48 protein-coding genes (1 of these 48 running past the window's edge) are annotated in these 57,671 nt (G+C 40.4%); 30 read left to right on the top strand and 18 right to left on the bottom strand.

The window, feature by feature from the left end; all coding sequences use genetic code 11:
* The 5 genes from BJI48_RS07480 to BJI48_RS07460 all read left to right on the top strand — a co-directional run.
* Positions 1–1,383 carry the 3' portion of a glycosyltransferase gene (locus BJI48_RS07480; protein ID WP_095333580.1) on the top strand. 459 nt of this gene lie to the left of the window's left edge, so 1,383 of the gene's 1,842 nt are visible here — the last part of the coding sequence; its start codon lies beyond the left edge, outside the window; the stop codon is at positions 1,381–1,383.
* Between the two features lie 9 nt (positions 1,384–1,392).
* Positions 1,393–3,174 (top strand): hypothetical protein, encoded by a 1,782-nt coding sequence (locus tag BJI48_RS07475; RefSeq protein WP_095333578.1) that lies wholly within the window; start codon positions 1,393–1,395, stop codon positions 3,172–3,174.
* 521 nt (positions 3,175–3,695) lie between these two features.
* On the top strand, positions 3,696–6,266 hold the full coding sequence (gene acnB / locus BJI48_RS07470) for a bifunctional aconitate hydratase 2/2-methylisocitrate dehydratase (protein ID WP_180763088.1): 2,571 nt from the start codon (positions 3,696–3,698) through the stop codon (positions 6,264–6,266).
* A 237-nt stretch (positions 6,267–6,503) separates the two neighbouring features.
* Positions 6,504–7,169 (top strand): Crp/Fnr family transcriptional regulator, encoded by a 666-nt coding sequence (locus tag BJI48_RS07465; RefSeq protein WP_143428784.1) that lies wholly within the window; start codon positions 6,504–6,506, stop codon positions 7,167–7,169.
* Positions 7,170–7,177: 8 nt separating this feature from the next.
* Complete coding sequence (locus BJI48_RS07460; protein ID WP_095333573.1) at positions 7,178–8,563, top strand: hypothetical protein; 1,386 nt, start codon at positions 7,178–7,180, stop codon at positions 8,561–8,563.
* Positions 8,564–8,568: 5 nt separating this feature from the next.
* Here the strand turns inward: BJI48_RS07460 and tgt are convergent, their stop codons facing one another.
* Positions 8,569–9,702 carry a tRNA guanosine(34) transglycosylase Tgt gene (gene tgt / locus BJI48_RS07455; protein ID WP_095333571.1) on the bottom strand — a complete coding sequence of 378 codons (1,134 nt, stop codon included), beginning with the start codon at positions 9,700–9,702 and terminating at the stop codon, positions 8,569–8,571.
* Positions 9,703–9,752: 50 nt separating this feature from the next.
* Here tgt and BJI48_RS07450 point away from each other — a divergent pair, with 50 nt between their 5' ends.
* The 6 genes from BJI48_RS07450 to bioV are packed head-to-tail and all read left to right on the top strand — an operon-like array spanning position 9,753 to position 17,305.
* Positions 9,753–11,180, top strand: coding sequence for a TrkA C-terminal domain-containing protein (locus BJI48_RS07450; RefSeq protein WP_095333568.1), 1,428 nt, complete (start codon positions 9,753–9,755; stop codon positions 11,178–11,180).
* Between the two features lie 31 nt (positions 11,181–11,211).
* Complete coding sequence (aroB, locus tag BJI48_RS07445) at positions 11,212–12,252, top strand: 3-dehydroquinate synthase (protein WP_095333566.1); 1,041 nt, start codon at positions 11,212–11,214, stop codon at positions 12,250–12,252.
* A complete protein-coding gene (locus BJI48_RS07440; RefSeq protein WP_095333563.1) occupies positions 12,252–13,835 on the top strand; it encodes a mechanosensitive ion channel domain-containing protein in 1,584 nt (527 codons plus the stop codon). The genes aroB and BJI48_RS07440 overlap by 1 nt, the downstream gene beginning before the upstream one ends.
* 12 nt (positions 13,836–13,847) lie before the next feature.
* Positions 13,848–15,107: a tRNA (N(6)-L-threonylcarbamoyladenosine(37)-C(2))-methylthiotransferase MtaB gene (gene mtaB / locus BJI48_RS07435; RefSeq protein WP_095333561.1), complete on the top strand. Its 1,260-nt coding sequence runs from the start codon at positions 13,848–13,850 to the stop codon at positions 15,105–15,107.
* The gene (locus tag BJI48_RS07430) at positions 15,097–16,782 is read left to right on the top strand and encodes an ATP-dependent metallopeptidase FtsH/Yme1/Tma family protein (RefSeq protein WP_343286668.1); all 1,686 of its coding nucleotides are present in this window, start codon (positions 15,097–15,099) and stop codon (positions 16,780–16,782) included. Before mtaB ends, BJI48_RS07430 begins: the two co-directional genes overlap by 11 nt.
* Positions 16,772–17,305 carry a pimelyl-ACP methyl ester esterase BioV gene (gene bioV / locus BJI48_RS07425; protein WP_095333559.1) on the top strand — a complete coding sequence of 178 codons (534 nt, stop codon included), beginning with the start codon at positions 16,772–16,774 and terminating at the stop codon, positions 17,303–17,305. The genes BJI48_RS07430 and bioV overlap by 11 nt, the downstream gene beginning before the upstream one ends.
* Before the next feature lie 63 nt (positions 17,306–17,368).
* Here the strand turns inward: bioV and hypD are convergent, their stop codons facing one another.
* From hypD to pgeF, 5 genes are all read right to left on the bottom strand, one after another.
* Positions 17,369–18,508: a hydrogenase formation protein HypD gene (gene hypD / locus BJI48_RS07420; protein ID WP_095333556.1), complete on the bottom strand. Its 1,140-nt coding sequence runs from the start codon at positions 18,506–18,508 to the stop codon at positions 17,369–17,371.
* A gap of 1 nt (position 18,509) precedes the next feature.
* Positions 18,510–19,013 carry a DUF2147 domain-containing protein gene (locus BJI48_RS07415; RefSeq protein ID WP_257874438.1) on the bottom strand — a complete coding sequence of 168 codons (504 nt, stop codon included), beginning with the start codon at positions 19,011–19,013 and terminating at the stop codon, positions 18,510–18,512.
* Positions 19,010–19,267: a HypC/HybG/HupF family hydrogenase formation chaperone gene (locus BJI48_RS07410; protein ID WP_095333554.1), complete on the bottom strand. Its 258-nt coding sequence runs from the start codon at positions 19,265–19,267 to the stop codon at positions 19,010–19,012. Before BJI48_RS07410 ends, BJI48_RS07415 begins: the two co-directional genes overlap by 4 nt.
* Positions 19,268–19,279: 12 nt before the next feature.
* Positions 19,280–20,005 carry a hydrogenase nickel incorporation protein HypB gene (gene hypB / locus BJI48_RS07405; protein WP_095333552.1) on the bottom strand — a complete coding sequence of 242 codons (726 nt, stop codon included), beginning with the start codon at positions 20,003–20,005 and terminating at the stop codon, positions 19,280–19,282.
* A gap of 79 nt (positions 20,006–20,084) precedes the next feature.
* Positions 20,085–20,834 carry a peptidoglycan editing factor PgeF gene (gene pgeF, locus BJI48_RS07400; protein WP_095333549.1) on the bottom strand — a complete coding sequence of 250 codons (750 nt, stop codon included), beginning with the start codon at positions 20,832–20,834 and terminating at the stop codon, positions 20,085–20,087.
* Between the two features lie 129 nt (positions 20,835–20,963).
* Here pgeF and nrfH point away from each other — a divergent pair, with 129 nt between their 5' ends.
* The 12 genes from nrfH (at position 20,964) to rplT (ending at position 32,763) form a co-directional block, all read left to right on the top strand.
* Complete coding sequence (gene nrfH, locus BJI48_RS07395; protein ID WP_257874439.1) at positions 20,964–21,419, top strand: cytochrome c nitrite reductase small subunit; 456 nt, start codon at positions 20,964–20,966, stop codon at positions 21,417–21,419.
* A 16-nt stretch (positions 21,420–21,435) separates the two neighbouring features.
* Positions 21,436–23,262, top strand: a complete 1,827-nt coding sequence (locus BJI48_RS07390) for an ammonia-forming cytochrome c nitrite reductase subunit c552 (RefSeq protein WP_095333544.1) — start codon at positions 21,436–21,438, stop codon at positions 23,260–23,262.
* 87 nt (positions 23,263–23,349) lie between these two features.
* A complete protein-coding gene (locus tag BJI48_RS07385; protein ID WP_095333542.1) occupies positions 23,350–24,444 on the top strand; it encodes a hypothetical protein in 1,095 nt (364 codons plus the stop codon).
* 2 nt (positions 24,445–24,446) lie between these two features.
* A complete protein-coding gene (locus BJI48_RS07380; protein ID WP_095333539.1) occupies positions 24,447–24,833 on the top strand; it encodes a diacylglycerol kinase in 387 nt (128 codons plus the stop codon).
* 143 nt (positions 24,834–24,976) lie between these two features.
* Positions 24,977–27,457: a DNA topoisomerase (ATP-hydrolyzing) subunit A gene (gene gyrA / locus BJI48_RS07375; protein WP_095333537.1), complete on the top strand. Its 2,481-nt coding sequence runs from the start codon at positions 24,977–24,979 to the stop codon at positions 27,455–27,457.
* Complete coding sequence (locus BJI48_RS07370) at positions 27,454–28,167, top strand: hypothetical protein (protein WP_095333534.1); 714 nt, start codon at positions 27,454–27,456, stop codon at positions 28,165–28,167. Before gyrA ends, BJI48_RS07370 begins: the two co-directional genes overlap by 4 nt.
* Positions 28,164–29,498, top strand: coding sequence for a sigma-54 dependent transcriptional regulator (locus tag BJI48_RS07365; protein ID WP_095333532.1), 1,335 nt, complete (start codon positions 28,164–28,166; stop codon positions 29,496–29,498). Before BJI48_RS07370 ends, BJI48_RS07365 begins: the two co-directional genes overlap by 4 nt.
* Positions 29,499–29,546: 48 nt before the next feature.
* Positions 29,547–29,675 (top strand): hypothetical protein, encoded by a 129-nt coding sequence (locus BJI48_RS09680; protein ID WP_095333529.1) that lies wholly within the window; start codon positions 29,547–29,549, stop codon positions 29,673–29,675.
* 93 nt (positions 29,676–29,768) lie between these two features.
* Entirely contained in the window at positions 29,769–31,580 is a 1,812-nt protein-coding gene (gene thrS / locus BJI48_RS07355) for a threonine--tRNA ligase (RefSeq protein WP_095333527.1), read from the top strand.
* The gene (gene infC / locus BJI48_RS07350; protein ID WP_095333524.1) at positions 31,577–32,092 is read left to right on the top strand and encodes a translation initiation factor IF-3; all 516 of its coding nucleotides are present in this window, start codon (positions 31,577–31,579) and stop codon (positions 32,090–32,092) included. The genes thrS and infC overlap by 4 nt, the downstream gene beginning before the upstream one ends.
* 43 nt (positions 32,093–32,135) lie before the next feature.
* The gene (rpmI, locus tag BJI48_RS07345; protein ID WP_095333522.1) at positions 32,136–32,330 is read left to right on the top strand and encodes a 50S ribosomal protein L35; all 195 of its coding nucleotides are present in this window, start codon (positions 32,136–32,138) and stop codon (positions 32,328–32,330) included.
* Positions 32,331–32,412: 82 nt separating this feature from the next.
* Positions 32,413–32,763 (top strand): 50S ribosomal protein L20, encoded by a 351-nt coding sequence (rplT, locus tag BJI48_RS07340; protein ID WP_095333520.1) that lies wholly within the window; start codon positions 32,413–32,415, stop codon positions 32,761–32,763.
* A gap of 367 nt (positions 32,764–33,130) precedes the next feature.
* Here the strand turns inward: rplT and BJI48_RS07335 are convergent, their stop codons facing one another.
* Positions 33,131–33,679 (bottom strand): DUF4149 domain-containing protein, encoded by a 549-nt coding sequence (locus tag BJI48_RS07335; RefSeq protein ID WP_095333518.1) that lies wholly within the window; start codon positions 33,677–33,679, stop codon positions 33,131–33,133.
* Positions 33,680–33,728: 49 nt separating this feature from the next.
* On the opposite strand from BJI48_RS07335, the gene yaaA reads away from it, so the two are divergent.
* Together yaaA and BJI48_RS07325 are read left to right on the top strand one after the other, a co-directional pair.
* Positions 33,729–34,466: a peroxide stress protein YaaA gene (yaaA, locus tag BJI48_RS07330; protein WP_180763087.1), complete on the top strand. Its 738-nt coding sequence runs from the start codon at positions 33,729–33,731 to the stop codon at positions 34,464–34,466.
* A gap of 72 nt (positions 34,467–34,538) precedes the next feature.
* The gene (locus tag BJI48_RS07325) at positions 34,539–36,329 is read left to right on the top strand and encodes a pyruvate/oxaloacetate carboxyltransferase (RefSeq protein ID WP_095333602.1); all 1,791 of its coding nucleotides are present in this window, start codon (positions 34,539–34,541) and stop codon (positions 36,327–36,329) included.
* Here BJI48_RS07325 and BJI48_RS07320 read toward each other — a convergent pair whose 3' ends face one another.
* The 9 genes from BJI48_RS07320 to BJI48_RS07280 form a co-directional block, all read right to left on the bottom strand.
* The gene (locus BJI48_RS07320) at positions 36,330–37,220 is read right to left on the bottom strand and encodes a DMT family transporter (protein WP_180763086.1); all 891 of its coding nucleotides are present in this window, start codon (positions 37,218–37,220) and stop codon (positions 36,330–36,332) included.
* Positions 37,221–37,429: 209 nt separating this feature from the next.
* The gene (locus BJI48_RS07315; RefSeq protein WP_095333509.1) at positions 37,430–38,098 is read right to left on the bottom strand and encodes an outer membrane beta-barrel protein; all 669 of its coding nucleotides are present in this window, start codon (positions 38,096–38,098) and stop codon (positions 37,430–37,432) included.
* A 117-nt stretch (positions 38,099–38,215) separates the two neighbouring features.
* Positions 38,216–38,884 (bottom strand): outer membrane beta-barrel protein, encoded by a 669-nt coding sequence (locus tag BJI48_RS07310; RefSeq protein WP_095333507.1) that lies wholly within the window; start codon positions 38,882–38,884, stop codon positions 38,216–38,218.
* A 71-nt stretch (positions 38,885–38,955) separates the two neighbouring features.
* Entirely contained in the window at positions 38,956–39,534 is a 579-nt protein-coding gene (locus BJI48_RS07305; protein ID WP_095333504.1) for a hypothetical protein, read from the bottom strand.
* Positions 39,535–39,575: 41 nt separating this feature from the next.
* Positions 39,576–40,259: an outer membrane beta-barrel protein gene (locus BJI48_RS07300; protein WP_095333502.1), complete on the bottom strand. Its 684-nt coding sequence runs from the start codon at positions 40,257–40,259 to the stop codon at positions 39,576–39,578.
* Between the two features lie 395 nt (positions 40,260–40,654).
* Complete coding sequence (locus BJI48_RS07295; RefSeq protein ID WP_095333500.1) at positions 40,655–41,467, bottom strand: ferritin-like domain-containing protein; 813 nt, start codon at positions 41,465–41,467, stop codon at positions 40,655–40,657.
* A 77-nt stretch (positions 41,468–41,544) separates the two neighbouring features.
* Positions 41,545–43,575, bottom strand: a complete 2,031-nt coding sequence (locus BJI48_RS07290) for a dynamin family protein (protein ID WP_095333498.1) — start codon at positions 43,573–43,575, stop codon at positions 41,545–41,547.
* The gene (locus BJI48_RS07285) at positions 43,572–45,899 is read right to left on the bottom strand and encodes a dynamin family protein (protein WP_095333495.1); all 2,328 of its coding nucleotides are present in this window, start codon (positions 45,897–45,899) and stop codon (positions 43,572–43,574) included. The genes BJI48_RS07290 and BJI48_RS07285 overlap by 4 nt, the downstream gene beginning before the upstream one ends.
* 49 nt (positions 45,900–45,948) lie before the next feature.
* Positions 45,949–46,452, bottom strand: a complete 504-nt coding sequence (locus BJI48_RS07280) for a peptidylprolyl isomerase (RefSeq protein WP_095333493.1) — start codon at positions 46,450–46,452, stop codon at positions 45,949–45,951.
* A 104-nt stretch (positions 46,453–46,556) separates the two neighbouring features.
* Between BJI48_RS07280 and BJI48_RS07275 the strand changes: the two genes are divergently transcribed.
* Positions 46,557–47,465 carry a hypothetical protein gene (locus BJI48_RS07275; protein WP_095333491.1) on the top strand — a complete coding sequence of 303 codons (909 nt, stop codon included), beginning with the start codon at positions 46,557–46,559 and terminating at the stop codon, positions 47,463–47,465.
* Between the two features lie 455 nt (positions 47,466–47,920).
* Here the strand turns inward: BJI48_RS07275 and BJI48_RS07270 are convergent, their stop codons facing one another.
* Complete coding sequence (locus BJI48_RS07270; protein ID WP_180763085.1) at positions 47,921–48,529, bottom strand: outer membrane beta-barrel protein; 609 nt, start codon at positions 48,527–48,529, stop codon at positions 47,921–47,923.
* Positions 48,530–48,892: 363 nt separating this feature from the next.
* On the bottom strand, positions 48,893–49,534 hold the full coding sequence (locus tag BJI48_RS07265; protein WP_180763084.1) for an outer membrane beta-barrel protein: 642 nt from the start codon (positions 49,532–49,534) through the stop codon (positions 48,893–48,895).
* Positions 49,535–49,797: 263 nt separating this feature from the next.
* On the opposite strand from BJI48_RS07265, the gene BJI48_RS07260 reads away from it, so the two are divergent.
* The 4 genes from BJI48_RS07260 to BJI48_RS07245 all read left to right on the top strand — a co-directional run bounded on the left by BJI48_RS07260 (position 49,798) and on the right by BJI48_RS07245 (position 57,526).
* Positions 49,798–54,381: a hemagglutinin repeat-containing protein gene (locus BJI48_RS07260; RefSeq protein ID WP_095333485.1), complete on the top strand. Its 4,584-nt coding sequence runs from the start codon at positions 49,798–49,800 to the stop codon at positions 54,379–54,381.
* 27 nt (positions 54,382–54,408) lie between these two features.
* The gene (locus BJI48_RS07255; RefSeq protein WP_095333482.1) at positions 54,409–55,110 is read left to right on the top strand and encodes an outer membrane beta-barrel protein; all 702 of its coding nucleotides are present in this window, start codon (positions 54,409–54,411) and stop codon (positions 55,108–55,110) included.
* 8 nt (positions 55,111–55,118) lie between these two features.
* Positions 55,119–55,847, top strand: a complete 729-nt coding sequence (locus BJI48_RS07250) for an outer membrane beta-barrel protein (RefSeq protein ID WP_095333480.1) — start codon at positions 55,119–55,121, stop codon at positions 55,845–55,847.
* 62 nt (positions 55,848–55,909) lie between these two features.
* Entirely contained in the window at positions 55,910–57,526 is a 1,617-nt protein-coding gene (locus BJI48_RS07245; RefSeq protein ID WP_095333478.1) for a ShlB/FhaC/HecB family hemolysin secretion/activation protein, read from the top strand.
* Positions 57,527–57,671: the final 145 nt, after the last annotated feature.

The raw sequence follows: 57,671 nt of genomic DNA, 5'->3' as shown, positions 1-57,671 counted from the left end.
GAGCGTGAAAATATTGATTTGGTTTTAGGGGTGCGTGAATTTGACGGCGAGGTGCCATTTAGGAGCAAATTTGGCAATAAATTAACCAGGCTGGTATTTAAGGCTATGTTTGGGAAGTCCCTGCAAGACACGCAGACTGGGCTTAGGGCATTTACACCGGAGTTTGGGAAAATAATCTTAAAAAATATTTACAATGGCTACGAATTTGAGATGGAGATGTTAGTTGAGGCGTGCAATATGGGCAAAAATATCTTGCAGGTCCCCATCAAAACCATCTACATAAATAATAATGAAAGTTCGCATTTTAATCCCATTTTTGACTCACTTAGCATATATTTCGTGCTATTTAGGCATATTAGCAACTCGCTTGTTACGGCATTAATCGACTATTTAGTTTTTGCGATTGCCTTTAGTCTGGGCTTTGGACTCCTTGCTTGTATGATAAGTGGCAGGGTTGTATCGGGGAGCTTTAACTTCATAGTTGGCAAAACGATGGTTTTTAAAACCAAGAAAAACCTGAAATTCGAGCTTTTTGCCTACATCACCCTAACCATTATTTTGATGTTTATTTCTATGCAGGGTATCAAGCTTATCTCCCTATACACGGGGGTTAGTGAGATTGTAGCAAAACCCATCGGTGAGGCATTGATCTTTGCTATTAGTTTTTTTGTGCAACGATTTTTTATCTTTACCTCTAAGTCGATGATTGTAAATGGTGGCGGGGGGGGGGGGCTAGATGTTAAGCCTACAAACTGGGAAAAATACTATTCTAGGCGAAAAAACAATCATTTTAAAATCTCAAATATCACAAGAAAGATTAGTGCAAATATGATTTTGAATCTAATAAAAAATCACAAAAATATTAATCAAATTTGTGAATTTGGTGGGGGCGATAGTTGTTTTTATACTGCTTTTAGAGAAATCTATAAAAATGCTTACTATGTAGTCTATGACAAATCCCAAAATGGCATCAATGCCTTTAATGCCAAATACATAGCCCCAAATATCCAAAGGAGCAAACAAGAGGCACATTTGGTGGATTTGATAGAAAATAAAAATCTCAAGCCCAAATTTGACCTGGTTTTTTCTGCCGGACTCATCGAACATTTTGATAGAAAAAATACCAAGACAATATGTATTCGGCATTTTGAGGCGGCAAAAAGTGGTGGGATAGTTTTGATTACATACCCAACACCCACATTGCTTTATAGAGTGATTCGCAGATCCTTAGAAAGGCTTAATCTATGGGAGTTTCACGATGAAAGGCCATTGTTTTTTGATGAGGTGGATTCTACCTGCAAAGAGTATGGCAAGCTGGTGGCTAGGAAGCTGAATTTTGCTATCGGACTCACGCAAGAGATTTTGGTTTATAAAAAATATTAAAGGAGATTTATGAATTTAGCTTTAGCGATATTGTCATTTTTTGCGGCGGTTTTTTTGCCTGGGGCGGTGCTTTATAAGATATTTTTCAAAAAATTCCACATCGATTTTTGTATCTCATCATTCCTAGCGATCAGTTTTATTTTTAGCCTATGTTTTAATTTTTACTTAGTTTATATTTTAGTGTATTTTGGGATTTACACACAGCAGGTCGTAGTGGGAATTTTCGCCATAGAGATTTTATTATTTTTAGCGTGTTTTTTTAGGGAAATTACCAGTGGCATAAAAACCCCAAATATCTTAAAATCAAATGATAGTGCCTTGAAAGTCTTGTTTTTTCTTGGGGTGCTTATCTCATTATACCTGCTAGCTTCTCTTTTGAAAGGGCAAATCTTTACTAGCTGGGATGCTGTGGCTTCTTGGAATCGATGGGGCATAGAGTGGGCTAGAGGGGATTTTGTGCTCAATGAGGGCGGATACCCGCAAATCTACCCTATGCTGTTGTCGCTAGGCTATGTGGCAAGTGCGAAGATAGCAAGCTTCCAAGCCATAGGTGTGGCTATTTATAAGTATTTTGCCTTTGTTGGGATTATTGCTTGTATATTTTTGTTTTTTAAAGATTCGCTAAAAAATGCCATTTTCGGATTTGTTTTAAGCGCTCTTATTTGGCTTGTATTTGTGCGTTTGAGCGGGGAATTTTACATAGGTTATGTGGATTTGCCAGTTGCTATGGTGATTTTGATCGCTATGCTATTTTTGACAAAAGCCAGCTTTCTTTTAGAAGAAGCCTCAGCGGGGAAAGAGATAGATTTAGGGAGTATAAATTTTTATCTGATTTTTGGGGCGATCGCTGCTGGGATTAGTGCAGAAATAAAGCAGGCAGGCTTGTTTTGCTGTGTCGTTTATCTAGCTGGCTTGCTATATCTTAGATTTTTACACCCCAAAAAAGTTAATTTCAAAACTATTGTCATTTGCTTCTTTGCGATTTTGTTTTTTTGCGCCCCGTGGGTGATAATCGCCATTTACAAAAAGCTATATCTCAACACCGATGCGACAAATCTCAGTTACACAATGGAGGCGATCTATGATGGCAAGGGGCGATTGGAGAGGCTCTATATCGCGATAAAGCACCACAAGTTTTACACGATTTTATTTCTCGTATCGCTATTGGCACTAAAACTCAAAAATAAAATATTGGCATTCTTAGCGATTTTTGGATTTTTGTATTTTATTTTTTGGGGGATGAATCTAAGCTATGATGATCGCAATCTGCAAGCCGGTTTGCCTTTGATGATTGTTGCGCTCGGGGCTGTGATTGTATATTTTGTGCCATCTATCCAAAAAATATTTTTGAATAAATTTTTGCAATTATATTTGTTTGCATACAAAAAAATCGCCCTTATTTTTGTGGGTTTCGTGGCTATCGGCTTGATCGTAGCGCCTTTTAACCAAAATGCTGTTTTAAAAAGCGAGGAAAAAAGATCAGCTTTTGTGGATGCGCCATTTTTTAATTCAATGGTTGCCAATACCTTTGAAAAAAAAGGTAAAAAATATGTTATTTTTAATAATAAATTATTGCGTTTAAAGTGGATTGATGATAATTATAAATTTTATAATTTTTTGGATTTTTCATCCCAAGATGAGCTTTTGGAATACGCAAACAAGCTAAAGCATAAATATGATGGGGTGTATGTGGTGCTGGCAAAAAGCGAGCTTGACAAATATCGTGATTTTGTGAATATGGCAAGTAAAATCAGAGATTCTAGGGAATATAGTATATTTGAATACAAGTAAATCCCAGTGCGAGGCTAGTGAAGCCAAGTAGTTAGTTTTCGAATTTTCTCAAGCCACCCAAGCAACGACAAAGGCTAGCAGTTTCAGGATTTCAAACCTTAGAAACTCTACCCACTCACCCCAAGTTGATGAGGCAAGCGTAGTGCGACCATAACTCGGGTGGGCGGGTCAGAATCCTTTAGGAACGTAGGGCAGTTTCACTGCCCGAAGTGGTCTTCAGGTTTGTTTCTAAACAAACCGAGTAAAACATAATGACAAACCTTAGAAATTTATCTCCAATACACAAAGCAACGCTTTGAATATGAGATGATTACTTTAGGAGCGTTTGGGGGCTTTGCCTCCAAAAAGCGGTCTTTAGGTTCAGTTTTTGCAAAAACTGAACCGCATAAACATAATGTAACAATTCGATACATCTTATCCAAAAATAAATTTATCGGAATGGTTTTGTTATTAAGCGAATTTTGATTATTATAGAATATTCATCTGGATAAAAATTATCGGTCAAAATGAAGGAGATTGCGATGAAAGATTTGGAAGATTTTATCACTGATTACAAACAAGCACAAGCCCTAAGAGAACAAGAAGGAATCCCCCCATTACCGCTGAATGCGAGTCAAGTCAAGGAAGTCATTGGTATTTTGATGGATACTTTAGCGAGCCAATCTGACAAGGAATTTGCTAAGGAACTTTTGATCCATCGGGTGAGTCCGGGTGTCGATGAGGGGGCAAAAATCAAGGCAGAATTTTTGGGAAAAGTCTCAAACGGCGAACTTAAATGCGATGATTTTTCAGCCCTTGAAGCCATCAAATATCTCGGCACGATGCTGGGGGGTTATAATGTGAAATTTTTGATTGATGGTATCCAAAATAACGACATAACTATCGCAAAAGAAGCCGCTTTGGCCTTGAAACATACACTGCTAGTTTATGAGGCATTTGATGAGGTCGCAAAGCTTTCTGCTAACAACCCCTTGGCAAAAGAAATCATTAAGTCTTGGGCAGATGCGGAGTGGTTTTTGAGCAAGGAAGCCTTGCCTGCTGTGATGGAAATGTGTGTGCTAAAGATTGATGGGGAGACTAATACCGATGATTTGAGCCCTGCAAGCGATGCTTTTACACGGAGTGATATTCCCCTGCACGCCAAAGCAATGCTCAAAAGTCGCATCCCTGAGTATGAAAAACGTCTTGAAAACGTGAAATCAAAGGGTATCCCTGTGGCTTATGTGGGCGATGTTGTCGGGACTGGGAGCTCAAGAAAATCCGCTTGCAATTCCATTATGTGGCATTTTGGACACACTATCCCTTATGTGCCTAACAAAAAGAGCGGGGGCGTGGTGATTGGCGGGGTGATCGCACCGATATTTTTCAATACTTGCGAAGACAGCGGGGCATTGCCTATCATCGCTGATGTTAGGGAGCTCAAAGAGGGCGATATTATCAAAATCCACCCTTACAAAGGTATCATCGAGCGTGATGGCAAGACTATTAGTTCATTTGAACTCACGCCCAATACGATTGTCGATGAAATGCGTGCGGGTGGGCGTATCCCTTTGATTATTGGTCGGGGTTTGACAAACAAAGCCAGAAAGTTTTTGGGCTTGGGAGAATCCGAAGTATTTGCCAAGCCAGAAATCCCCAAAGATACGGGCAAGGGCTACACATTGGCACAAAAGATTGTCGGGAAAGCTTGCGGGGTCAAAGGCGTGCGCCCGGGGACTTATTGTGAGCCACTAGCGACAACGGTTGGCAGTCAGGACACTACAGGGGCGATGACACGCGATGAGGTCAAGGAATTAGCGAGCTTGAGCTTTAGTGCGGATTTTGTGTTGCAGAGTTTTTGCCATACAGCTGCCTATCCCAAACCCGCAGATGTGAGCTTGCAAGCGACTTTGCCCGAATTTATGACAACCCGTGGGGGCGTGGCACTGCGTCCAAAGGATGGTATTATCCACTCCTGGATCAATCGGATGTGCTTGCCTGATACACTAGGAACGGGCGGGGATAGCCATACCCGATTCCCCATAGGGATGAGTTTCCCTGCTGGTAGCGGGCTGGTAGCCTTTGCTGCTGTAACCGGTGCGATGCCACTAAATATGCCTGAATCAGTGCTAGTGCGCTTCAAGGGTTCATTAAACCCTGGGATTACCTTGCGGGATTTGGTCAATGCGATACCCTATTATGCTATCAAGCAGGGATTGCTTAGTGTGGAGAAAAAAGGCAAGAAAAACATCTTTAACGGGCGTATTTTGGAAATCGAGGGCTTGGGTGATATCAAGGTCGAACAAGCATTTGAACTCAGTGATGCCAGTGCAGAGAGAAGCGCGGCAGCTTGCAGTATCCTCTTAAACAAAGAGCCCATTATCGAATATTTGCGTTCTAATATTGAATTGATCGAAAAGATGATCCAAGATGGGTATCAAAATGCCCAAACCCTCAAACGGCGCGCAGATAAAATGCGTGAATGGATAGAAAATCCGGTGTTGTTGCAACCGGACAAAGATGCTGAATATGCCGCTGTGATTGAGATTGATTTGGCTGATATTAAAGAACCTATCTTGGCTTGTCCCAATGATCCTGATGATGTTGCGACATTGAGCGAGATATTGGCAAATCCGCAAAGACCCCACCATATTGATGAGGTTTTTATTGGTAGCTGTATGACAAATATCGGGCATTTTAGGGCATTTGGCGAAATCGTCAAGGGAGCAGGCGCTTCTCCTGCTAGGGTCTGGATAGCCCCACCGACAAAAATGGATGAAAAACAACTCACAAAAGAGGGGTATCTTTCGATATTTGGAGCTGCGGGTGCTAGGATGGAAGTCCCCGGATGTAGCCTATGTATGGGAAATCAAGCGCGCGTTAGGGATAATGCGGTGGTTTTTTCTACCTCGACGAGAAATTTTGATAATCGGATGGGAAAAGGCGCACAAGTTTATTTGGGAAGTGCCGAACTCGGCGCTGTTTGTGCGCTTCTTGGTCGGTTGCCTAGCACACAAGAGTATTTGGAGCTTGTGCCTGAAAAACTCCAAGGCAAGAAAGAAAATATTTACAAATATCTAAACTTCAATTTAATGGAAGATTTTAGTCTATAATGCTTTTTTCTTTAGGTATTCGCTGGCGTTTTTATGATGCACGAATGCCCTAGATTAGCAAACAATAACATTGGGAAAAATAACTACATAAAACATAGATGAGATTATCGAGTTCGCTTTTATTTGTCAGGATTTAAAATAAATCTTTTTCAAAAATCCTCCTTGAAAACATTGACAATATTTTTAAAGCGCTCTTGATTCTCTTTAGCAAAATAGTTTTTCAGGGGGATTTCATCATTGATAGAAAAATTAAGAATGCTGTCTTTATTTGAGAATATGGACGACTCGTTTTTGTCAGAGATTTATCGTTTTAGCAAGATAAGATCTTATCCGAAGGATTTTATTTTGTTTTATGAGGGGCAAAAGATGGAGCAGTTTTTGTTTTTGTTGAGTGGATCGGTGAGTATCGATAAATTCGATCGTTTTGGGAATAAAAAATACCTTTATGGTATCCACTCCAGACAGGATGACCGGGATGATTTTTTGCTTATCAATGATATTGGTTTTGAAGAGATTAAAACCTTTGGAAATGCTTCGATTTTAGAAGATAGCGAAATTTTGAGTATTGATGCTAAAAAATTGCTTGAATCTGCTAAGCGTGATGTGAATTTTTTTCAGAATTTGACCAAACAAATCATTTTGAAAAACCAAATCCTTAGTGAAATCATCAATCGGGATATTATTTTTGATGCGATGGCAAAGCTTGCTTATATGCTCGATAAACATCTCTATCGTTTCAACTCAACCCAGCGTCAAGAGATTGCCTACCAGCTCAATATCCAGCCTGAAACGCTTTCTAGGATTTTGAAAAAACTCAAGCAAGATGAAATCATCAAGGCCGATGATGATGGGAATGTGATAATTGATGACAAGGCTAGGTTGCAAGAAATTTATAAAATATAAGAGGAAGTATGAAATTAGCTTTTAAAAAACCCATTTCTTCGAGGCTTTCTGCCATCGCGGGTGTAACGTTTGTTGTGGTTTTTTTGGTTATTATTATTAATATCTATATTAACAAGAAGAATCTCGCTTTGAGTGGTATCCTCAACCAGCTTGCTTTTGAGATACGCCTATCCCAGACGATGGCGAAAGAAGTATTTTTAAACAATTATCAAAATAGTAGTAATTTTGATGAACTCAATCGTGAAATTGAGCTTTTTGAAGAAAAATTCAATGCGTTATATTATCGCCATAGCGCTACGGATTTTTTTTGGTTAGACAAAAAGAATGCCAAAAAACTTTTTGAAGACTTGCGCTCCCAGTGGCAGATTTTGAGCAATAGTATCCAATCGTATCAGATAGCTACAGCGAGTTTGCATAATAATAAAAAATTTCTTTTTCAAAACAACAAAAAACTTTTAGATATGAGTGATACGATTGTCAAAGAAATGTTGCAAGCCAATCTTTCTCAAGAAGAAATCAACACAGCAGGCAAGCAAAGGATGTTGTCCCAGCGTATTTTGTATCAGCTTGTCGTTTATAGTGTGAATCACGATGCAAGCGTGTATCAGGATTTTTTAAAATGTTTTGAGAAATATAATGCAGTGATTTTGAGTTTTTATACCCGCCCAACTTATAAACATAATAAATCGCTTTATCGTGCCATTGTCGCAAATTATGATTTTTGGCAAGAATATGCGATGAATATCCGCCAAGTCATCGCCAATCAGGATGCTGTTTTTGAATCTTTGCAACGCACGAACGTATATGGGACCTTGCTGACACAAAATCTCAAAAAGCTTTATGAGATTTATGAAATATCGAGTTTCAAAACCGAATGGGTATTCAATATTTTTCAATATGTTGCTGTAACGATGGTTTTGTTGGTGATTTTTGGATTGTTTTTTACGACATTTTGGGTCAAGAAACAAATCAAAAATTTTGTGAATTATTTTAAGGATATGAGTGCTAATAGCACTTCTAGTATTCAGATTGATGAAAACACTGAACTCGCCCAAGCGAAGCGAAATATCGATGATTTTATCCATCGGGTTCAAAAGACAAAGGAAAGTTCATTGCTTGCCAAACAGCTTGGCGAGCAGATTCATAATGAGATTTTAGAAATTAGTAGCCATATCAAGGCGCATTTGGAAGAAAAAAACTTCAGCCAAGAACAAAAAGAAGAAATCCAAAAGCAAATCAGTATGAGCGAATACATCGCGATCCAATCAAGCGATGAGCTTATCAATATCACCAGAAAGCTTGAAAAACTAAGCGATTCGATGGATAAATCGATATGTATTTATAATAATTGTTTGTTATGCAAGGAAAATAATGACAAAAAACCCCAATCGTGAAGCGCTCAATCTTGAGCGTTCAAACCGATATAAAGCTCCTTTTTGTATTCTAAAAATTTTCCTTCGATGATGGCATTTCTTGCGCCTTTTACCAGGTTGAGATAATATTTGAGATTGTGAATGCTTGCTAGTCGGTGGTAGGTGATTTCATTGGCTCTAAAAAGATGGTGCAAGTAGGCTTTTGAATAGTTTTTGCACGTATAGCAGTCGCATTTTTCATCCAAAGGCGAATCATCGAGCCGATATTTGCTCGATTTGATGGCAATCTTGCCACGAGATGTAAAAAGCGTGGCATTTCTAGCATTTCTAGTCGGCATTACACAATCAAACATATCCACACCCCGCTCGATAGCTTCGATGATATTTTCAGGAGTGCCCACGCCCATCAGGTATCGGGGCTTTTCTTTGGGTAAATATGCATTAACACATTCGATGGTGTCATACATTTCTTGGGCGCTCTCCCCTACGGCTAACCCCCCGATGGCATACCCATCAAATTCCCCAAGACTACAGAGTTCTTTGGCACTCTGGATACGCATTTGCTCATCGGTCCCGCCTTGCGTGATAGCAAATAAGCGATTATTTGCACCAAGTTTTTTCTTTTCAAGATGGTATTGCAGGCTTTCTTTTGCCCATTGGGTGGTTTTTTGGACCGAGAGGGCAATACGTTCTTTGGGGGCAGGCAGCCCGATGAGATCATCTAAAACCATCATAATATCACTATGAAGTGCGTATTGGATATCAAGGACTTTTTGGGGCGTGAAAAAATGCTCGCTCCCATCAATGTGGGATTTGAATGCAATGCCATTATCGTGTTTTTTCATATTTTGACTCAAACTAAAAGCCTGAAACCCCCCACTATCGGTCAAAAAATTGCCATTATACCCGCTAAATCCGTGCAACCCGCCGAGGGTTTTGATGGTGTTTTCTCCAGGTCTTAGATAGAGATGATAGGTGTTTGCAAGGATAATGTTAGTTTGGAGATGGTTTGTAATATCGATCGCATCAAGTCCTTTGACACAAGCCTGCGTGCCTACAGGCATAAAAATCGGCGTTTGGACTTCGCCGTGAGGCAACGTGATAGTGGTCGCACGGGCGTGTTTTGCACATTTATCAATGGCATCAATTCTGAAATCCATATTTTAAACCTTTTGGTATAATCATCATAAATTTTTAATTAAGGGACATTTTGAAAAAAATCGTTTTGATTGCTGATGGCATTGTAGCAAAAAAGTTTTTGAGTGTCGTGCTGGAAAAATATTTCAGCAACAATCTTTATATTGTCGTCTCAAAAGATCAAAGCGTTGTTCCTGAAAAAATTCCTAGCACGTTCAATTTCCAGATTTTTGATCCTACTTCTTCTTATCGGCTTTTGAGCGTGATGGATGCGGATGTGAGCGATGTTTTTATCATTATGGAAAACCCCGCAGAACGTGAGATCGTATATGAAATCATCAAAAGCAGATACAAAGATATCCGCATTATTTTGAGTGCGTATGAAGATGAAATTGCCTTGAAAGCGATTCTTGAGGATGAAAAAGTCGTTTTGATGGAAGAAGCCCAGATTATTGCAGGGAGATTGCTTGCTAGGTTGCCAAATGTCCCGCTCATCCCGCAAGGCTTTGGGCTTGAGCAAGGCGAGGTGATGGAGATTGGCGTTCCATTTGGGAGCGTGTTTGCTTACCGCCATATCGGCTCTATCCAGCAAAAAAACTACAAAATCGTTGGGATTTATCGCCATAGCGAGTTTTTGTTGAGTAATTATTCGATGGTTATCCAGCCCCGAGATATTCTCCTTGTAGCCGGCGATCCCCGTGTGCTTGATAATGTCTATCGCCAGATCAAAAGCGATATTGGGCAATTCCCCGCCCCATTTGGTCGGGATGTGTATGTGTATGTCGATACGTTGTTACAATCCCAAAAGGCTGTGATGCGAGACATTACGCAGGCATTGCATTTTCACCGCCATACCAAAAGCAATAAGCTCTACATTCGGGTGTTAAACCCTGCGAATCTTGATTTGCTCCAAGAGATAAAAAGTCTTGATGGAAGCGATGTAAGCGTGTCTTTGGACTATAATGGATTGGATTTTATTACCAAACTCAAAGAAGATGCGGAGAAAAAAATCGGCTTGGTTGTTATTGGCAAAGAGATTTTTAGCTCTCGGCATTGCCGTAAAGCGTTATTTGAAATCGCCACACCTGTTTTGAAAACGGGTTCAAGGGATTTTAAAAACGTTAAAGAAAGCGTTGTGGTGCTCAATGAGGAAATGAATGCGGGGGAAAATATTTCCTCGATTATTTTTGATATTTCTATCCAGATGGATTTGGGCGTGCTTTTATATGATTTTGAGCCTGATGGGCATTATCAAGTCCAGATTACCCAAGATTATGAGAATCTTTCACGCATTTTTGACAAAAAAATTCGGGTGAGTCGCACCAATTCTAAAAACCCGGTTTTGTTCCTCAAAGAAACCAAGCAACCCCTCTTGCAATTTTTGCCATTTGAAGCTTGTATCACCCGCACAAGATTTTTTTGGTTTTTATCTACCAAGGTCGAAAAAATATCCTTTATGCTCGATAATAATCCCCAAATTTTTATCCCGATTATGGAATGATGGGGATTGAATAGACAATGGAAATAAAATAATGGAAACAATCACTATCAGCCTGACACAAGGAACATACCCCGTTGTTATCGGACCGCTTCAAAAGATCACCCACCCAGGCAAAGTCCTTGTGGTTAGCAATCCTAAGGTCGCCGGGCTGTATCTCTCCAAATTGCTAGAAGCTATCAGTGCACCCGAAATTTATGTGAGTATTGTCCCTGATGGGGAGTATTACAAAAGCTTTGCAACTTGCGAACAAATCCTTGAAACTGCCTTTACTTCTCGGCTAGATCGAAAATCTTTGATGATTGCCTTGGGTGGGGGTGTGATAAGCGATATGACGGGATTTGTGAGTGCTATTTATCAAAGAGGCATTGATTTTATCGCTGTTCCTACAACGCTTTTGGCACAAGTGGATGCCTCTGTGGGGGGTAAAACGGGCATTAATAATCGTTTTGGCAAAAACTTAGTCGGCGTTTTTCACCAGCCAAAAGCCGTGTATATCGACCCATCTTTTTTATCCACCTTGCCACAAAGGGAATTTTACGCCGGTGTGGCTGAAATCATCAAAATGGCAGTTTGTTTTGATAAGGAATTTTTTATTTGGTTGCAAACGGCTGATTTGAATGAGCCAGAAACGCTTAGCGTTGCGATTTCAAAGAGTGTGCGTATCAAAGCGGGGGTGGTGTCTTCTGATGAGAAAGAACAAGGCGTGCGGGCGGGCTTGAACTATGGGCATACCTTTGGGCACGTGATCGAAAACCAGACCAATTATGCGGTGTTTTTGCACGGGGAGGCTGTGGCGATTGGGATGTTGATGGCAAATGCAATGAGCGTGGCATTGGGGCATTTGAGTGCTAAAGAATCAGGCGAAATCACGGCACTTTTGAAGCGATATGATTTGGATTTGGATTATAGGATAGCCGATGTTGGGGCATTTTATGATAAGTTTTTTTTGGACAAAAAATCCCAGCAACAAAAAATTAAATTTGTCCTGCCTCGCGGTATTGGGGATTTGCTGATGATTGAAGATGTGCCAAAAGATGTCGTGATGGGGATTTTGAGACAATGGGAAAAATAATGAGATTTTTTATTTTGCTTGCGTTATTTGCGGGGTTTTTGTGGGCAGCGCCCAATAGCGCTGAGATAGATTCTCTCAAATCCCAAATCGCTACTTTGGATAAAAAACTCGCCTCCAGTAATAATATTTGGCTAAAAAAATACGCCAATTTTGAAACCTACAGCCAGATTTATGCTGAGATACAAAATATCCAAAAAGAACTCAAACATTTAAAAAATCTCAAAAGTCCTGATGATCTCAAAATCAGCACGCTTACCCACAGGCTAGAGACTTTGCAACGCCAGCAAGAACTTTTTGAGGAATACCGAAGCAACCCCTTTAAAGAACTCATCGAAAAGCCACAAATCGAGAATTTTCCCGATGTTACCAATCCTATCGCGATTATCGGGGGCATTTCTTTTATCAAAAGTTTAGAAAATCAACAACTCATCCTCAAAAGAAACCAAAATGCACTCGAAAACGTTTTGAAAGATTTGGACAAAAAATATTCCTTGCTTACCAGCCTCTATGCGCTCCAAAATTCCAAAGAAAACGCCCAAGCTATCTATCAAACCCAGAGCAAAAAACTTGAACTTCAAAGCGCTCAAAATATCTTGAAAACCACGTTGGATGTTTATGACAAAGACAGCGATGAGGCGATACAAAAGATTTCAACTCAAATCAAAAATCAAATCTTTAAGCTCATATACATCGGTTTGGCGGTGTTTATTAGCATTGCTTTTGCTTTGGGTTTGAAGGTTTTTGTGCGCCGGTATATCCACGATAATGAGCGAGCTTATACCGCCAGCAAAATCATCAACTTTTTTAATATCAGTATTATTGTTTTGATTCTTTTGTTTGCGTATTTGGAAAATGTAACGTATTTGGTCGCGGTCTTGGGTTTTGCTTCAGCGGGCTTGGCGATTGCGATGAAAGATTTGTTTATGAGTGTTTTGGGCTGGCTAGCTATCATCATCGGGGGGAGTGTGCACGTAGGTGATCGTATCCGAGTTGCCAAAGAGGGCAATGTATATGTCGGCGATGTGCTGGATATTTCGATGTTGCGTATCACGATGTATGAGGATGTTACCCTCACGACCTATCAAGAAAATCGCCGTGCAGGCAGGATTGTTTTTATCCCAAATAATTATATTTTCACCACGATGATTTCTAACTACACGCACGGGGGGATGAAAACCGTGTGGGATGGGATTGATTTTACGATTACGTTTGATTCCAACTACAAAAAAGCCCTGCAAATCGCCTCGGATGCTGCTACAAAATATTCAAAGGGATATACAGAAATCACCCGCAAACAGCTCAATAAAATGCGGGATAAATATTCTTTGCGGAACAATAATGTCGAACCCAAAACATTCAGTATGATAGAAAATAATGGTATCAAAATCTCGGTGTGGTATCAGACCAATGCGTATGCGACATTGACCCTAAGGAGCACGATTTCAACCGAGATTATCGAAAATATCCTCAAAGAGCCGGATATTTTCATCGCTTATGCGACTACCAAGCTTGTAAAAGATGGCACAGATGGGTTTGGCAATAAGCCTGCAAAATCCCAAGCCCCTTTGAATATTGATGATTGAGAGGGATTAAGAATGCGCCAAAAGGTATTTTTCAAGACATTTGGTTGTCGGACCAATCTTTTTGATACGCAGGTAATGCGAGAAAATCTCAAGCATTTTGATTGTGTTGATAGCGAAGAAAATGCTGATATTATTGTGGTAAATTCTTGCACGGTTACCAATGGGGCTGAAAGTGGGGCGAGGAGCTATGTCAATCGCTTGCAAAAAAGTGGCAAAAAGGTTTATTTCACCGGCTGTGGGGTAAAGACGCAAGGGCAAAGCCTTTTTCAAAAAGACCTTGTTTTTGGGGTTTTTGGGCATTCTCAAAAAGAAAAAATCGATGATTTTTTGCGATTTGATAAAACATTTTTTTATGATGATGATTTAAAAGCTTTGCATTTAGACAAAACCATTGTTACGGAATTTGTGGGGAAATCCCGTGCGTTTATTAAGGTCCAAGAGGGCTGTGATTTTGCGTGCAATTATTGCATTATCCCCTCTGTGCGGGGCAAGGCACGGAGTATGGAAGAAGCCAAGATTTTAGAGCAAGTCCGTGTGCTTGCTGGTGGGGGGATTTCAGAAATCGTGCTTACAGGCACAAATGTCGGGAGCTATGGGAGTGATAAGGGGAGCAATATCGCCACGCTTATCAAGGCGATCGCACGCATTGATGGGATTAGGCGGATTCGTGTAGGGAGCTTGGAACCTAGCCAGATTGGGGAGGAATTTTTAGAGATTTTGGATAGTGATTTTTTGGAAAAACATCTCCATATCGCTCTGCAATATACGGAGGATTCAATGCTAGAGCGGATGAATCGGCGCAATCGTTTCGAGCAAGATTATGAGCTTTTAAGCTACATCGCTCAAAAAGGCTTTGCTTTGGGCACGGATTTTATCGTAGGGCATCCCGGAGAAAGCGAGGCAGTTTGGCAACAAGCGTTTAGTAACATCAAGGCCTTGCCACTCACTCACGTGCATCCTTTTATCTATAGTATCCGTGATAATACCCCATCAGCGTCGATGAAGCCTGTTGTCAATGGGGCTGTTGCCAAAGAAAGATTGCACCTTTTGAATGCGTTGGTAAAATCCAAAAATCTTGATTTTAGGAAGCGACTAAAAGCGCAGGGCAAGGCGTTGTCTGTTTTGATAGAAAGCGGGGATAATGGCGTTTATACTGGCTTGGATGAGTATTTCAACAAAATCCGTATCCACACACAGCACCCCATTACATCAAAATGGCTACAAACAACAGATTATGAAGTGTTAGATGAGGTAAATTGCATTGAAATCTAAAAATCTACTCATTGGGATTATCGGTTTATTGGTTGTGATGGTTTTGGCTGTATTTTTGCTATTCAAGGACAATTCTACGCTGGTGAGTGCGCAAGAATTTGAGGGATTTTTACATTCGAGTGATGGGGGCGCTAAAAATGTCTGGATTGATGATGATTATATTTATTTGCAACTAGCGGGCAAATATTATAAAACCGCTCGAGCTACGTTTGCGCTTTCAGATCTCACAGATTTTCCTATCAAGCTCAAAAGCCATATGAGCTTTGGCAAGGTGTTTTCTGGTATTGGATTTTTGATCGTGATAGCCATCGGATTAGCCGTGCTTGCACGGGCGTTGTTTTTGATGTTTGGCAAACAGCCCCCGTTGATAAATGCCACTACTTCTGTGCCTTTTGCCTCTCGCCCTCTCTCAGAAAATCCCGATAAACTTGATGAAAGTCCCTCGCCCGCTTCGCCGATAACATCCTCTGTGAAATTTGAAGATGTTGCGGGTATCAAAGAGGTCAAGGAAGAACTTTTTGAAATCATCGATTACCTCAAAAATCCCAAAAAATACCAAGAATTAGGCATTGCTTTGCCAAAGGGTATTTTGCTCGTAGGTCCTCCAGGTGTGGGGAAAACGATGATTGCCAAAGCTGTGGCTGGGGAAGCAGGCGTGCCGTTTTTTTATCAGAGTGGTTCTAGCTTTGTGCAAATTTATGTCGGTATGGGGGCAAAGCGTGTGCGTGAGCTATTTTCTAAAGCCAAGGCACACGCCCCATCGATTGTATTTATCGATGAAATCGATGCTGTGGGTAAGGCAAGGGGAGAAAATCGCAATGATGAGAGAGAATCCACGCTCAATGAGCTTCTGACTGAAATGGATGGGTTTGAGGAGAGCACGGGTGTGATCGTAATTGGAGCGACGAATAAGATTGATGTCATCGATGAAGCCTTGCTTCGGAGCGGTCGATTTGATCGGAGGGTTTATGTTGGGTTGCCTGATTTGGATGAGCGCATACAGATATTAGAGGTCTATCTCAAAGGCAAAAGCCACGCTCTAAATCTCCCTGAGGTCGCTAAAATGTGCGTGGGGTTTAGCGGGGCGATGATTGCTTCGCTGGTGAATGAAAGTGCCTTGAATGCTTTTAGGCGAAAAAGCCCGCTGATTGAGAGCAAAGACATAGCAGAAGTCAAAGATAAGGTGGCACTTGGCAAAAAGAAAATCCAATCGTTTAGCGAAAAGGAAAAAAATATCCTTGCGATTTATCAGTCTGCCAAAGCCATCAGTGCGTATTGGCTAGATGTCGAGTTTGATAAACTCACGTTGATGGGGGATTTTATCCTTGATATTGACAAAGAAGTTCTTAGTAGGAGTGAGATGAATAATAAAATAAAAGTTTATCTTAGTGGGACAATCGCCTTGGAACTGGTGTTTGATGAGAAATACACCAATGCCCGTGAAGACATCAAAAAAGCCCGCCAAATCGCTAAAGAAATGTGCGAAGAATATGCGATGGCAAGCCGTATTCTCACCAATGAGGCTGATATTTCAGAAATCCTTACTCTTGCTTATGAAGAACAGCGGGAATTTCTTGCCAACTCCAAAGAAAGCATTCTCTTGCTTGCGAAAAAATTACTCGAAAAAGAAAAGCTAAATAGAGAGGCTATCAACGAGATTATCCGTGTATTTTAGCGGGTTTTGTTTCCACGATGAGGAGGAGCTTTTTGAGGCTTTTATCTCAAAACGGGGTGTTTATGATATTTGCGGGTTCAGCTATGGGGCGCAAAAGGCGATGGATTTAGCTTTCCAGAGGGCAAAAAACCATTGGCGTATCCACCGACTGATTCTCCTTTCCCCAGCGATTTTCCAGCAAAAAAATCACGCCTATAAAGCAGTCCAAATCAATGCGTTCCAAAAAAATCCCCAAAGCTATGTGGATAAATTTTTGCGACTTTGTGGTGTTGATGCAAGCGTTGATGAAAATATCGCGCGTTATACACATTTGGGGGATTTATTTGAGCTTACCGAGCTTTTGGGGTATGTCTGGGATAGCCAAAAATTGCGCCAGATAGCAGATTTGGGTGTGGAGATTGCAGTTTATCTGGGTGGGGAAGATAAGATTATTGACCCCATATATGCAATGGATTTTTTCGCACCCTTTAGTAGGGTTTGCTTGATAAAAACTGCAAATCATTGCCTAAAAACTAGCTCGTGATGGATTTATGGTTGGGGTGTTTTGATGAAAAGATTAAAATTACTATCAAAAGTGATGTATTGGTTAAAGAAATGCTTTTGAGGTTTTAAGCTCATTTGCACCATATTTGTAATACGCCGCACACGCACCCTCTGAGCTTACCATACAGCTACCCATCGGGCTTGTAGGCGTGCAGGATTTGCCAAAGACTTTGCAATCATAGGGCTTGGCAATGCCTTTGAGGATATCCCCACAGCGACAGGCTTTGTTGTCTTGGATCGGGGTTTTGCTCAAGATAGGATCAAAAATGATTTCAGCATCAAATGCTTCGTATTCCTCTTGGAGTTTGAGGGCAGAATAGGGGATATCGCCTAAGCCCCGCCATTCAAAATGCTCCCGTAAAGACATTGTTTTTTGCACCATCGCTTGGGCTTTTTGGTTGCCTTCCATATTTACGATACGCGAATATTGGATCTCAAGCTTGGGCGTTTGGGCGATGGCTTGGTGGATAAGGCACAAAATACTTTCCATCATATCCACAGGTTCAAAACCACTCACGACAATGGGGATTTGGTGTTTTTCTAAGATGGGGGCATAGATTTTTGCCCCTGTGATGACGCTCACGTGAGATGGGGCGATGAGGGCATTTATCTGGCAGTCCTTTGAACTCAAAATCGCTTCCAAAGGTGGGGGGACTAAAACGTGGTTGATATGAAAAAAAAGATTTTTGATACCCGCATTTTTGGTTCTTTCGAGTAAAGAGGCTGTCATTGGGGTGGTTGTTTCAAATCCAATCGCAAAATAAACGATTTTTTTATCCGGGTTTGCTTGGGCAATTTCAAGGGCTTGCATTGGCGAATAGATAAACCGAACATCTTTCCCCTCTGACCTCGCATTTTGCAGGCTTCCCTTTGAGCCGGGGACCTTGAGCATATCACCGAGCGTGAGTAAAATCGTATCTTTTTGACAAGCGATCTCGTAGGCTTGATCGATGCGATTTTTGGGCATCACGCACACAGGACAGCCCGGTCCGTGGACAAAAGAAACATTTTCTGGAAGCAGATGGGTGAGCCCGTATTTCATCAATGTATGGGTATGACCGCCACAAACCTCCATAATGCAGAGTTTTTTTGAGAGTTTTGTAGCGCTCTTAGCGATTTGTTTGCTTAAAGCCAAAATCGCATTTTTATCACGAAATGAATCAATAAGGAGCGTATCACTCATTTTATTTTGTTTCTGTTGGTATGGTTTTTAGGACCTCTTCAAGAGGAGGTTTTTCAGAGAGATATTTTTGGGCTTCTTCGTTAGAGAGCTTTTTCCAAATCAATGTTTCGCCCATCAAGCCAGTTTTGTCGATACTCGCACGGAGCTTGAGTTGATCTTTTTCAGGAGTGATTTTGAGGTAATAGGTTTTACCATTGTCGAAATTGTAGATTTTGCCGTTTTTGTAGTTCTTGCCATCTTTTAGCAGGTCATAGACAAATACCGTTCCTCTATCAAGCCTTTCTTTGAGGGCTGGATTGGGATTGTGAATATCTTTTTTGGGGCTTGAACCATCGACATTGGCAAATCCGTATGCGTAATATTTCCCATCGTGCTTGAAAAATTCGACGACAGATTGTCTCCCGCTATCCCCAATATGTGTGAGATAAAATCCGTTCAAATCCCCTGCGAAAGCCATCGCTACCCAAGTGGTCAAAAGGACAAAAATCCCTGTTATTTTCTTCATCGATACTCCTCATCAATATATTCTTCATCCATCGCTTCTATCATCTCTTCATAGAGTTTGATAGATTCTAAAGCGTCTTTTTCATCAATCTTGCTCATCACATAACCGATATGCAAGAGAACATATTCGCCTATGAAGACCTTTTCATCCATCAAATCCAAGCTCGCCTCCCGTTGCACGCCCATTGTTTCGAGCGTAGCAGAGTTTTTGCTTTCATCAATGGCGATGATTTTTGAAGGGATTGCTAAGCACATAACATCTTCCTTTTAAAAAGAGTGTTGGGAATGATACCCTTGTTTTTTGTTGTTTACAATAAAATCTTTGAGGATTTCTAGACTTTTTTTGTCTTTAGAGCTAGTCAGGAAGATCGGCACATTGGGTTTGAGTTTTGCCAAATCCTCTTGGACTTGAGCGACCTTGAAGCCAAAATAATCAATCATATCGGACTTGCTAATCACTACCGCATCGGCGCACAAAAACATCGTGGGGTATTTGAGGACTTTATCATCGCCCTCAGGGACAGAAAGCAAAACGATATTAAGCGCTGCGCCTAGATCATAGCTGGCTGGGCAGACGAGATTGCCGACATTTTCTATCACCAAATAATCAGCATTACCAAGCCCACCTTGCTTTTTGAGCTTATCATAAGCGGTTTCAACCATCGCAGCTTCGAGATGGCAAGCCTCACCTGTGGCGATTTGCTCGGCAAATACACCTTTTTTGATAAGTCGATCAGCATCACGATTGGTCTGTAAATCGCCCTCGACCACGCAAAATTTGAAATCTTCAAAATCACAGAGATTCTCTAAGAGCGTTGTTTTCCCGCTCCCTGGAGAGCTCATCAGATTGATGACATATAGCCCATCGGCTCGGTATTTTTCTTTTAATTCTTTGGCTTTGAGGTCGTTTTTGCTAAGGATTTTTTCGACGATTTTGACATTTTTTTTGCTGAGATTGGGGTTATTATTGAGGGATTTTTCTCGATCAGTCATTGGGTTTCTCCATTATTTTGGTGTTTTGGTTGTTTTTGGATTTTGTTTTGATTATACATTTTGGATTTAAATGTTTGGATTATCTCAATGCCCCAATCAAGCCAAATCTCCCGGTAATGCCCTCTCTGCGGTAGGAGAATAGATTGTTTTGGCAACACGAACATACGGGCGAGATTTCTATCTGATGGGGTTTGATTTGCTGGCTTGAGAGTTCATCTTGAAGCATTTTGATGAGATCAAGATTATTGTTTGCCAGATATTTTTCAGGGAAAGTTGCAGCCAAATCCTTGCCAATCTCATAGCAACATTTTCGGATAGATGGGCCAATGAAAATAAGCATATTTTGAGCTTTTGCTTGGGGGTGTTTCAAGATATGCTTGATGGTTTTGCTAAGGATTCTTTTTTGCACCCCGCATCTGCCGGCGTGAATGAGAGCAAACGTGCGGATTTTTGGCTCATAAACAAGGACAGGATTGCAATCAGCGACCATCACCATACAAGCAATATCTTTTTGGTCGCACACGAGGGCATCTCCTTGCCCGATAAAGCCATCATTACGCCATTTGCTCGAAGCAACATCCAAAATAATATCGCTATGGATTTGATCTATCCAAAGAAGCGTTTTGTCTGGAAAAAATGCTTGGCATATCGCATTTCTATTGGCAGTTACGTGGGCTTTTTCATCGCCAGTATGGTAGGCGAGATTGAGGCTGTCATAAGGGGATTGGCTAAAACCGCCCTGCCTTGAGGTGATGACAAATTCTATATCTGTTTGTGCGAACAAAGCACTTTGATTGCTGGAGAAAAAAATTTTTTCGTCATTAACCATTTGTTGATCCTTATCAAATAGGCGAATTGATTTAGGTCAAAACACAATTCTTATTTTAACATTAAAATGGGCGGTGCAAATCACTAAGAAGGAGAGTTTTTGAAAACAAACAAGCCAAGTTCATCTCTTCTGGCTGTCGTGGCAGTGTTTGTGGTTGTGATCGGATTGGGGGGAGCATTTTATACATTTTATAATGCAAAAGGTTTTTCCTATCTGAGCAGCGATTCTGCTGCCTGCAACAATTGTCACGTGATGAATGAGGTGTATGACGATTGGAATAAGAGTTCTCACAGAGAAGTTGCAACTTGTAGTGATTGCCATCTGCCTCACGAGTTTGTCCGCAAATGGGTAGCAAAAGCCGAAAGTGGCGTAGGTCACGCCTATGCTTTTACTTTTGATAAAAATTTGCCTACCCATTTTACTGCGTCTAAGAAAACTCAAGAGATTGTGCAAGAGAACTGCATCCATTGCCATTTGCCCTATGTGCAAAACGTTGTGAATCCAACCTTACGCCCTGAACATCAAGATACGTCTTTGAAATGCGTTTCTTGTCATCAGGGAGTGGGGCATTCACGTGGATTTTAAAGTTTAGGAGGAGATAATGAGAAATAAGATTTTGTGGATTGTGATTGTTGTGGGCGTATTGCTAGGCGGGGGTATTTTTTGGCTAAATTCTGACATCACCCAGAAGAAATATGAGGTTTCAGGTGTGAAGACAAATCCAATGACACAGCTAAGCGATGATGACCCTAGATTTGATACTTGGGGCAAATTCTTTCCTGATTACTTGGATATGTATTTGAGTATTGAAAAACAAGAGCCCAAGCCCACAGATTTTGGCGGGAATCTTGCGTATAGTAAATTGATACGATACCCCCAATTAACCATTCTTTGGGCAGGGTATGCTTTTAGTGCGGATTTCAACGAAGAGCGCGGGCATTTTTATGCACAAAGCGATCAGATGAGCACAGCTAGAAATAATAAGGATTTCTTAAATTCCTTTGGTTTGAAAGCTTTCAATGGTCAGCCCACTGCTTGTATGAATTGCCATAGCGGTTGGATGCCTTGGCTTTATAAAAATGTTGCCAAAAATGATTGGATAGCTTTTAATACCACACCTTATTGGACAATGATTAAAAATGTTCCTGTGATGGATGGCAAAGCACCAGATAGCGAGGCGCATCGGGGACTTCACGGGGGAACTCGAATGGGACTTACTTGTGCGGACTGCCACAATCCTGATGATATGAGTTTGCGACTTACCCGTCCTGCTGCTATCAATGCTTTGATTGCTAGGGGTTATCAGTCTGATCCGATCGCAGGTGTCAAAGCGAGCAGGCAAGAGATGAGAACATTGGTTTGTTCACAATGCCACGTGGAGTATTATTTCCGCCCGACAGGTGAGAAAGTAACCATAATGGGTGAGAGTATCTCAAAAGATCCACAAGCAAAATGGTGGAATGGTAGCCAGAAAAATTATGATGACATCGATATTTGGAGAAATGGAAATGAGCCTATTGAAGTCTCTGCCAGTGGTCTTGAACTCGCATTCCCGTGGTCAGAGTGGAAAAAGGACAAGCCGTTTAGAATCGAAATGTTTGATGAATATTATGAAAAAGTCCGTGATATTTTCCCTTATGATTGGATTCACAAGGATACAAAAGCGCCATTGCTTAAAATGCAACACCCAGAATCTGAAATGTATAGTGGGGGTATTCACGCTGCTAATGGTGTGAGTTGTGCGGATTGCCATATGCCTTATGTCCGTAAAGGTTCTAAGAAAATGAGCCAGCACAATCTAATTTCGCCACTTGATGATATTAATAGTTCTTGTAAGAGTTGCCATACCCAAACAGAGGATTATTTGAGAAATCAAGTCCATAGCATTCAAAATTCCGTTGCTTTTGACCTTAGAAGTGCAGAATATGCGATTGTGAGCTTGATTACAGATATTAAATATATGCGTGAGCAGCTCGGTAAGTTGCCTGCCTATCAAACCGACGGCAAGCCTGATGATGCCAAAATCTCAAAAGCACTCCAGCAGGTTTTGGAATTGCATAGAAAGTCTCAAATGCGAGCAGATTTTGTAAATGCTGAAAATTCTGGAGGCTTCCATAATCCTAAAGAAGCTGGGCGAGCATTGTTGCAAGCTACAGATATGGCTAGATATGCCCAAGCATTGTTGGCTCAAATCGCAGCTGCCAATCAGATTGATTTCAAAGTATCCAATCTGACTTTTGAGGATATCCAGAAATTTAATCCGGGCGAACTCAAATGGAAAGCTGATGTGAATGGGCATAAAAAAGGCGATAGATATTATCACGAAGAAGATGTCAATATCGCCCCACCAAAAGATCTTATCCAGCTAGATAAGGACATCAATCCTTACAACTACAAGGTCTTGGATAAAAACGTTACTACGCATTAAACCTACATCCTCTCTTTTAAAGGGAGGATTATTTCTTATTCTGCTATAATCTTTCAAACTTTCTAGTTAAAATTTAAGGGTATTTTTATGTTTAGCAAAAAGCTGATGATGATTTTGTTGTTATTGGGGGCTTTGGTGATTCTTGTGCTTTTGGGCGTGAGTTATCAGTTGAGTTCAAAAATCAAAACAGAACTCCAAACGACTTTAAATGATTATGTCGCCACAATGGTGCGAGATTATGCCTCCAGTGATAAGCCTTTTTCGGTCAAATTTGAGCCTTTTGTATGCCGTGGTATCAGTAGTTATCAATGTGTGAGCAAACATATCGGGCTTATTGATACTGCTACCCATCAAGAAGTGTTTGGAGTTTCTGATTTGGCTTTGAATATTGATGATATTGGGACGAGTTCGATAAGGATTTCCGCAAAATCCCCAAAATTGATTTTTGAGGGTCTTGATGCGCTGGCCACTCAGAGTGGCAACAAAGAATTGATGGGTATTTATGAGGTTTTTAAGCCCAATGCGTTTTCTTGTAATCAAAACAACGAAGTCATAGACAAATACGCCGGCGAGATTGTTTCGCACAATCAATGCGCGTTTGTTGCTAAAGATATGCAATATGATTATGGATTTGATATCAAAATCAAAAGTGCCAAATTTGCAGACAAGACCATCTTGAATGCGATTATTTCTTATTATTCTAAGCTTGGTTTTCCAGAGAAATTGAGTCAGGAGATAGATGATTTTGATTTTGGTGTTGATAAGGTTTATTTTTCTTTGGCTTCTAACACCCTCAAAAACGTTTTGTATCCGATATTTGAATCCGATTATAAATCGAGAAATCAAGACCTTAAAATTCCATTTGATGATAAGATTTATGAACAAGCACTTGGAGACACGAAGGGTCTTATCGGTTTTGGACTTGCGATGACTGGCTTGTTGGGAGGTCCTTACCAAGAGGCTTTGGTCGGATTTGTTGATGGGATGGGGATGATGGCAATGGGTGAAGCCTCTAAGGTCAGCGTGTCATTGCTCCCCAAACAAACCCCCGCACCCTATTTTAAAATCCCGCCCGAAATGATTTTGAATCTTGATAAACCCGGTAGCCAGCAAAGAATGCTTGCAAAAATCTTTAATCATTACGATCTTATCGTTGATACGACCCTAAATACAAATAAATAGAAATGCAAACAAATAGAAACGACAAAAAAGGCAAAAAAGGTTTTGCTAGGATTTTGAATGCTTTTTTTTATTCCAAAGACGGCTTTTGTGCTGCGTGGAGCGATGAGGCTGCGTTTCGGCAAGTGTTTGTTTTGGCGATTGTTTGTATTATCTTGGCATTTTTTGTGGCGGATTCTTGGCTGGAACGTGTGGTGCTGGTAGCACCTTGCGTGATTTCGGTTTTGATCGAATTACTCAACTCTGCGATTGAAAATGCGATCGATTTTGTGAGCCTCAAAACCCACCCTCTAGCAAAAAAAGCCAAAGATATGGGGAGTGCAGCACAACTTTTTGCATTGATTTTTTGGGTTGGGATTTGGGTGAGTTTTTTTTGGAAGCAATATTTTTGAAATTCATTGCCTGCCCATTTTTTGCTTTTTGTCCCGCTTTTAAGTAAAAACAAGCTAGAATATACCATCAATTCAAACACCCAAAAATATTGGAAGCATTGGAACATTGAAGAATATTTGAACTTAGAACATCTGGAGTGATAATGGATAATTTACTGGATAATACGAGCGTTGTAGATATAAAAATCGATGATTCCATCAAGGAAAGCTATCTGGATTATTCGATGAGTGTTATCATTGGCAGGGCTCTCCCTGATGCCAAAGATGGACTCAAGCCCGTCCATCGCAGGATTCTTTATGCGATGAGTGAGCTGGGATTGACCTCAAGGGTAGCATACAAAAAGAGTGCCAGAATCGTTGGGGATGTTATCGGTAAATACCACCCTCACGGCGATACGGCTGTTTATGATGCGTTGGTGCGGATGGCACAGGATTTTTCGATGCGCTTAGAGCTTGTCGATGGGCAAGGGAATTTTGGCTCCATCGATGGGGACAATGCCGCTGCAATGCGATATACCGAAGCGAGGATGACACAAGCGAGTGAGGAGATTTTAAAAGATATCGACAAAGACACCGTCGATTTTGTCCCTAACTACGATGATACGCTCAAAGAACCCGATGTGCTTCCTAGCCGTATTCCCAATCTTTTGGTAAATGGCTCCAGCGGGATCGCTGTAGGGATGGCGACATCTATCCCGCCGCACCGTATGGATGAAATCATTAATGCGTTGATTTATGTCATTGATACCCCAGATGCTTCGCTGGATACATTGATGGGTTTTGTAGAGGGACCGGATTTTCCTACGGGCGGGATTATCTATGGCAAGCAAGGTATCATCGATGCCTATCGCACCGGCAGGGGCAGGATACGTGTGCGTGCAAAAGTGCATATTGAAAAAACAAAGACCAAAGATGTGATTGTCATCGATGAAATGCCCTATCAAACGAACAAAGCCAAGCTAGTCGAGCAGATCAGCGAGCTGGCAAAAGAAAAAGTCATCGAAGGTATTTCTGAGGTCAGGGATGAATCCGATCGTGAGGGTATTCGTGTCGTTATTGAGCTGAAAAAAGAGGCGATGAGTGAAATCGTTTTGAACCATCTGTATAAATCCACAACGATGGAGACGACTTTTGGGATTATCCTTTTGGCTATTAATAACAAAGAACCCAAGATATTTAGCCTTTTGGAGTTATTAAATCTATTTATTTCACACCGAAAAACCGTCGTGATCCGTCGGACCATCTTTGAGCTTGAAAAAGCTAAGGCAAGAGCGCATATATTAGAGGGACTTCGTATCGCACTCGATCATATCGAAGAAGTCATCAAACTAATCCGAGCGAGCAAGGACACTGAAGAGGCCAAAAATGGCTTGATGGAAACATTTGGTCTTAGCGAACTGCAAAGCAAAGCGATTTTAGAGATGAGATTGCAACGATTGACGGGATTGGAGCGGGATAAAATCGAGCAAGAATATGCTGAATTGCTCGCTCTGATCGAAAAACTCAATGCGATCTTAAAAAGCGAAGATGAACTCAAACGTATCATCAAAGAAGAATTGCTTGAAATCAAAGAAAAATTTACTTCGCCACGCAAAACACAGATTGAAGATGATTATGACGCTATTGATATTGAGGATCTGATCCCCAATGAGCCTGTTGTCGTAACGATGAGCCATCGGGGCTATGTCAAGCGTGTCCAGCTAAAAACTTACGAAAAGCAAAATCGTGGCGGTAAGGGCAAAATTTCAGGCAATACCCACGAAGATGATTTTATCGAATCATTTTTTGTTGCCAATACCCACGATACGATAATGTTTGTTACCAACAAAGGCCAACTCTATTGGCTCAAAGTCTATAAAATCCCTGAAGCAGGTAGGACGGCTATTGGCAAGGCGGTTGTCAATCTCATCAATCTGCAAGCTGATGAAAAGATTATGGCAACGATTACCACGACAGATTTTAACGATGATAAATCATTGGTATTTTTCACCAAGAATGGTATCGTGAAGCGAACCAATCTGAAAGAATACAGCAATATTCGGAGTGTGGGCGTGCGTGCGATCAATCTTGATGAGGGCGATGAACTCGTTACTGCAAAGATTATCAATCAAGATGTCAAAGAGCTTTTTATTGCGACATATCAGGGGATGTGTATCCGATTTAGCATTGATGATATCCGTGAGATCGGGCGGGTGAGTCGGGGGGTTACGGGCATTCGCTTCAAAGCAAATGAAGATTTTGTCATCGGGGCGACGATTATCACTAGTGAAACCGACAAGCTTTTGACCGTGAGTGAAAAAGGTATTGGCAAGCAAACCCTTGCAGGGGCTTATCGCTTCCAAAGCAGGGGGGGCAAAGGCGTGATTGCAATGAAGCTAACTTCCAAAACAGGCAAACTGGTGAGCGTCGTGAATGTCGATGATGAGAATATGGATTTGATGGTGCTTACCACCAGTGGCAAGATGATACGGGTTGCGATTGAAGCCATCAAAGAAGCGGGCAGGAATACAAGTGGTGTGAAAATCATCAATGTAGGCAGTGAGAAAGTTGTTTATGTGAGCCGTTGTCCCAAAGAAGCGCTTGAAGAAGACAGCGAGAGTGAGGGTGGTGTGGGTATCGAGTGAAGATCTTGTTTTTGAGTTTGGCTCTGGTGCTGGTGAGTATGCAGGCTTATGATTTTAACACGTGGAAGAAAAATCCCCCCGTGCTTACTCCCCCGCCTTTTTTTGAACTCCCAGCAGAATCAAACCCGCTTTATCGTGCCAATACAACAAGCGAGCCTTTCACGCCACCATTTTTGCCCCCCTTATCGCCTTTTTCACCACCCTTTTGGTTGTTTGGATACCCTAATGGTAAATTTTTTTATCAACCCATCCCAGGTATCCTCCCGCAGGTGCTTCCAAGCGATTTGCCTCCGCCGGATTTTTTTGATACAGGTGGCACAAAGCCTCTTAAAAAGGAATTTTTGATTTCTTATCGATTGGTTATCAAAGATGGCGTGGCACAAGGTGATCGCTACCGGATTTCAGAGCCTATCAAAGCCCGTGTAGGAACTCCTCGCTATGTTTTTGATTATCAATGCCGTATTGATTCGTATATAGCCGATATTTTGGGGGATGATGAGGCTAGCGATGCCTTAAAGATTATCCTAGAAGCCAAAAAAGACGCCGTGCTAGAATGCCTATATAAAAGTGGCGTGCAAGTCCGTGATGATACGCTTAATAGGGACTTTGCCTTGCGAGCTAAAACCACGCTTACCCTCCCGGCAAAAAGCGTGATAGCGTATTTGGATAATGGTTTTTTGATTTTGGAAGTTTGGAAGGAGAAGAGATGAAAATCGCCATCGTCGAAGATGACATCAATATGCGTAAAAGCCTCGAACTTTTTTTTGCCGATAATAAGGACCTTGAAATTATCAGTTTCAAGAATCCAAAAGACGCTCTAAAAGCGCTTGATGATAGTTTTGAGCTTATCATCACAGACATCAATATGCCCCAAATGGATGGGTTGGAGTTTTTGCGATTGCTAGAGGGGCGTTATGAAGCGATCGTGATTACTGGGAATGCCACACTCAATAAAGCCATTGATTCGATCCGCTTGGGCGTGAAGGATTTTTTCCAAAAGCCTTTCAAGCCCGAACTTTTACTGGAGGCAATCTATCGGACAAAGAAATTCATCGAGTTTCAAAAAACGCACAAGCTACAAGATAATAAGCCTGAAAAGCCAAAAAACACGCCAAATCCCACAGAAGAGAAGCAATTTTTTATCGCCACCTCAGAGGCTTTGGAGGTTGCCAAAAAAACTGCACAAAAAGTCGCTACCACCGATGCGAGCGTCTTGCTTTTGGGGCAGAGTGGGGTAGGCAAAGAAGTGTTTGCAAACTTTATTCACGCCCATTCTTTGCGAAAAAACGCACCTTTTGTTGCTATCAATATGGCAGCTATCCCAGAACATCTGCTAGAATCGGAACTTTTTGGCTATGAAAAGGGTGCATTCACAGATGCGACAACCCCTAAAGCAGGGCTTTTTGAAACTGCTAATGGGGGGAGTGTGTTTTTGGACGAAATAGGCGAAATGCCATTGGGGCTTCAAAGCAAGCTTTTGCGGGCTATCCAAGAAAAAGAAATCACGCGTTTAGGGAGCAATAAAACCATCAAAATTGATGTGCGTTTTATCTCTGCGACAAATGCAGATATTAACAAAAAAATAGCCGATGGGGAGTTTCGAGAGGACTTGTTTTTTCGCCTCCAAACCATTCCTATTAAAATACCAAGTCTCAAAGAAAGGCGAGAGGAGATCCTCCCGCTCGCTGTTTGGAAGCTTGAGGCGGTATTGGCACAATATGGATTTGAGCCAAAGAGATTTTCTGAAGACGCCAAAAAGAAGTTGCTAGCATATGAATGGTATGGGAATGTTAGGGAGTTGCTCTCTGTGGTGGAGCGGGCAACGATTTTGAGCGAGGGGGATTGTATCGAGGAGGCAGATTTGTTTTTGGAGAGCCGAAGCCCAAAAGAACAGGTTTCTAAGATTGCCAATCTTGAAAGCGAGTTGATTAAAGAGGTTTGCAAGGATTGTGGGGGGGATTTGGTTCGGAGTGCGGAAGTCCTTGGGATGCAACTTGATGTATTGCGGCACAAGATTGCCAAATATAATCTTTCGGTTTAGGTTTGAAGCTGTGGGATTTGATTATTATCAGGATAATCGGAGTAAAAGATGAAGATTTTATGGGTTTTTTTGGGTGCGATTTTGTTGATTCAGGGGTGTTTGCAACCTCTGGAAGATCCACAAGTCCAGAAAGTTGATCCTGAAATGCAGTGTGGTTTTGGGTCGAGTGATTGTTGATTTTAAAAAAAGTATATTTTAATTATGTTATAATCACGCTTTTTTATGGAAGTTTAAACACGCACAATCTAGCAAATCAAAGGTAGTTTTTATATGTCAGAAGTTATCGGCATCAAGCATAATGACGAGATTTTCGATACCCAAACCGCCAAAAGTCAAGGTATCTGGGGTGAGGAGATTTATTTTGACAACTCAAATGAAGCACTCCAAATCATCCGCCATTCTTGTGCGCATTTGATGGCACAAGCTATCAAAGAGATTTATAGCGATGCGAAGTTTTTTGTCGGTCCGGTCGTAGATGAGGGCTTTTATTACGATTTCAAAACGACGGCAAAGATTGGCGAAGAAGATCTTGTAGTCATTGAAAAAAAGATGAAAGAGATTGCTAAGAGGGGTCTGCCTATCAATAAATGCGTGATGAGCCGTGAAGAAGCGATGAAAAAATTCGCCAGCGATGAGCTCAAGCAAGCCGTGATGGCAAAGATTGCTGGGGATAGTTTTGGGGTGTATCAGCAAGGCGATTTTGAAGATTTGTGCCGGGGTCCCCATCTGCCTAATACAAAACTTTTGCATAGTTTTAAGCTCACAAAACTCGCTGGGGCTTATTTGGGCGGAGATGAAAATGCCGAAATGCTCACACGCATTTATGGTATTGCATTTGCAGACAAAGAGAGTTTGAATGCCTATATCCAGCAACTTGAGGAAGCAAAAAAGCGCGATCATCGCAAGCTTGGCTTGGAAATGGGGCTTTTTGGATTTGATGAGGAAATCGGAGCGGGGCTTCCTATCTGGCTACCTAAAGGGGCGAGGTTGCGTAGGCGGATTGAGGAGCTTTTGACAAAAGCACTCATCGTGCGTGAATACGAGCCTGTGCGGGGTCCTGAGATACTCAAAAGCAGTGTTTGGAAAGTTAGCGGGCATTATGATAACTATAAAGAAAATATGTATTTTACCACGATTGATGAGGTCGAATATGGTATCAAGCCGATGAATTGTGTCGGGCATATCAAGGTCTATCAAAGTTCTCATCGTAGTTATAAGGAATTGCCACTAAGATTTTATGAATATGGTATTGTGCATCGCCACGAAAAAAGCGGTGTTTTGCACGGGCTTTTGCGGGTGCGGGAATTTACCCAAGATGATGCCCATATTTTTTGTCGCCCTGCCCAGATAAAAGATGAGGTCAGTAATATTATTGATTTTACCCGCAAGATTATGCAAGCGTTTGGGTTCGATTATGAAATGGAGCTTTCTACTCGCCCTGATAAATCTATCGGCAGTGATGATGTTTGGCAGACTGCCACAGAGGCACTCAAAGAAGCATTGCAGAGCAATGGGATTGTCTATCAAATCGATGAGGGCGGTGGGGCGTTTTATGGGCCTAAGATTGATATTAAGATTACCGATGCTATCGGGAGAAAATGGCAGTGTGGGACGATTCAAATCGATATGAATTTGCCTGAAAGATTTGAACTCAAATACACCGATGAAAACAATGCTTTCGCCCAGCCTGTGATGATCCATCGGGCTATTTTGGGGTCTTTTGAGCGTTTTGTTGCTATCTTGACGGAACATTTTGGTGGCGAGTTTCCTTTTTTTATCGCACCTACGCAAATCGTGCTTATACCCATTGGCGAAGAACAGCTTTCGATGGCTTGGGATATCAAAAAACATCTTTTGGGTCTGGGTGTGTATGCTGAGGTGATGGACAAAAATGAAACGTTGGCTAAAAGGATTCGGAATGCAGAAAAGCAACGGGTCCCTCTTATTGGTGTTATCGGCGAAAAAGAGGCGACAAACAAAACCTTAGCGATTCGCGATAGAATGTCAAAAACACAATATGAAATGAAAGTAGAGGAGTTTTTTAATATGGCAGAAACCAAAATGAAAGAGGTCAGTTTTTGAGTAAAGAAGAAGTATTGTTAAACGAGGAAATCAATTTTCCACAAGTGCGGTGTGTTGGAGATGAGGGGGAAGTGTTTGGTATCATCTCTTCGATGGAAGCCCAAAAGATTGCCAATTCCAAGGGATTGGATTTGGTGCTGATTTCGCCTAATGCCAAGCCACCGGTGTGTAAGGTGATGGATTATGGAAAGTTTCGCTATCAAAACGAAAAAAAGCTCAAAGAAGCCAAAAAAAAGCAAAAGCAGATTGAAATCAAAGAAATCAAGCTTTCTACCCAAATCGCTCAAAATGACATCAATTATAAGGTCAAGCACGCCCGAGAGTTTATCGAGGAAAGCAAACACGTAAAGTTTAAAGTTGTTTTGAAAGGGCGTGAAAATAACGATCCACGAGTGGGGCTCATTGTTTTGGAACGTGTCGGTGCGATGATGGAAGATATTGCCGTGCCTGAAAAAGAACCCAAAACAGAGGGCAGATATGTTTCGTGGCTGTTTGTGCCTAAAAAGAAATAGCAGTAAAGAAATAAAAAATCAATCTTATGAAAGGAGAACGACAATGCCAAAGATGAAAACAAATCGTGGTGCGTTGAAGCGTTTTAAGGTTAAAAAAAATCTTATCAAACGTGGCAGTGCTTTTAAAAGTCATATTTTGACTAAAAAAAGCCAGAAACGAAAAGCCAATCTCAATGCCCCCCACTATGTCCATAGTGCGAATATCGACTCTGTCAAGGCAATGCTTTGCAAAGCCTAAAAGACAAGAAAGTGGCTCCCCTTCAAATAAGGGAAAGATTAGTCATTAGACTGCACCTAGCAATTAGGTCAAGGAGAAAAATATGAGAGTAAAAACAGGTGTTGTTAGAAGAAGAAGACATAAAAAGATTTTAAAGCTCGCCAGAGGCTTTTATAGTGGTAGGAGAAAGCACTTCCGAAAAGCAAAAGAACAGCTTGAAAGAAGTATGTATTATGCCTTTAGAGACAGAAAGCAGAAAAAACGAGATTTTAGGAGTTTGTGGATCGTGCGTATCAATGCAGCTTGCCGTATCAATGGCATTAGCTATTCCAAATTTATGCACGCGTTAAAATTATCCAATATTGATTTGGATAGAAAAATCCTTGCTGATATGGCGATGAATGATCCCGTTGCATTTGCCAAGATTGCCGAAAGTGCCAAAAAATCTCTCTAAGCTGTCTTTATCTCAAGGTTTTGCCTTGAGAGCCTTTTTTAATTTCTAAAAAATTAAACCCCATCCATTGAGACAAATCAGACAAAAAATCCCCTAAAAAATTATCTTTTATTTCTATTTTGATTGGTTGTGAAATGCTTGATTGCCAAAAAATTTAGCAGAATCTCAAATCCTAAAGGTCAGGTTGTGGCAAAATTTAATACATTGCAACAATAAACTGCGATGTTTTTGTCTAAAGACTGATTGGAATACCTAGTGAGCTTGCCTAAAAAGGATTTAAAAAACCTTTGAATCTTAGTATTTAGATATTTTTTAGCAACCCAATGGATCAAAGGATTTAAAAAATACCTTGAAAATTAGGCTTTATTTAAACAGATTTTTTCCGAGTGGAGCGGGTCGTTGTTTTGGGTGTTTGATGGGCGGGTTTGGAGGACAAAAGAACAATTCTATAGAGAAAAGAAATACTAAGGGTTGCCAATAAGATTTTAAATAAATATTCACTTTGGGTATGGAGTGCGTCAAATTCCGGTGTAGCCGTGTAGGCAGCACCCATATTTTGGGCTTCGAGTATTTGCGGGGTGTAGTAGAGGGTAAAAACAAAAATCAACACCACACTGAGTGCATTCACCGCCAATAGCAAGAATGATGGCTTAAATGATGCCTTGAAAGCAAGGAGTTCATAGATAATAATAATGATAGCAGTCGCATTGAGTAGAAGATTAAGCCTAAGGAAAATCTGGGTCATCAGGATTCCGGAGTCGTATTTGGTGATACCTAAATCGGGCAAAAAAGAATAGGCGTCGAAGATAATCGGTGCCACAATGGCTCCTGAAACGATCATTGCCCCGATACTCAAGCCGATCAGCCAGAGATAAAGGGCGTGGATGATATGCACGACAGAAGCTAGTTTATTCATCGGTTCTCCTAAAAAAATTATGTATAATCATACCAAAAGGAGACTAAAATTGAAGATATTATTCAGCCCCAGCGAAGGGAAAAAGACTTCTCAAATCATTTCAGACAAAGATAATTTTACTTTTTTGGATCATCTGGCTTCTAGTGGGAGCGTTCTTAGCGAGCATATCGCCCGTTATCGTGAGATTTTGAGCGAGGATGACAGCGTGGTTGCCAGGCTATTTGGTGTCAAAAATCTCAATAGTAGCCTTGAAGAGCTGTCGTTATGCACCCATCTAGGCAAAACAAGCCGAATGCAAGCCATCAGATTGTATTCTGGCGTAGCTTTTAAGGCTTTGGATTTTGATGAGCTTCCTTTAGAGGCACAAGATTTTATATTGAAAAATGTTTTTATTTTTAGCAATCTTTTTGGGATGGTGCGCTCAAGCGATATATTGCCTTTTTATAAATGCAATCAAAATTTTAAGTTTAGAGATTTTAATCTGTGTGATTTTTATCAAAAACTTTCCCCATTGCTTGATAAGTCCTTGGAGGGTGAAAAGATATTGGATTTGCGTGCCGAGATTTATGCCAAAGCTTATCCTATCAAATCCCCACACACCCGTATCGAGTTCCTCAAAAATGGCAAAAAAGTCAGCCATTATGCCAAGCATTATCGGGGGGTTTATTTGCGTGAGTTGAGCCTTTGCCCTGATAGTGCCCTTGAGGCTATAGAGAGTGAGGATTTGGAATTTTTGGGACACAAAATGCTTGGAAATGCGACGATTTTGACCTATGCAGTCCATTAGGGTGCTTGGGAGTGAGTGGGCTTTTTTGATACAATCAAACACAAACAGCAAAATAAAGGAGGCATTAAGATAATGGTAAAGATTACAGAAAATAGTTTGCGTGATGGGCATCAATCCTTGATAGCGACCCGCTTGAGGACTAAGGATATGCTTGAGGCAGCCAGGTTGTTTGAGGAAGTAGGGTTTTATAGTGTTGAGGTTTGGGGTGGGGCGACTTATGATACGTGCTTGCGTTATCTCAAGGAAGACCCGTTTGAGCGCTTAGCTAAGCTAAAAGAAATTTTTAAAACCACGTCATTACAAATGTTGCTTCGTGGGCAAAATCTCGTGGGGTATCGCCACTATGCCGATGATGTCGTCAAGGAATTTATCGCATTGAGCGCAGGGGCAGGGATGGATATTTTTAGGGTTTTTGACGCCCTCAATGACGCAAGAAATCTCAAAACCTCTATCGAAGCGGTGAAAAAACACGGCAAACACGCCCAAGGCGCGATTTGCTACACCACTTCGCCCGTGCATTCGGTTTCTGGCTTTGTAGCTTATGCCAAAACACTCGTAGAGATGGGGTGTGATTCTTTGGCTATCAAGGATATGGCGGGTTTGCTAACACCGATGGATGCGTTTGTCTTGGTCAAAGCACTCAAGGAAGAAGTCGGGGCAACGCTAAGCTTGCATACGCATTCGACAGCGGGCTTTGCTTTTGGGACACATCTCAAAGCTTTGGAAGCGGGCGTGGATATATTGGATCTTGCTAATTCAGCGTTTGCAGAGGGCACAAGCCACCCTTGCACCCAATCAATGGTAGTCGCATTGCAAGGGAGTGCGTATGATAGTGGTTTGGAACTCCCCAAGATGGAAGCAGCCGCAGAGATTCTAAGGAAAAACAGAACCAAATACAAGCGCTTTGAATCGATATATAATCAAATCGATACACGGGTGCTTTTGAGCCAGATTCCCGGCGGGATGATTTCAAATCTTGCCAATCAGCTCAAAGAACAAAATGCACTCGATAAAATGGATGCGGTTTTGCAAGAGATTCCCAATGTCAGGAAAGATTTTGGTTACCCGCCTTTGGTCACGCCATCTAGCCAGATTGTAGGCACGCAAGCGGTTTTGAATGTCCTTTCAGGCAACCCTTATGCCCAGATTACTAAGGAATCAAAAAATCTCATCAAAGGGCTTTATGGCAAAACCCCCGCACCGATTTCTCAAGCCCTCAAAGACAAGATCTTAAGTCAGGGCGAAGAGATTTTTAGCGCCCGCCCTGCGGATTTGCTAAGCGATGAGTTGCCTAATGCTACAAAAGAGGCAAAAGAATTTGCCAAAAGCCCCACCGATGTGATTTCATATGCGATGTTTGCAGGCGTGGCAAAGGCGTTTTTGGAGCAACGCAATGCGGGCAATCTTGTGCCTGAAAGTCTTGAAGAAAGCCAAAAAGATGATTTGAAAATCCCCCAAGCATTTGATGTGAATGTCAATGGAGAAAACTACCACGTCGTATTTTGCGGGGTATCTGGGGGGCAAGAAAAAACAATGGAACTTAAAATCGGCAATCAAACCAAAAATGTCGCATTTGGCAAAAAGAATGCTTCGGATTCAAACGATGATAAAGGCGCTAAAGATTCAGAATATCTCAAAAATATCGATCCAAAAAATGCCATCCTCTCACCAATGCCCGGCACGCTCAATCGCCTTTTTGTCAAAGTAGGGGATTGTGTGAAAACAGGCGATGTTTTGGGGATATTAGAAGCGATGAAAATGGAAAATGAGATCCAAGCTGTTCTTGATGGGAAAATCAAAGCGATCTATGTCCAGGAGGGTGCTAGCGTGCAAGCTGATGATGTGCTGGTGGTGATGGAGTGATTATTTTTTAGAGCTAAAACGAAAGGGTCTGAAAAAATTGATAAGATAAACCCCTATCATTGCTATTGCCCCGCCAATAAGGGTGCTGGTGGTGGGGATTTCTCCTAAGAGAAGCCAGGAAAGTAAGAGCGCAAAGACAGGCACGAGCAACATAAAACTACCGCCCTTTGTTATGCCCAATATGCCGATACCTTTGTAAAAAATCGTTGTGGCAAAGGTGGTCGAAATCAATGAGGCAATAAAAACATAAAACCAAAATTTATAATCAAGCCCGAGCAATTCTTTGGGATCAAAAAAGAAAAATGAGGGCAAAAACGCTACAAAAACAAAGAGCGAGGAGTAAAAATTTAGCGAAATCGGATCGATGTGTGTTGTAGCGGTTTTTGAAGCAAGGCTGATAGCAGCATACAGAAACGCAGCAGCCAAAAAAATCAGATTGAATGGACTCAAAAGCAAGCCAATATCATCGACACGCATCAAAAAACAGCCTGAAATCACGCCAAAAAATAAGCCAATCTTTTGGGGGCGCGATAAGGTGTAATGATGGATAAAACTCCCAATCGCAGAAGCGATGATGGGCGATAGCGTGGCAACGATAACCCCAGCAATGCCGGCATTACCAAAGGATAGCCCCACATAAAATGCCAGTGTGTAAAGAACATTAAAAACACACACCAGAAAAATCGATACAAGCGATTGTTTGGGTAGTTTGAAAGGGATGTGTAAAAATACCATCACAGGAATCAATGAAAGACTCACCAGGGCGTAGCGGATCGCAGCGACTTCATAAGGAGAGATGTAGGCAGTCATCATTTTTGAGATGGGCCAGGCTAGTCCCCAAAAAAGCATCGATAGCACCATCAAAGCACCAAATATCGTTTCTTTTTTCATCGCTCCCCTTTTGGAAATTTTAGAAAGCATAACGCAATGAGTGTAATATTTAGATAATACATTTGATGGTTTAAATAACGATAATAGTTTTATAATAATAACTTTTACGGGTAATATGTATATAATAATTTAATTTAGATTTGTAGGCGGGGTATTTGATAACCCATCGGCATATCTCTCTATAAATACCCGCCCTTTTTGAAAAATGTCTAAAATAAATAATTGTAGGCAAGATAGATATTGATGTAATCCCGATCCTCTATGCTGTTATTTTTATCTTTCATTTCTATAAAATAAGACGATGGTTGCACCCGTGCGCCCAGCTCTATATGGTGGTGAATGTTGAAAGTTTTTGAGACCCCTAGATTGATAGTGGCGCCATTGCTAACTTTTTTTACTTTTGTATCTCCAGAGATAAGGCGTGCTTCTTTTTTGTATTCATCAAATAGTTTTGATTGCACCCAGTGATACCCTATACCCACAAACGCACCCCAAGGGCTTTGGGACTTTGTAAAATCAATCAAATAATCCAGATTGATCCCTGTTTCAAAAAGACTGGTTGCTTTTTTTGAATTGCTTGAGGGTAGGTTGAAATACGTGTAATCAAATGTCGTATACGCCCTGATCCCATTGTAGGCGTTGAAATATTGCTGGTAGCCAATCCTTGTGCCTAGTAGCATACTCAAAGAATTATGTTCTTCAAAATGGGCATTATCGCCAAATGTTGCTATCCCGCCATAACCCATCGCACCGCCGATTCCTGCCCCGATAAATAATCCTGATTTTTCGCTAGCGATGGTATTTTGTGCCAAAAGGGCAGTGGTATGGATTGCAAATAGACAAGCACTCACAAGGAGAATTTTTCTGATATTTTTCATTGGTTTGCCTTAGTTGTATTTGAGATTATCTATGATTGCGGGCTTTGAGCGGGCGATTTGCCCGATTTTCTCAAAGCTCCAAAAGGCTTAAAATTTTAGGGCTTAAAATTTAGAAGCTTAAAATTTATAATTATAAGCAAGATAAATATCTAGGCTTCTGAGTGTGTTAGTAGAGACTTCATCTTCGCCTTTGGCATAATAATACACAGGTATGCGAATGCCTGCTTCGATTTGATGGTGTTCATCGATATTTTCCAAAACCCCTATATTGATAAGCAGACCATTGTTATTGACACTATCAAATTCGTCTATATATGGGAGCGCTTTTTTTAAGTCGCTAAGCGTTTTGGACTGCACCCATTGATAGCCCAAGCCAGCAAACATTCCCCAATAGCTTTTTTCTTTTGAAAAACTCACGACATAATCGAGATTGATACTATATTTGAGAAAACTATCGGTTTTTTCGATATTGGGAAATTTGAAATTTACCCAATTAAAAACACCATACGCCCGCAAACCATTGTAGGCGTTGAAATATTGTTGCCAACCGATCTTGCCCCCCAAAAGAATATTGAATGTCGGATCGGGAGTGACATAAGAATATTCTCCAGTTGGTTTAGGACCATCTTTTTCTGCATCCCATACATAAGCGATTGATCCCCCGATTTCAGGTCCGATAAACAATCCTGACCTTTGGCTTGCGATCGAATCTTCTGCTAGGAGCGCATTGGTTTGCATTGCGAACAAACAAGCACCTGCTATAAAAATTTTTTTAATATCCCACATTTTGAATCCTTTGTTTTAATATTTTTAGAATGAATGCGTATGAATGCACAAAAATCTAGGCTATAAAATCCTCATTTTATATCCACCTCCCATCGAAACCTAACCGCAGGTTCAGTAGATGGATTGGGTATGCCCCCAACGCTTTGATTTTGGATATTTTGCGGGGGCGGTCCGCCCATCTTGCCCCCAATCTCATCTTTTGGCGCTCTGAGTATGGGCGTATCAATATATCTATGCTCCACATTGAAGATAAAACGGGTTCTACGGCATTTTGGTTCAAACTTTTTATATTGGTATTTATTGATGTGATCTATCAAGTTGTCTTGATTTTTGCAGCCAAGCACCGCACAAATTCTAAATCGTGAATTGAGACCAAAATAATGTTTGTAGCCTAGGACCACCTTGTAGTCTCGATTATACACCGGTAAATTTGGCATTTGGACCCGATTGGTATCGGGCAATTTGATTGTTCTGAGATAATCCCCATAAGGACCCCAAGCGTATAGCCCCCTGACATCGGTTTTCAAAAACAATCTTGGGGGCTTCTGTGGCAAACTCTCTTGTGAGCTCATTTGTGAATCGCCCTGCGTTGCTTGATTTAGGCACAACAAGCAAACGCTGGTAATGAAGATTTTTTTAATTTTTTTCATTGGAGTTTCTTTTTGAAACCATTTTTTAAAAACCCCATTGCCTAAAACACATAGTTATACGCCAGATATATATCAATAGGATTTCTGATTGTGGTTTTGCCTCCTTCACTATCAACTTTAATGTAGTTGTATAGTGGGATTCTTGCACCCAACTCAATGCGGTGATTATCGATAACTTTGGAAAGCCCCGCATTGACAACAAAGCCATTATCAGAAACATTGTTTTTGTCTCTATCAATCGTGGGATTATCGTTATATGCTTTTGTTATTTTATTGAGGTATTCATTTTGCACCCACTGATACCCCACACCCACAAACAGCCCGATAGGGTCTTTATTTTCTGTAAAATTAACCAGCAGATCGGCATTGATACCATACTTAAAATAATTATTCGCATCTGCACCGATAAGTTTGCCTACTGCTGTCAGACCCTTTTTTTTATCAAACGCATAGGCATAATCAAATGTGCCATAGCCCCGCAAGCCGATATAGGGATTGAAATATTGCTCATAACCTAATCGTAATCCTGCTAAGATACTATTGTCGGCTACGGATTCATCTATAGAATCTGTTTTTACCGAAGTATAAAGTAATTGATACCCCGCTTCTGCACCGATAAACAAGCCAAGCTTTTTGTTTGTTGCGCTTAGATCTTGGGCAAATGCACTGCTTACACCCAGTGCAAAATAACACCCTGCCATTAAAATTTTTTTGAATACTTGCATTTAACTCTCCATTGTGATGATTTTTGTTATACATTGTTGGCTGAAAATCAACGCGGAGATAATATAACATAATATTATTAAGTTTCAATATAAATAAATTAATTTGATTGAAGAAAATTTATTTTGATAAATATGAGAATCAAATAAATGCTATATATTTAAGTATTGATTTTTGAATTTGCTTGAATGAAATAAATTACTTAATTGAATATCTTTTTGTAATAGCCTGTCTGTAATGCTTTGGAGAAAATAGTTATACCAAAATGATCTCATTGATAAGATTTATTAAAAACCATTGCACTGAGGTGATGAGTCCAAAAATATTTTAAATCTAAAAATAAAATATATGTTTGCAGTTTGCTTAAGATATTCCAAATCTGCATTATTTTATGAAATTATTTTGTGGGGTCTGGATTCCAAGTGCCTAACATCTCAAGCTCGCTAGGGGTAAAGCCTGCTTGGAGGCGTGCTTGGGTGTTGATGATTTTGCCTTTGAGGTTGAAATTGTTAAACTTTCTCAAAAGATTGATAAAAGCATTTTTGTCTGGCTGGGTGTATCGCCACCACGTATCGCCTTTGCTGACGTGTGAAATCTCATCTATCAAGATGATTTCTAGGGCTTCTGTGATTTTTGTTTTGATGGGATGGGGGGTGTTTTGGATTTTTTGGGTTACAAAAGGATTGGCATCTAGCCCCATCGCCTCAAGCCCACGATGGACTAGTCCCATTCGTTCTCTCAAACTTGATTGGGTCAAAACCATCGCTTCAAAAAGATTATTATGCACGAAAAAATCCCCATAAGCAAAGCCTAGCTCCTCTAAGATGGATTGGAGCAGACAAAAATGCTTGATTTCTTCGCTAGCGACTTCTAACCAGTCTTGATAATAGCGGAGCGGGAGATGGCGGAATCGATACGTAGCATCGAGGGCTAAGTCAATGGCACTATATTCGATATGGGCGATGGAATGGATGATTTTAGCGATATTTTGGGGGGAAGAGGGTGCTTTGGGGCGTGAAATCTTTGTCGGATGGACGATTTGGCAAAATCCGCTATAAGATGGCGAGAGCTGGGGCTTGGCATTAGCGTCGTGGCAGAAGTCAAACCTTGCGTGTAAAAAATCATCATAAAATGCTTTGAAACCCGCAATCTTCCTGGCGGGAAATGGTTCAAACAAAATAGCTTCGAGTGATGAGAAAAATTCTTTCATTTTTTTACTTTTATAAAAAATCCACACATATCTGGAAAAAATGGTAAAAAAATATTGATATTTTTTTGCTGGGATTTTTAGGGTGTCGCATTGATTTTTGCCTCGATATGGGTGCTGATTTCATCGATGGTGGTTCGCAATAGATTCAAATCATCGATTCTTTTTTCTACCAAAGTCAGCTTTTCTTTTTGGAGAGTGGCGATATTTTCATTGAGGGTTTTAAATATATTTCCCAATGAATCCTCTTCTTCTAGGAGTGTGCGGGCATATTCACGGATAGAAAAAAATTCATCAATGATGGTTTCAAGCTCGGCTTTATTGGGCGTGGGGGCTTGTTTGGCATAATGGGTGCTTGCGTGTTGGGTATCTTCATAAAATCTTTGTTGCAGGGCTGAAATGGCGTATTTGATACAGGGTTTGCGGGTGGATTTGAGCTGTGAGGTGATTTTGCAAAATAAAACCTGTAGGTCTTTCTCAGTCCTTAAAAGGCATTCTATAAAGTCAAGCACGATGTTTTCATAGATTTTGGATGCAAAGGCACGCAGGTTGTTGTAGCTAAAATCGCTTAAAATGGCGTCTTTTTTCTTGATAAATTCGTTTTGGGCTTGCCATTTTTTGAGTTCAGCACTGAAATCATCGATGGATTTTTCAAAGGTCGCACCCATCGTGGTGGCGAGTTTTGAAAATCTGTGATTGAGGGCTTTGTAGGTTCTGTAGGGCTTGGATTTGGGATCAAGGAGTTCTTGGGAGATATTTTGGGTATCAAGCCTGTAGGTTATGAAAGTGTCCTTTTTGCCTTTGAGCAATTGCACGAAGTTAGGGTTTTGTAGCGATATGGTGGTTTTTTCTGGGTGGGTGTGTTGCAAGATGGTTGCGATGATGGTGCGACGATCGCTTTCTTGGCTTTTGAAAAAACTATCGAGTTCATCAAGCGTTTTTGCTTCCAAATTTGCAAAAGTTTCGAAAAAAACTTGGATTTGATTTTGGATCAACGTGAGGAGTTTGGAGTAAATACCGATGATTTGGGTGTAATTTTTTTTGATTTTTTCTACAAGACAGAGGAGATTTTCTTGGATGGCTTTTTCTTTTTGTTTTTTGGCTTCAGGGATCAGATGGCGTTCGAGTTGGTTCAAAATCGCATCAAAATTGATTTGTTGGTTTTGGAGATGTTGGGGGATTTTAGGCAAGTTTTCATAAAACAAACCCACATTTTGACTACCTGCCTCAAATGCCTTGCACAAGAGTTCTTGATGGCGATTGTGGTCTTGGGATTTGATGAGGGAATAATCATCATAGAGTTTTTGGAGTTCTTTTTGGAGAAAAAATTTTTCATCAATGCCAAGCTCTCTATAAAAAATCATCGCAGATATGGGGAGAATATCGCTAAAAACCTCGCCAAAATGCTCTTTGGCAAAATTGAGCGTTGGGATAATATCTTCGGATTTTTCTAGCACATCGATATGGGTAAGCACACAAAGAGAGATGCGAGACTTTTGGGCGATATGGGATTTGAGTGCGTTGAGTTCTTCGGCATTAGCGAGGTCATCAATGCGGTTGAGCCAAATAAGGATTTCACTTTGCTCGATATGCTTTAGGGCATTGCTGAAAGCCTCCTGGTCGCTTAGGTCAATGTCTGGGTATTTGTAGATATGAAACTCTTTAAGCATTGCAATGGGGAATTTGACCTCAAAATAGCTGATTTTTTCAAGTTCTTCTTGGGTGAGGGTGTTTAAAGAGAGCGTGTTTAAGCCTATGGCGGTTTTGTCTTTGCGGTGGGCGATGATAGATCGGGAATGCCCATAGCTGATGATATAGGTTTTTTTGGAATGGATTTGATTGCTTGGGAGAATGGGGTTTTTTAAGATGGTGTTGATAAAGGTTGATTTTCCATTGTCTCTCGCACCCATAATGCCTAGTTTTAGGGGTTCTTTGGCTTTTTTGGTGAGATTTTTTAGGGAGATTTTGAGTTCAGGTGAGGGGGAAAATTTTTCATTCGTGATTTTGTAGCTGACTTCTTTGAGTAAGCCCAAAATATCGGATTCAAAATGCGGGGAAAGGTCATTTTGGGTGCTTTGGTATTGTTTGATAAAGTCGTGAATATAACTCATTTGCTTGCCTTTAGGGCTTCCATCTGTGTGTGAATAATGCTTTGGAGTGCTTTGAAATGCTCGATTTGCTTGGATTTTTCGTTTTCACCCAGGTCTTTAAGGTCTTTTGCTTGGGTATTGGCGTGCGTGATGATGGCGTTTAGGGTTTCTATCATTTGGTGGGTTTGGTCGGAGAAGACAGCGGTTTTGTGATGGATTTTTTCTTCCAAATAAATAATGATATTTTGATAGCTCAAATCAAACGCCTTGTCAATGTTTTTTTCAATATCTTTGAGCTTTGCCCCATCACGCAAAATATGGTTGATGTAGGTTTTGAGTTCTTCGGTGTAGAGGGCAATATCGCCCTCTGTGTATTCGGAGCGCTCTGTTGTGATGATGGCTTTTTCTTTGAGTGCTAATAAGTCAGATTCAAGACTCATTGGGGCGATAAAATCACAAGCTTGGCGACTAGATTCAATAAAAGCTTGCATTTTTTTGTCGTAATCTTCTTGCATTTTTTCTATCAAGTATTTTAGGCTGTCTTTGAGATTGTTTGCGATGATATTTTCTAGCCTTGAGGCGTTGATATGCTTGTTTTTTGAGGTTTCATAGGTGATGAAGTCGATGAGATGTTCTTTGAGGTTGTAGCCTAAATCTTTGATGTTGGTTTTTGCTTTTTGGGCGCTCTCTTCGATGGATTTGATGAATGCCTCTTTTGCACTAAGGATTTGTTTTTGGGCGCTGGTGCATTTTTTGTCTAGGTCAGGTATTGCTACTTGGATGGGGTTTTTTAGCAAATCAAGATATTTTTTGATCGCCCATTCCAAAATGGCATACGTGCTATAAAGGGCATTTTTAGAATAATTGGTGGGGTGTTTGAAGATGATGTCATTGAGGTAGTTTTCTAGTGCGAGGATGCCGGTGTCTTCGAGGTCATAGCCCCTTGATAGCGCTTCTTCGCTCTCATTGGTGCGGTGTAGTAATGCCAATGTGCTTGAGACGGGGATAAAATCGATTTTTGCGATATTTTTTTTGAGGATTTTTTGTGGCTGGTTTTGTGATTTTTGGATTTCTTCTAAGATATTTTGGCTTAGATGTTTGAGATCGGATAAATTCACCAAATCCGCACGGGTAAAAACAATCAATACCTTTTCGAGATTTTCATAATGGATGATATGGGAGAGAAACTCGACATCTTTTTGTGAAATCGGCTTGGAAGCGTTGATGAGGTAAAGCGTGATGATACTTTGTGCGATGGCGTTTTCGGTTTGATGGGTTTTGTAATTAAATTTTGTGTTGGTGTTGGGCGTATTGATAAAAACGAGATTGTTTTTTAAAAATTCTGTTGGCGAATAGATGGTGATTTTTTTGATGAGATAAGAGATTTTTGAGTGGTGTTCGCTACTGGCGTAGGTTTTGATTTCTTCGGGTTTTACTTCTATTTGTAGCCCTTTTTGGGTGATACAATCATCGATATAAGGACCAAAAGCTACTTTGCTTTCGGTGATGGTGGCATTCAAGTCATCATCAAAATAGAGATTTTCTAGCAGGTGGGACCATTGTTCTTGGGTTAGGAATGTGATGTCTGCTTTTGCTTTGGGGCTATGGGTGATGGTGATTTTGGTTGTGGATTCTGGGATGGCTGAAATGGGTAAAATATCCTCGCAAAGCAATGCGTTTAAAAGCGTGGATTTTCCTGATTTTGCGATACCGCAAAGCGATATTTGAAATTTCGTGCCTAGAATTTTATCGACTTGATATTTCATCATATCCAAAAGCCAAGATGGCATTTGGGGTGTATGTTGGGTTTGTTTGAAAATATCTTGAATGGTTTGGAGATGTTGGTAAAACCAGCTCGTTTGAAAATCGAGTGCCTTTGTTTTGTTGATTTTGGGGGTTTTGCTGTGCTTTTTGCGTGTGGCATTGAGGCTGTGGATCTGGTATTTAAAGCTTGTTTTGATACATTGCTCTTCTTCATAGAGGATAATCCCTGCGGTTTTTAGCGTGGCTAGATATTCAAAAATCTCTTGAATCATCTTGAGATTATTTTTGCTTTCGATAACGTCAAGAACGGCTTTTTGAAGCGATTGGATAGCGTGATGATTCGGAGCGGTGTGCAATGTTTGCAATAATGCTTTAAATGCGGGCATATGGAAAAATATTTGTTTGTTTCTATTGTTGTATGCGAGCAAGATAGCAAAGATTTCTTCAATTTTTGCTTCAGGGTGAGTAAAATCTATCGGCAAAGGGTTTGATGGGGTATCAAGCGGGATATCTTGAGAATAAACCAATGAGAAAAAATATCCCGCAATGGTGTCTTTTGCAATCGTATCTTTTGTTGCCACATCATCCCTTTAAAGCACTTGATGTTTGGGGTAAAATCTATAGACCCCACTATGAAGCGGGTTTTGTCTCCAAAATTTCAATGGTGTTGATTATGTCATCTTGCTTGAGTGAGTCAAGCACCTTGAGGCTTTCTCTTTCATCAGGTTGGATTTGCCCAAACACCGTGTGTTCGCCATCTAAATGGGGCAAATCCACAAAACACAAGAAAAACTGACTCCCGCCGGTATTCCTGCCAGCGTGTGCCATAGAAAGCGAGCCTTTTTTGTGTCGGTTGGGATTGTCTGTGAGCTCGCATTTGATACGATAGCCCGGTCCTCCTGTGCCTGTCCCGTGTGGGCAACCACCTTGGGCGACAAAGCCTGCGATAACGCGGTGGAATGACAATCCATCATAAAATCCCTGTTTTGCCAATGTCGCAAAATTAGTTACGCTTTGGGGGGCGTCATTGGGAAATAATTTGATGAGCATATCGCCTTTGTTTGTCTTAATGAGGGCGTATTGGAGTTTTGAGAGTTCATCTTCGGATATATCATAAATTTTTAATTCTTCCATTGTCTGTTTTTTTCCTTGTATTTTTTTGATTTAACTCGTTTTTGATTTTACCGATTTTAATCTGTGAAAACAAGATAAATAAAATTTTAGATGAAAGATACAAAGTGCGTGAGAAACTATTTCCTTTTTTGGGTTGTATTGTTGTCTTGATTTTTGTCTCTTGTGCGGTTTTGGTCGCTTCTGAAGATGTGCTTGATGATGAGCCTAGCCCCGCAGAGTCCAATGTTGATTCAAAAATGGATTCTGCTTTGGGCTCTTCTTCGAGTTCTGCTTCGGGTTCTGCTTCGGGTTCAAAAAAGTTGTTTGCACCCAAACATTTTGATTGGATATATAGCACGGTTATTATTAAAGTATATTTTGATGATGGGAGTTTGCGGCAAGGTTTTGGCTTGCTTTTAAAAAACGGATTTTATCTGACATCTTCGGAATTGACCTATAATCGGGGCTTGTATCCCAAGCAGATTGTTGCCAAAATGCAAGATGATAGTGCGAAACCTCTGATTTGTGTCGCTAAGCTCCAGCTAAAAGCGATGGATAGCGACAAGGGCTTGGCATTGCTAAAAACTACTGCTTTTACGGATGATTATTGTAATACTAGAAGCGAAAGCTACTACCACAAAAGGATTTATGACAAATACGGCAAAAATATTTTTTCGACTACCCCGACAAAAAAGCTTATTTTGGGAGGTCTTTATTTCCCGATACTTGAGGATTTTGACACGCTTGGCGTGGGGCGAACGATCCCTATCAAGGAAGAAAGCTATTATGATAACTATTCAAAAAAAGAGATTTTTTATGGGTATTCTTTGCCGCTAGAAACTTATCAAAGATTTACTTTTGGCAAACCATATTTCAACAAAGATGGCGAATTTTTAGGCATTTTTAGCGTGGCTGCGCAGTCGTATCTGCCTGCTTTGGTAAAAAAAGAGATTGTCCAAGATTTTATATGTGAATTGAAAAAGAAAAATATTTTTATGCGAAATTCTCCACCTTGCGTGAGTGAGGGGACATAATGAAGCAGAGATTTATTCTCTGTGAAATGGTCTTACGATTCGCTTGCGAATCAATACCTTTAAAACTGGGTTGATATTCCTGCGATAGCAGGATATAACCCTGAACTTTAGGAATGAAGCAGAGATTTATTCTCTGTGAAATGGTCTTACGATTCGCTTGCGAATCGCATAAAAATCTCTAAATAGAAAAAAGCAAAGCGTTTTTATTGCCAATGGATTTCTATAAAAAATAGATTTTGTGATGGGGTTTTGCAAATGAAATTGATTATAGAGACACACTGATTCATATTCAATCATTCAGAAAAAATATGAAACTCAAAACAACATCCCTTATCAATCTAAAATTATTATTCAAGAATTACAAAGATGAAGCAGAGAGCAAGACAGATAATTAGAATTTCAGGGATTCTTGGATTGTAGCTAGCCTTTTTCTAAAAATCCCTTGAAAATCTCTATTAAAATGAATAGTTGTAGGCGAGATATAAATCAAATGGATTGCTGAATTTGTATTTGAGTGCGACTGGTCCGGTTGTCTCGAAATCTGCGTATTTGTAGAGTGGGATTGTAACCCCAAAATCAATGCGGTTGTGGTTTTTGATGGTTTTTGAAAACCCTGCGTTGATGATGGCACCATTTTGTTTGACATTTGAGCCTTGAATATCTTTGAGATTATTAAGAGAACTAGATTGCACCCATTCATAGCCCCCACCAATGAATAATCCCCAAGAGTTTTCTTCCTTTGAGAAGTTTAATAAATAATCTATGTTGGCACCATATTTAAAGAGTGCAGAGTAGCCAAAAGTCCCATAAAGCCTCAAGCCATTGTAGGCATTAAAATACTGCTGGTAGCCAAGCCTTGCGCCATAAAGCATACCAAGATTGATACTAAATGCTTCAGCACTGCTAATATCTGTTTTAACAGATGCAGAGCCATAGGTTGTTGCAAACCCAACTTGTGCGCCTATAAACACCCCTGATTTTTCACTCACCTCAGAACTCTCCACCGCACCAGCCAATAAAGCCACACAGGCAAACCCTAGAAAAGCATTTTTGATTTTTTCCATCTTTGGCTCCTTATATTTAGTCATTGATTTTATTTTTTGTTTTCTCTAATCTTCTACTTAGTCCAAATAAAATTTTATTATAACATAATTTTTTAAAATGTGATATATAAATTAACTAAAATTACCAGAAACTAATATAAAAAATATACATTTTAATATTAATTTTAAGTATATATTAAGAATTAATGATGAAAATTGGAAAACATACACTTAAATCAGCTTAGGGCTGGTTTGTGTCAGGCTGGGAGCATTGCTGGGGCGAAGATATAAGGAAGACATAAGAATATGAAAACAAACAAAAAAGCGATAATTTTAGGGATTTTTGGAAGCGGGGTAATCTTTTCTAAAAATCCCTTGAAACCCTTAAAATGAATAACTATAGGCAAGATAAATATCAAAAGGATTATTTGTTGTTGATTTTGTAATTTTTCCAGCGGTTAGGTCTGTATCATTGAGTTTGAGATAATCATATAGCGGGACTTTTACACCAAACTCAAAGCGATTGTGGTTATTGATGATTTTTGAAAGCCCCGCATTGATAACCATACCATTTTGGATGACTTTTGCACCATCACCTTTTTTGAACTCCTTTAGTTTTTTGGACTGCACCCACTGATACCCCACACCCGCAAAGATTCCCCAAGCATTTTTACTATCTGAAAAATTCAGCATATAGTCGAGATTCACGCTGTATTTGAAAAAATCATCTTCTGAGGCAAAGTTTGTATAATCAAATGTCCCATAAAGCCTCAAACCATTGTAGGCATTAAAATACTGCTGGTAGCCAATCCTTGCACCATATTGCATATTGGTGACAAATTCTGCTTCACCTGTAAAATTAAAAGCACCTAAATTTGCAACTGATATGGAAGTATAGCCGATCGCAGCCCCAACTTGAGCGCCTATAAACACCCCTGATTTTTCACTCACCTCAGAGCCCTCCACCCCGCCAGCCAATAAAGCCACACAGACAAACCCTAGAAAAGATTTTTTGATTTTTTCCATCTTTGACTCCTTATATTTAGTCATTGATTTTATTTTTTGTTTTCTCTAATCTTCTACTTAGACCAAATAAAATTTTATTCTAACATAATTTTTTAAAATGTGATATATAAATTAACTAAAATTACCAGAAGTTAATATAAAAAATATATATTTTAGTATTAATTTTAAGTATATATTAAGAATTATGGTTATAGTATGCTTGTCAAAAAATGGCTAAAGAAATCAAATAGTTTAATATCATTTTTTAATTAAAGAAGCTAGATATGAAACCTATCCCATCGGTAAAATTGACAAGAAAAGCATTGAGGCGAGGCGATAAGCCCAAAAGTCTTGCAAGTCTGAATCTCAAATCTTGCACTGATTATCCCGGCATAACAAAGCTTACCAAAAGCTTCATTTCTCTTTCTTTGCTTTCGTTTTTATCCGTGGGGGTTGCGAGTGAAACGACAAATTCCCCTCTCCCCATCACCCCTGATAAGGCAAACCCAACCTTTGCCCCCGAGATTATCAAAGCCCATAACGATGTCCCGATTGTCAATATCACCACGCCCAATCCTGCAGGCATTTCTAATAATGCCTTTAGGGATTTTAATGTCAATCGCAACGGCTTGATTTTTAACAATATCAAAGATTCCCCGAGCAAAACCGAACTAGCTGGCTATATCAATGCCAATCCCAATCTGACAAATTCTTCGGTTGCCAAACTCATTCTCAATCAAATTACTTCTGAAAATCCCTCTACATTGCTAGGCTATATGGAAATAGCTGGCAACAAAGCCAATCTGATTATTGCCAATCCCAATGGCATTGATTGTGTTGGCTGTGGGTTTATCAATACGGCAAATGCGACAATGATTGCTGGGAAACTCTCCCAAGAGTTTAATGATAAGTTTTTGATGATGAAAAATATGCAAGAAGCGATGCAGTCTTTGAAATTTGCCATCAAAGATGGGAATATCACTATCGGCACATTCAATGGCAAAAATCTCCAAGCCCTCAATCTCATCTCTAGAACATTGCGTGTTAATGGCAAGATAGATGCTAGCAAAATCGCAATGATTTTAGGGCAAAACAACATCACTATCGATCCTAGTAATGCTTCTGTATTGCTCTTTCAGCCCGTTTCTTTGCCTGATGATTCCCAAGAAAAAAAGCCCGCTTTAGCTCTCGATGTGGCGTATATGGGCGGGGTATATGCAAATTCCATCTATCTAGTGGCTACAGATGCGGGTGTCGGGGTCAAAAATAGTGGCACAATGGCTACATTTCCCTCACGTGATGGACACGATGGGGGATTTGTGATCCATAGTAATGGCGATATTGAGATCACCAAACCCACCCCTCTAGCAACAGAGCAAGACCCTACGCAAAAAAGCATTGCAAATATTCCCTCAAATACACTCACTACTACAGGTGCGGATACCGCCCAACCCATCACCCTAAGTGCGACTACGCCCCTTATCTATGCAGGCACAGATCTGGCTATCACCGCTCCCAATGTTACAAATCATTCTATCATCTATGGAGAAAAAGATATCTCTATTGCCACCACAGGCGATATAAACAATATCGGGGAGATGGAGCTTGTCCCGAAAATGATTTCTCAAGAGAATTATCATCATAGGACCGATGGGAATAAAAAATATAGCGAATACAACTACACCACTACCATTACCCAAGATGAACTCAAAGCAGGGAGCTACCACCCGGCTATCATCTATGCGAAAAATTCACTCCATCTCAATGCGACACTTATCAATAATAAATCCTCTATTATCGCCACCCCAAAAGGCGATCTTCATACCCTCTCAAATCTCAATAATATCTCTCCCTTGCCTAAAAGGACAGAAGAGAGCGTAGGGACACGGATGGATTATGATAGATACGGAGGAAGTTGCGGATTGAAGTTTATTTTTGGAAAACAAGGATGGAATTGTCATAGTTCAACCACCTATCATTCCTATCACCCCGCTCCAAAAGTCTCTACCCTCACCATAGCAGATCTCCATATCCCCGAGATTCCTTTAGAAGCGATGATGGGCGCTTATACCCACACACTTATCGATGACTACAACACGGCTTCTCATCCTTATACTATTGATAGTGATCCAGATTACCAAACCCCTAGAGCTTTTTTACAAACCAAGAGCTTTCAATCCAGCGTAGCAAATTCGGCATTATTGAGTGCGATGATGGATAAGGCTGATACACAAAATCATCTCAATGCCATCCAAGCTGTTTCTTCCAAGCCATCTATTGGTATGGGTATCACCGCTCATAATGCTTATTTGCAAAATGTCCCTGCATTAAGCCAAGCAAGTGCTTTGTATAATACCTCTGCTATCCATACAGATTCTCTCTATCTTGCCACAGCCAATATCACCAACAAAAACGGCTTGATTGTTTCTGATAATGATATGGATATCCTTGCTGGTAGTTTTGTTTCTGATTCGGGTAGGCTCGAATCAGGGGGAAATATGGTAATTAATGCCAAAGATGTTTCCATCAAGACCGGCACAACAAATAATACTTTTTATTTTCAGCCAGCTATGTTTTCGTTTTTGCGACCCATATTTTCTACGAGTCAAACCTTTGATACTACTGCTACCCTCAAAGCCCATCATCTCCAGATTAATGCCACCGATACATTGTCGCTAGCGGGTGCAGATATTGAAGTTGCTAAGGATATGGATCTCAAAGCTAAAAATATCAAAATCACCACTGCCACTGCCAAAAAACACTACAGCGATCACGCCCTTACCCGCACAGATTCTACCCAACAGCGCTCATTGCTACACGCAGGGGGTAATATTAACTTAGAGGGGGGTGAAAATCTCGATTTTACTTCTATAAAAGCACGTGCAGATAATAAAATCGCATTTTATGCAAATAATGACCTCACACTTGATACAGCGACTAAAGACACTTATAATAAGCTTACCACTTATAGTTCTGATAACAAATTTTTTTCATCAACTACGACCACCACCACGACTGAAACTGCCACGAGTTCGCATTTGGCAAACAAACTCGAAGCTAAAGATATTTCCCTTGCTTCAGGGGGTAATACCACAGCTTATAATCTCTCTGCTGATTCGCAAGATTTCTCTATCAGCGCAAAAGGCAATGCCAAAATATCCAATCACGCCGATACAGCTTCTGAGACTATCCATCAAGAGATTAAGACTACAGGCTTATATATGGGTGCTAGCAATGGTAAAGTCTCTTTGAGTGTAGGCACAGATAACACCAAAAGTGATACCTATGCCAATCAAGCCACCCATCACAACCAAACTATCCAAGCTGATCATATCGCCATCGTTTCTAGCAATGCCGATATAGCGATCGAATCTTCCAATCTCAAGACTGGACCTAATGGCTCAATTGCTCTAAGTGGCAATGATGTATCTATCGCCTCGCTTGAAAATACTACATCCAAAACCAGCCATACCGAAACCAAATCAAACAGAATCGGCATTCAAATCGCTGTTCCTACAGACTTTTTTACTACCGATACTAAAACGTTATTAAAAACATCTCTAACTGATCTTGGAAAATCATTAGTCGATAAAGGCAAAAAATCTGACAAATATCGCGACATTTCAAATCTTGCCGATGGGTTTATCACGGGTAGGACTTTCCAAGATTTTGCTGATGATATGCAAGGGTCGCTAGAGAATCCTAGAATATCGCTAGGCATTACCCATACCACTACTACAAGCAACTCAAGCGAGAAAGCCAACTTTGCTTCTAGCTCAAATATTTCTGCAGGAGATTTGCAGATTGTCGCTAGAAACAATGCCAAAGTCATTGGCTCAAATATAACCGCTCAAAGTGCTTCTATAGAAGCCAAAAATCTTGATATCCTATCAGCGCAAAATATCTCTGATAAGACTTCTCATACCAATACTCAAGAAACATCTTTGACTTTTTCTGCTAAGCTAGATGGGGCAAAGACAGGCTTAAGTGGGGAGCTTGCCTACCAAAATACTGATAGTAATACCAAAACTCTATCAAACACCAATACAGCCAGCAATCTCAATATGGGTCTATTGCATATCAACACTGCTGAAAGCGTGAATATCACGGGTTCAAATCTCAATACAGATACTGCCACAATCCAAACAAAAAGCTTTAATATGCAAGCTTCTGAAGATAAAAGCTATGAACTTAAAAATTCCCAATCTTATGGGGGAAGTGTTGAAGTCGCTTATAATGGTGGGTTTGATGTCGGGGTGGGTCTAAATATTTCTGGAGGTTCTAATCAAAAAAATAAAACTACGCATAATAAAAGCACCTTGAATGCCAATCAACTCACCCTCATCGCCACAGAGGCGACAAATAACACCTCCAGTATCAATGTAAATGAACTTCATAGCCCAACAGAAATTAAACAAATCAAGCAAGAAGACACCAGCAAGGAGACCTCTTCTTCTTATGCTGCAAGCACATCGCTTAGAGTCGGAGCATCTGGGGTGAGTGGGAATATAGATTTCAGTATCCAGCCCCCTGATGCAGGAAAATATTCTTTGTCAATGGGGACATCTTCTAAGCCTTCCAAAGACTCCCAGAGTCCAAAAGTGGCAAAAAGTATTAACACAGAATATAAAGGAAAGTATTGGCAAGCTAGTAGCAATAATGTGATTGACACAATTAAAGGGGGAATTGATTTGGGTAAAAATATTAAAACTGAATACAGCTCCAATCATAGTCCCAAAGACAAGGCCAAAGCAATCACAAAAGATAGCCTAAATTATGCCAGTCAGGCTTATAAAAATTTTACCACCGATGAGACGAAAAATAAAGTTAATGACATTATTTTTGGGAATGACAAATCTAAAAAATAAATTTATTTCAAGATAAAAGGATAGACAATGAATACAAAAAAACTCTTGACTACTTTAGCAATCTTAGCAAGTCTTATATCTTCATCACAGGCGAGATTTTTTCTAGGTCTAGAGGGGGGTTATGTGTATAGCGGGGTTGATGAGAGTAGGGAAGATTCTAAAAGTTGTGTAGACTGGGTTTGCACCATTACTAAACCGGGCTACCATATCAAAAATGCCTATAGCAGTAATGGGTATTTAATCAATCTTAATCTCGGTAATGAATACCATTTTGATAATCAAAATAAGTTTGGTATCCGCTGGATTGGCTTGATTGGTTATGGTAATGCCAATATTGAGAATAAAAAAGGCACTCTAAACCTGAAAAATTACTCCGGCTATCTGGTTGATCTTGCTATTGGTGCGGATATTTTATTTGATATTCTTCGGTTTGATAAAAAGAATACATTCGGTTTCTTTGTTGGTGTAGAGGCAGATGTGAGGGTATTAAATTCAAAGAAAAATTATTTAAATAGTAACGGAAAATATTATTTTCCCGTATTTAATAGTTTTAGTTTGCGACTTGTCCCTAGATTTGGACTTTCATTATTTCTCAATGACCACTATCGCATAGAGCTTATCGGAAAAATACCTGCTTATTCTAAATGCGATGGTTCGGGTCAGTCTGAAGAAGAATATCGGATGACCACTTCCTATGACGCAATGCTTAGCTACAAATATATCTTTTAGGATAAGCAATGAAAATGACAAAAGTTATCAGTGCCTTAGTGATTTTGGCAACTTTTTCCTCTCTAGCTCAAGCGAGATTTTATCTTGGTGCGGAAGGGGGCTATACTTATAACACGGTCGATATAACAGATGATGATGGTGATATTATTAATGCCTATATAGGAAATGGATACTTAATTAATCTTGATCTAGGAAATGAATATCGTGAGGATAATGAAAGCGTGTTTGCTTCCCGCTGGATTGGTCAAATTGGCTATGGCGAAGGCAATCTGTTTGCTAAAAGTGACAGAAACACAAAATATTTCAGTCGCATACTAAATATCAGCATTGGTGGGGATTTATTTTTTAATGCATTACAATTTGGGAAAAAGAAGAATTTTGGCTTTTTTCTTGGTGTAGAGTTCGGAACTAGGATTCTTCTCTCAAATGCAACCTATATGTATCGGGGCAAGATGTCTTATGTGGGCGATTTGGGGCTTTTGTTTGGTCCTAGATTAGGGCTTTCATTGGCTCTTGGCAAGCATAATCGTATCGAGCTTATAGGAAAAATGATTTTAAAATATAGTGTAGATGATGTCATAAATGGCATTTTTGATAAGCTAAATGGCGAGAAAGCAAGTGATACTACTAACAAAACAAGAATGTTTGCAAAAGATTATGCAGATGATAGTAGAGAGAATAAAGCCAATCCTTCATTTGCTTTTGACGCAATGCTAAGCTATAAATATATCTTTTAGAGCCAAACAATGGATATCAGAAACTTTTAACGGGACTAAATAGCCCAAGAAGAGCAAGTAAAATGGCTGGCTATAAAGCAAACAAGAATAATTTTAGAAGCAGGCACGTTGGTAGGATTTCCTTGCTTGGGGCTATCTTTTTTGCTCTATATGGCTTAGGGGTCTTTTTGCAGGCAGACACCCTCAAAGAATCCAGCACTTCTGCTTGCTTTCCTATCGATAAAATCGAGCTTGTTTTTGTTAATGCCCCCGCTAAATCCCAAAAGAAATTTTCCTATGCAAAAGCGATTATCAAAGACTTTCAAGCCAAGCACTCTTGTCTAGGCTCAAAAGACATATTTGATTTGCTCCAAAAACTCCAATCCACCACCATCGCCAAGGGCTATTTAAGCACACGCATTGCCCTGGGGTCGCAATCGCTCTCTTCTGGCACGCTCCAAATCACCCTATCCGTGGGGACAATCAGCAAGATACTCTACAATGATGAGGCGCATATGTGGTCTTTTAAAAAGGATTTTTCCATCAAAGAGGGCGATATTTTAGACATCAGAAAAGTAGAGTTGGGGCTAAGAAATCTCAAAAATATCGAATCTATCGAGTCTAAAATCTATTTTGCCCCAGATGAGAAATTCCCCAATCAAAGCGTGGTGAGTATTGATACACATAAGCTGTCTTTGCCACTATTTTTAGGGGGTGGGGTAGATAATGGCGGGAGTATCGGGCAAAACCTCCAAGCTTTCCTTTATGGGAGCTACGAAAACCCGCTCCATCTCGCTGATAAGCTAAGCGTTTATGCTCTGGCTTCCTTGCCTTTGAGTGAGAAAAACCATAGCTATTATTTTTCTATGAGCTACTTAGTCCCTATTCGGCGCGTGCATTTGTCTATAGATGCCTCTTATTCGCATTCTGCCCAAGAAATCCCCTTTGTAAGTATCACCCCAGTATATCAGAGCAGAAATATTAATATAGATTTCAAGGCAAAAACCCTTATTTATGCCAATAGCAATAGCCAGCTTTCTGTGAATGTTGATGGGGGTGTGAGGCTCGCAAGTAGCTATCTGGATACTATCGCCCTTGATGTGCAAAGTCGTAACCTCGCAGATATAGCACTTAGTGTGGCTTATCAAAGAAAAATCGCTACTTTTGTGTTTGATATTTCTGTGGGGCTTTTGCAAGGGTTGCCGATCTTTGAAAATCAAGGCAAGCGATTGCAAGCCGAATACCTCTACAGCGTGCCAAACGTGAATATGTATCTGAACGCACCTTTTAGGCTATGGGGAACTACTCTAGCGTATATGAGCTCTATCCAGACCCAAATTTCAAGAGATAGGCTTTATGCAAGCCAAAAGCTAAGTATCGGGAGTCGCTACACTACAAGGGGGTTCAATCACTTTAGTATCAGCGGGCAGATGGGTGTTTTGTATAAAAATGATTTGATGGTTTATTTGCCTGATTTTTGGGGGATTGTGATAGTCCCTAGTGTGGGGATGGATTGGGGATTTGTGCGAGATTTGGGGAGTGGGGGCGATAAAAACGGAGGGATTTTGGGTGGCGGTGGGATAGGTTTGAGTGTTTTACATCGGTATTTTAATACCCAGATTGCCTTAAATACGCCACTTTATAACCCTTATAAAGCCCCTGCACAAAATCTCTTTTTTTCTATCGGGGGTAGGTGGTAGAATTTTCTCCAACTTTCTTCCCCTAAGCAAACCTTAAGCTATAAGTTTGTAGTATTTCACTCCCATTCAGGTGAGCCTCATAAAAACTCTCCAGTATTTTGGTGATTCCATATCTTTTACCTCTTTTTTGGATTTTGTGCCAATG

The sequence above is a fragment of the Helicobacter sp. 11S02596-1 genome, from assembly GCF_002272825.1.
Lineage (GTDB): Bacteria > Campylobacterota > Campylobacteria > Campylobacterales > Helicobacteraceae > Helicobacter_J.
This window is presented reverse-complemented; position numbering and strand designations above follow the sequence as displayed.

Excerpts from the sequence above, each read along its gene's own strand:
- BJI48_RS07475 (WP_095333578.1), top strand. The coding sequence starts at position 1,393 with ATGAATTTAGCTTTAGCGATATTGTCATTTTTTGCGGCGGTTTTTTTG.
- acnB (WP_180763088.1), top strand. The coding sequence starts at position 3,696 with ATGAAAGATTTGGAAGATTTTATCACTGATTACAAACAAGCACAAGCC.
- BJI48_RS07460 (WP_095333573.1), top strand. The coding sequence starts at position 7,178 with ATGAAATTAGCTTTTAAAAAACCCATTTCTTCGAGGCTTTCTGCCATC.
- tgt (WP_095333571.1), bottom strand. The coding sequence starts at position 9,702 with ATGGATTTCAGAATTGATGCCATTGATAAATGTGCAAAACACGCCCGT.
- aroB (WP_095333566.1), top strand. The coding sequence starts at position 11,212 with ATGGAAACAATCACTATCAGCCTGACACAAGGAACATACCCCGTTGTT.
- BJI48_RS07440 (WP_095333563.1), top strand. The coding sequence starts at position 12,252 with ATGAGATTTTTTATTTTGCTTGCGTTATTTGCGGGGTTTTTGTGGGCA.
- mtaB (WP_095333561.1), top strand. The coding sequence starts at position 13,848 with ATGCGCCAAAAGGTATTTTTCAAGACATTTGGTTGTCGGACCAATCTT.
- hypD (WP_095333556.1), bottom strand. The coding sequence starts at position 18,508 with ATGAGTGATACGCTCCTTATTGATTCATTTCGTGATAAAAATGCGATT.
- BJI48_RS07415 (WP_257874438.1), bottom strand. The coding sequence starts at position 19,013 with ATGAAGAAAATAACAGGGATTTTTGTCCTTTTGACCACTTGGGTAGCG.
- BJI48_RS07410 (WP_095333554.1), bottom strand. The coding sequence starts at position 19,267 with ATGTGCTTAGCAATCCCTTCAAAAATCATCGCCATTGATGAAAGCAAA.
- hypB (WP_095333552.1), bottom strand. The coding sequence starts at position 20,005 with ATGACTGATCGAGAAAAATCCCTCAATAATAACCCCAATCTCAGCAAA.
- pgeF (WP_095333549.1), bottom strand. The coding sequence starts at position 20,834 with ATGGTTAATGACGAAAAAATTTTTTTCTCCAGCAATCAAAGTGCTTTG.
- BJI48_RS07390 (WP_095333544.1), top strand. The coding sequence starts at position 21,436 with ATGAGAAATAAGATTTTGTGGATTGTGATTGTTGTGGGCGTATTGCTA.
- BJI48_RS07385 (WP_095333542.1), top strand. The coding sequence starts at position 23,350 with ATGTTTAGCAAAAAGCTGATGATGATTTTGTTGTTATTGGGGGCTTTG.
- BJI48_RS07380 (WP_095333539.1), top strand. The coding sequence starts at position 24,447 with ATGCAAACAAATAGAAACGACAAAAAAGGCAAAAAAGGTTTTGCTAGG.
- gyrA (WP_095333537.1), top strand. The coding sequence starts at position 24,977 with ATGGATAATTTACTGGATAATACGAGCGTTGTAGATATAAAAATCGAT.
- BJI48_RS07365 (WP_095333532.1), top strand. The coding sequence starts at position 28,164 with ATGAAAATCGCCATCGTCGAAGATGACATCAATATGCGTAAAAGCCTC.
- BJI48_RS09680 (WP_095333529.1), top strand. The coding sequence starts at position 29,547 with ATGAAGATTTTATGGGTTTTTTTGGGTGCGATTTTGTTGATTCAGGGG.
- thrS (WP_095333527.1), top strand. The coding sequence starts at position 29,769 with ATGTCAGAAGTTATCGGCATCAAGCATAATGACGAGATTTTCGATACC.
- rpmI (WP_095333522.1), top strand. The coding sequence starts at position 32,136 with ATGCCAAAGATGAAAACAAATCGTGGTGCGTTGAAGCGTTTTAAGGTT.
- rplT (WP_095333520.1), top strand. The coding sequence starts at position 32,413 with ATGAGAGTAAAAACAGGTGTTGTTAGAAGAAGAAGACATAAAAAGATT.
- BJI48_RS07335 (WP_095333518.1), bottom strand. The coding sequence starts at position 33,679 with ATGAATAAACTAGCTTCTGTCGTGCATATCATCCACGCCCTTTATCTC.
- BJI48_RS07325 (WP_095333602.1), top strand. The coding sequence starts at position 34,539 with ATGGTAAAGATTACAGAAAATAGTTTGCGTGATGGGCATCAATCCTTG.
- BJI48_RS07320 (WP_180763086.1), bottom strand. The coding sequence starts at position 37,220 with ATGAAAAAAGAAACGATATTTGGTGCTTTGATGGTGCTATCGATGCTT.
- BJI48_RS07315 (WP_095333509.1), bottom strand. The coding sequence starts at position 38,098 with ATGAAAAATATCAGAAAAATTCTCCTTGTGAGTGCTTGTCTATTTGCA.
- BJI48_RS07310 (WP_095333507.1), bottom strand. The coding sequence starts at position 38,884 with ATGTGGGATATTAAAAAAATTTTTATAGCAGGTGCTTGTTTGTTCGCA.
- BJI48_RS07305 (WP_095333504.1), bottom strand. The coding sequence starts at position 39,534 with ATGAAAAAAATTAAAAAAATCTTCATTACCAGCGTTTGCTTGTTGTGC.
- BJI48_RS07300 (WP_095333502.1), bottom strand. The coding sequence starts at position 40,259 with ATGCAAGTATTCAAAAAAATTTTAATGGCAGGGTGTTATTTTGCACTG.
- BJI48_RS07295 (WP_095333500.1), bottom strand. The coding sequence starts at position 41,467 with ATGAAAGAATTTTTCTCATCACTCGAAGCTATTTTGTTTGAACCATTT.
- BJI48_RS07290 (WP_095333498.1), bottom strand. The coding sequence starts at position 43,575 with ATGAGTTATATTCACGACTTTATCAAACAATACCAAAGCACCCAAAAT.
- BJI48_RS07280 (WP_095333493.1), bottom strand. The coding sequence starts at position 46,452 with ATGGAAGAATTAAAAATTTATGATATATCCGAAGATGAACTCTCAAAA.
- BJI48_RS07270 (WP_180763085.1), bottom strand. The coding sequence starts at position 48,529 with ATGGAAAAAATCAAAAATGCTTTTCTAGGGTTTGCCTGTGTGGCTTTA.
- BJI48_RS07265 (WP_180763084.1), bottom strand. The coding sequence starts at position 49,534 with ATGGAAAAAATCAAAAAATCTTTTCTAGGGTTTGTCTGTGTGGCTTTA.
- BJI48_RS07260 (WP_095333485.1), top strand. The coding sequence starts at position 49,798 with ATGAAACCTATCCCATCGGTAAAATTGACAAGAAAAGCATTGAGGCGA.
- BJI48_RS07255 (WP_095333482.1), top strand. The coding sequence starts at position 54,409 with ATGAATACAAAAAAACTCTTGACTACTTTAGCAATCTTAGCAAGTCTT.
- BJI48_RS07250 (WP_095333480.1), top strand. The coding sequence starts at position 55,119 with ATGAAAATGACAAAAGTTATCAGTGCCTTAGTGATTTTGGCAACTTTT.
- BJI48_RS07245 (WP_095333478.1), top strand. The coding sequence starts at position 55,910 with ATGGCTGGCTATAAAGCAAACAAGAATAATTTTAGAAGCAGGCACGTT.